Raw genomic sequence first — 56,770 nt, 5'->3', positions numbered from 1 at the left:
CCTGAATGATTTTGCCTGATTCATGCTCTCCTGTTTCAACCTCAAACATAGCCTGATGGAAATTAGGATCAAACTTTTCATACAAGGGATTGAGTTTTTTCACTCCTTGGCGCTCCAAGATTGACAACAACTCTTTTTCTGTCATATCAACGCCTGTCACAAGGGACTTTGTTGCCTCAGATAATTCTTCTGTCGGTGGACAATTATCCAGCGCACGCCGTAAATTATCAGCCACACTCAACAATTCACGCGCAAAATTACTGATTGCAAACTTCTGCGTATCTTCACGTTCTTTAGCAGCACGGCGGCGGCTGTTTTCTCCCTCCGCCAATGCGCGCATCCATTGATCTTTCATTTTTTCTAGCTCCGCTTGGAGCGATTCAACTGTTACCGTTTCAACTGATGCACCATCAACAGTTCCAGCTTCTTCAGCCGTACCAGGGGTTTCAGATTCAGGTTTTTTTTGATGTTCTGACATTAGAAAACTCCTTAGAAAATAAAATATTTTTAGATATATAACGCAGCAGATGGTCCTCGATCCTTAAGAAAAGACTTTAAGAATAATCTTACTCCGAAAGATTGAGGCTATTTGCTTTTTTAAATACATCGATTAGGGCCGTAAGTAAAAGTAAATCTTCCTAAAATAATTTTATCTCTCCTCGCCCCTCGCGCATTTTACGAACAATCACAAAAACTACTCAACCGTGACCGACTTGGCCAAGTTCCTTGGCTGATCCACATCTGTCCCTCGTAATACAGCCGTGTGATAAGCTAAAAGCTGCATAGGGACCGCATAGACAATCGGTGCCACAAAAGATGAGCACGTCGGCATTTTCAACACTAAGCTGTCGATATGGTTAGCTTCTAGAGCTTTTTGTCCTTTGGCATCAGTTAAACAAATCGTCTTTGCTCCACGCGCTGCTACTTCTTGAACATTCGACAGTGTCTTTTCAAACCATACATCCGTTGCCGGAATATTGACAACCACCGGTACCGTATTATCAATTAAGGCGATTGGACCGTGCTTTAATTCGCCAGCCGCATACCCTTCAGCATGAATATAAGAAATTTCTTTAAGCTTTAAGGCCCCTTCTAAAGCGACTGGAAAATTTGTCCCACGCCCTAAAAATAAAACATCCTGGGCCTTTTCAAGGACGAGTGCAACTTGATGGATATCAGTTTCAGTTTGTAACGCTGTCATCACTAAACCTGGCGCTGTCATCAGTTCAGTGACTAACGCCTTTTCTTGACTCTGCGTCAAGTGCCCCCGTTGTTTGGCAGCATAAATCACAAGATTTGCCAAAACTGTCAACTGTGCTGTAAAGGCTTTGGTTGAGGCAACGCCAATCTCAGGCCCCGCATATGTCAGCAGTACGTCTTGCGCGGTTCGAGCAATAGAGCTTTCAGGAACATTCACAATTGCAACTGTTTGCTGACCTTTTTCTGCTGCCAATGTCAAGGCCATTAGGGTATCAATCGTCTCACCTGATTGTGAGATCACCAGAGTAATCCCCTCCTCAAGAAAGACAGGATCGCGATAGCGGAACTCTGAGGCAATATCCACTTCCACTGAGATTTTGGCATAGGTTTCAAACCAATATTTTGCCACCATTCCAGCATAATAAGATGTGCCACAAGCAACAATCGATAACTTAGGCGCCGCCATCCAATCGGCTGTGGTTGAGAGCTTTGTTGCCAGCGCTTCACTATCCACATACTGTTGCAACGTCTTGCCAATCACCATTGGTTGCTCAAAAATTTCCTTTTGCATAAAATGAGCGTAGCTACCCTTTGCAACCGCATCTGCTTTGAACTCAACCACCTTTATAGGGCGAGAAATTGCCTGATGGGCCACATCATAAATCTGATAGGATTTTGCTGTAAGTTCAGCATAATCACCATCTTCAAGATAGATCACCTGATTGGTCCAGTCGGATAGCGCCAACGCATCGGAGCCAATATACATCTCGTCTTTGCCAATACCAATAACAAGTGGACTCCCTTTACGAGCCACCAGCATTAAATCTGGGAATTGCCTCAAAATAATCGCCAACGCAAAGGCACCGACAATGTCGCCTAAAAGGGATTGTAAACACTCAAGGGGTGTTTTTCCTTGTTTGAGATAGTCGGTGAACAGATGAACCACCACTTCTGTATCTGTTTGACTATTAAAAACATAGCCTTTTTGCTGCAAGCCAGCTCTCAGTTCTGCATGATTTTCAATAATTCCATTATGAACCACCGCCACATATTCATTGCTATGCGGATGAGCATTAGTTTGATTCGGCACACCGTGAGTTGCCCAGCGGGTATGGGCAATTCCAACATTTCCTTGAACAGGGTGATGTTGAAGCAAATCTCTTAAACTTTGGAGTTTACCAACAGCACGTCGAACCTGAAATTGACCGTGATCAATTGTAGCAATCCCTGCAGAATCATAACCTCGATACTCAAGACGCGATAACCCGTCCATAATTCTTGGCACAACGTTCTCAAAGCTATTAATTCCGACGATCCCGCACATACTCTATCCCTTACTTTTTTTATAATTTTATTTATAGAACCTAGACTTAACCCAATTTAATATAATTTTCTGCTTTTCTCTGGCAATCCCTAAAGCTTGCCCAGGCACATCTTTGGTGATCACACTACCAGCCCCAATCAAGGCTTCGTCCCCGATGGATATCGGTGCAACCAAGGCACTATTAGACCCAATGAAAGCACCCGCCCCAATCGTTGTTTGGTGCTTAGCAACCCCATCATAGTTACACGTAATAACCCCTGCACCAATATTGGCTTTTGTTCCCACCACTGCATCTCCTAAATAGGTGAGATGCTTGGCTTTGGCGCCCGTGCCCAGTCTTGATTTTTTAACCTCAACGAAATTACCAACCTCAGCTTTATCTTCCAAAATTGTGTGGTCACGTAAATGGGCAAACGGTCCAACTTTTGTGTCATTCCCCAACAGTGTTTTAACCAGATGGCAATTGGGATAAATTGTCACATTTTCGCCGACCGCGACGCCCTCACCAAAAAAGACATTCGGATAGATCGTCGTGTCCCGACCAACAACGGTGTCATGCGCAAAATAGACTGTATCGGGATCAAGCAATGTCACTCCCGACAGCATCATTTTATGGCGCAACATTTGTTGATACTGCTGTTCCGCCTGAGCTAATTGAGCCCGATTATTAATACCATGAAAAAGAGTGGAATTGGCAGCTTCAACCACATAGCTTTCAATACCATGACTTTGGCCTAACGCCATAATATCTGTTAGATAGTATTCTTGCGCTGCATTCTGGCAGGACAATTCTGGTAATAGCTTCTTAAGTGTCGCCAGAGAGGTTAAAATAATCCCCGTGTTACATAAGTTGATTGCTCTGATCTCCGGCGTCGCCTCTTTAAATTCAACGATACTGATAAGCCTTTTACCTTCCGCGACAATCCGTCCATAGTGGCCTGGATCGGTCAAGCGCATTCCCAAAACACTGATGCTGTCTTTATGGTGTTGTTGATGCTGCTGAAAAAGAGCTTGTAGTTCTGCCTCTTGAACTAACGGCACATCCCCACACAAAATCAATACATTGCCATCGTCACATTGAAGTTGCTCTAGGCCAGCACGTACCGCATCACCCGTCCCTCGTGGGTGATGTTGTCTCGCCACTTTGGCAGGACGTCCCCCCGTTACAGCGAGTGCATCAAGCTGAGGCGAGACAACAACAACCACCTCTTCAGTCAAAGCAAGAGCCACATCAAGAACGTGATGCACAATGGGTTTGCCCGCCACGGGATGTAAAATTTTAGGGGTGTTAGAGACCATACGCGTTCCCTGCCCTGCGGCCAACACAATAACTGAAAGCATTTTCTCACTATCTAATAAATTATTTTTTTACAGACTAGCACAGTTTTTCTCAAAAAATCCCTCATTATTTATTACATTTTATTGCAGTTTTATCCTCAAAAAACTTGAAGATACGAAGACAAAAGCCCTGAGTTTGAGTGGTGAAGAGATTGCTCTTTGTAAGGATGTAGACGAGAGAACTTATACTCTATTTAAAGCAATTTGTTGAAATTAAAGCTATTGAACCTTATAAATACCCCTATTAAACTGTGGCCCTAACCTTCCTAAATCGGTCTATATCCACGTGAATATAGAAGGCGTTCATGATAATTATTATATACGATTTGTAAAGAAAATCTCCTTTAAAATTGCACTATAAAAATGTCAAATTTTTTAGTTAGTTTAATTTTGGGCTTAGTGTTTATTACCAATACTCAAGCAGTAATGGTTGTCCGCGACGGTGATAATCCAACAACTCAAGCAAGTTTGGTGAAGACAACCACTCATATTTGCCCCTTTTTTTACCGACGAATAATAGCCTCAATAGTATAAAAGCACCTCCAAAAGCTTCTCTTTAAAAAAATTTTTCATAATTTTGTTAATAAGAGTGAGCCTTTTGGGCCCACATAAAAGCCGCCTCAAATCTGCTGGACGTAATTTTCAATGCTTGAGAGACGGCGAGCGTATTGAGTTATGATTGCGTAGCCAAAATCAAATTGACCAAATAATCGGTCGGTTTATGTTTATATGTACCTGAATAAAGATGGGGATTTCGTATATAAGCAACCAACCACTGCCAGCTCTCAATACCTAATTGCCTGCAATTTTGATCGTTCTTAATCGCGGACATAAATCTCAAAAAAGTCTCCTTTTGTTCTGGATAATGGGCGCCCTGATCTGTCAACCCCTTCCCATTACAAACGCGACCAACTTTGCGGGATGCACTGGCCGTTGCAGCCCAAAGATAGCCCAAACCATAAGATCCTTTGCTTGTAAGATCTTTTGATGTTTCTTGTTTTAAACTTCTAAAGAAGCTTGCGGACAGCGTTTCTATTTGTTGATTGAGAAGAAAAGCAGCCATCGCCGTCTTGTCAGGCAATGAAGATGGCCCCGCCTGGAAAGTTCGATCAACCTCATTAGTCGCAATAGTTGAAGAGGAGCTTGCTATCGTCGAAACAAATTTATTATCAGGATCAATTGCCTCGAGTACAAAACGGTAAAAATTAAAGTCTTCCTGAAATTCCCTTAATCTTTCAACGCGTTCATTCCAATACTCTTTATGCTCTTTACAATAATCTTTTCCTTGAGCAATCGCCTCTTTATCTTCCTGTGTATATGATTCCGAGATAGGGGTTCGGTAAAATCCTTGACTCGCCTCTGCCGCTTGGGCTCTTTTTACCCATTTCTTTTGAGCGGATGTGCATAGAGCTGAAGCTTGTTTATACTCCCGGGTTCGCGGTGTTTTGTTTTCTTGTTCCCCAAAATAATCCCGCAATGTCATCAAATCCGTATCATAATCACCTGCATGGCCAATCTCCATAAAAAATATGACAGTAATAATTAATTTAATCATCCGCATTTTCGAGAGCTCCACGATGTGTTATATTACCATAAACAGACGACCCTTAAAAATTAATTAAACAATAAACCCTCAATTTAGGCAATAAAATTACAATACGATGGCCAATAGATTTTACGAAAATTATGATATCTCTGAAAGTTTACGCGAAAAAAGTTATCCTCATTACTTTTGCCTTTTGACTACTCCTAGAAAATTCCAAGACGCACTTGCCTTTATTTGGGGGATTGCAGCAGAAATTCGCTTCATCCCCTTAACTGTCACCAATACCTTAGCAGGATTCATGCGGTTAACGGCTTGGCGGGATCGTTTGCAAACTTGGCAACAGGATGAACTTATTGATTGGTTGAATAGTTACGAGGTTTTTTTTGATGAATCATTAATCATTAAGAAACAGTGGCCAGAATATATTAAAGGGGAAATGTTACTCATGAGGCATTCGCTTTTACTGCTGCAAAAGGAACCCTCTCCCGAAATAATTGAGGCAGCAGAAGCTTTGGGTAAAACCATAGGCTTGATTTATTTACTGCAAAGCGATCGCAAATTTGGCTTTGAGGCTGATGCGCCCTTTAAATCCCGCCTTACAAAAGTAATTGAAGATCACCTAGCAACCTTAAACCGGTTAAGAAAAATCCCTAAAGAATGTCGTAGTTTGTTTGCCTTAAGTGGTTATTGTCACATGTGGTTAAAACAATACAAAAAAGCCTACCATCCGGTTACTCTCACCCCGCTTAAGATTTCTTTAGCCATCTTGAAACAGAAATTATACCCAACATACTTGAAGAGGCGGGATTATAATCAGCAGATTTGATGCGACTTTTATTTTGGGTAGAAAGTTTTTTGGTGTAAAAATTCCTTGGAAACCCATATACTTAAAAGTAAATCACTCTAAGTCGCGACTAAATTAAAATGAATTTTGACTGTTATTCCTTTTGCACTGGCGACACCTATGATATTGACCCTTTAGCTAAAACGTTGCGTGAAAAAGGACTTGATCCAAAATTTTATGACAATGTGATTTACATTCATCCTCCTTCCGAAAATGAGCAAAACCACATCTTTTTCTTTCCCTATGGTTGCGTTGTTTTTTGGGGAGTTGAGCCTAGCGAAAGTCAGTATTACCTTGATATAGCTAAACAACATGTCACCAAACCAATCCCTCGCGTCATTACTGATCAATGTTTTTATTACTATGGTGTGGAAACATCGATTATTGAAGAAAGTGATGAGTTAATTCTTGAACCTGGCGACCCATTGGTGCTTTTGTCCTTCTCCTATGCTCTCTCCCAATCAGTAAAATTGACAGCCTTTGAAGAGTCAATTGACAATATCATTCAAAAAACGAAACACTTGCCTGAAGAGATGGCACAAAAAGGCACAACCTCTCTCTCCCGCCGGAAACTCTCTAAAAGCATTGGCGTGCTATTTGCCGAACGCCATTCCATTAATCTGCACAATGATTTACTGGATACGCCTGAGTTTTTCTGGCGCCGCCCCGCATATGAGCCTTATTACCAAATGGGGATTACCTATTTAGATATTAGCACCAGAACCAACATTTTGAACCAACGTCTGGCAGCTTTACATGAATTATATCAAGTCCTCTCGGATGAGTTAAAGCATCTCCACTCCTCCAGACTTGAGCTAATCATTATCTATTTGATTGTCACCGAAGTGATCCTGGTGATTGTGAAGGATATTTTGAAGCTCGTGTAAAATGTAAAAATCAGAGAGTTCACGCGTCTTGTAACACATGAACTCTGGACACACGGCAATGAAACGGTAATTACCAATAAGGAGGAGGATTAGGTTCTTTGCCCCTAACCTCTTTACAAAATAAACTTAGACAAATCAACGTTTTGCGCTAGGTTTCCCACTGTTTTTTGCACATCATCGCCCGAGATTGTCACCCTTTGGCCTGCCATATCCGGCGCTTTAAAGCTTAATTCTTCCAACAGTTTTTCCATAATTGTATGGAGTCGGCGTGCGCCAATATTTTCTACATTTAGGTTCACCGATGCCGCTAATTCTGCAATGGATTCAATCGCATCTTCGGTAAATTCAAGGTTTAGATTTTCCGTTGCCATCATCGCCTTTGCCTGCTTAATCAAATTGGCTTCTGGCTCTGTCAAAATACGAACAAAGTCATCTTTAGCAAGGGCTTTGAGTTCAACCCGAATTGGAAGACGCCCTTGAAGTTCTGGCAACAAGTCTGAAGGTTTAGCAATATGAAAGGCGCCAGAGGTCACAAACAAGATATGATCCGTTTTCACCGTTCCATGTTTTGTCGCCACATTGGTGCCTTCGATCAATGGCAGCAAATCTCGCTGCACCCCTTCCCGACTGACATCGGCGCCTTGGCGTTCGCTGCGCGCACAAATTTTATCAATTTCATCGATAAAGACAATACCATTTTGCTCAACCATCTCAATGGCTTCCCGCACAACTTTTTCTTGGTCAAGAAGCTTATCTGCCTCTTCCGCAATCAAAATCGCCATTGCGTCTACTACTTTGAGTTTGCGCGTCTTCATGCGTGAGCCAAAGGATTTGCCCAACAAATCTCCCAAATTCAGCATCCCCATTTGGGCCCCGGGCATTCCCGGAATATCAATGGACGGCATGGTAGCAGATGCATTATCCGCCACATTAATATCGATTTCTTTGTCTTGGAGTTGGCCTTCATGAAGCATCTTACGGAACTTAGCTCTCGTTTCAGGGCTGGCCGTCTCGCCCACTAAGGCATCGAGGACTCGTTCCTCCGCATGCACTTCGGCTTTGGCATTAACCTCAACCTTTTGGCGTTCGCGCGTTAGATTGATCGAAATCTCTGTCAAGTCACGAATGATCTGTTCCACATCGCGACCAACATAACCAACTTCGGTGAACTTTGTGGCTTCTACTTTAATAAAAGGAGCCTGTGCCAATTTCGCCAAACGGCGGGCAATTTCTGTTTTACCAACACCAGTTGGTCCAATCATCAAGATGTTTTTAGGCAGCACTTCTTCTTTAAGTTCCTGATTGAGCTGCATTCGACGCCAACGATTCCGCAATGCCACTGCGACTGCACGCTTTGCATCATCCTGACCCACAATAAACCGGTTGAGTTCGCTTACAATTTCCCGAGGTGTTAAGGCTGTCATATATCTAAACTTTCTAGCACAACATTATTATTGGTATAAATACAAATATCGGCCGCGATGCCCAAGGCCTTGCGTGCGATTTGTTCAGCATCAATCCCGTCCATATCAACTAAAGCTCGTGCTGCTGAGAGGGCAAAGGCACCACCTGAACCAATACCGATCAACCCATCTTCTGGTTCCAATACGTCACCCGTACCAGTTAAGATGAAGGAGACGTTTTGATCAGCTACTGCCATCATGGCTTCTAAACGACGAAGATAGCGATCTGTCCGCCAATCTTTCGCCAACTCTACGCAGGCTCTGGCTAATTGATTCGGATACATCTCCAGTTTGGCTTCTAATCGTTCAAATAAAGTAAATGCATCCGCGGTGGCACCAGCAAAACCAACGAGAACTTTGCCTCCAGCAAGGCGACGAACTTTACGTGCCTGAGATTTTATAACAGTTGCGCCCAGAGTCACTTGACCATCACCGGCAACCACAATCTTGTTTCCTTTACGAACGGAAACAATCGTTGTTCCTCGCCATTGGGGAGGTGTTGGGTTATTCATGACACTTCCTTTCGATAAAATTTGTTTATCTGATGTTTATGCCCGCCATTCGTAATTACTAGGTTGTGTAAACAAAATTAATAATGAATTTATTTCAATTTTTGTTCGCAAAATCTATGTTATACCCAAAGCAATTAAAGAAGACGGGATTATAGCTAGCAGATTTACGGCGACTTTTATTTTGGCGGCCCGCGAAAGTTGCGCCTCTCTTCAAAGACGGCCAAGATAAAAGTGAGCTCAAGGTTGTTTTGCTCTTATGGGAGCGTGGTATATTTTGGGACATTTTTTAGCTGAAAATGAAGCCAAATTTCGATAAAATAGTTTATCTACTTCGAGAAATTTGAAGAAATTTGCAAGCAAAAATGACCAAAATAGACTTGTTCAAATAGGGTCAAAACAACCTCAAATGCAAAGCCAGAAACCGCCTTCTTCAAGTGCTTTGGGTATAAATCAACTAACAAAGAACGGAGGCATCATCATGTCTTATAATTCTTCTAACATATTTGCGAGGATTTTGCGCGGAGAAATTGCATGCGTCAAGATTTTTGAAAATGATTATGTGCTTGCCTTTAAGGATATCCACCCCAAAGCTCCCTATCATGTCCTAGTTGTGCCAAAGGGTGAGTATCGCAATTTTCATGATTTTCATGCCAACGCTCCTGCAATAATGATTGGTGAGTTCTATCAAGCCGTGCGGCAAATTATCGAGCAATCTAAGCTCAATCAAGATGGTTATCGCCTGATCACTAACTTTGGTGAAAATGGTGGCCAGGAGGTTGATCATTACCATGTTCATATTCTGGGAGGTAAAGCCATTGGCCCACTCATTGCAAGTTGAGGACAGGATAAGCCTCTCCCCTTTTTAAAGCAGTCAGCAAAAATTTTAGCTATAATTCATTTTACACTGGACAATAAAGGAGATTTTTTCTATACAAGGTGTATCGCTTGTGCCCGAATAGCTCAGTTGGTAGAGCAAGGGATTGAAAATCCCTGTGTCGCTGGTTCGAATCCGGCTTCGGGCACCATCGATTTCAAAACCATCTTTTATTTTACGTTCTTAATTCCCCTGTTTTTGGCCCTCATTTTCTACCCGCCACACTCTAATTTAGTTGAAAAGTTGAGAGCAAAATTTCTTGTTTAACTTCCCTTTGAAATACCTAGGTCCTGTCCTCTGTCTCCATGGTTGGGCGTGAAGGGAAATTTGCCAAGCAAAAGAGACTCTTTTAGATTGGACGGAGATAGCCTCAGATGGTAAGCCATAAATCACTATCTTCACTATTTTGGCTATAGCTGTCCAGAACCTAGCTGTTTCGTTTCTTTAAAGAATGGAAAATGTTATATTCCGAAAATTAATTCTTTTTTAATATTTCAACAACTTAAGTTAAAACGTGCGCGGATTTCTCTTGATCTTATTGACTGAATCCGTTAATCGAAAGATAAGGGAATATACCTAACTTTTAAGTTGGGTGGATAACATTTAAACGGAAATGAAGCATTATGGATCAAACAGCCTTGCAGACTGTCAACAGTTTACCTCTTGCGGCAGCGCACGAAGCCGTTGCCCCTAATCTGTCGATGATGGAGCTTTTTTGGAACGCTGACCCCATCATTAAATTGATTATGTTGGGATTAATTGCCGCGTCATTTTGGTGCTGGACGATTATTTTCCAAAAATACCTACGTTTGCGCAGCCTCAATGCGGCAGCTGATGATTTTGAGGAATCGTTTTGGTCAGGTGGGGCACTCGATGATCTGTATGATCGGATCAACAATCGGCCCCAAGATCCTCTCAGTGCTATTTTCTGTACAGCGATGCGTGAATGGCGTCGGTCGATCTCTAAAGGTTTAGCGCGGATTTCTGAAACTAAAGGTAGTCTGCATCAACGCATCGAACGGGTCATGCAGCTCACAATTGGTCGGGAAATGGATCACCTGGAAAGGCATATGGGTTTTTTGGCTTCTACCAGCTCGGCTGCTCCTTTCATTGGATTGTTTGGAACTGTGCTGGGGATTATGAACAGCTTCCAGTCTATTGCAATGCAACAGAACACTAACTTGGCAGTGGTGGCTCCAGGGATTGCTGAAGCATTGTTTGCAACAGCGATCGGATTGGTCGCGGCTATTCCAGCGCTGGTTGCTTATAACAAGTTATCAAGCGATATGAATCGTTATGCGAACCGCTTGGATAACTTTGCGAGCGAATTTAGTGGTATTATTTCGCGTCAACTCGAAGAAGAAGTGGCTTAGCCGATGGGTGTAAGCGTAAAAAGCAATAATAAGTTTCAGCGCCGTCGCCGCGGTGGAACTCCCTTTACCGATATTAACGTGACACCAATGGTGGACGTGATGTTGGTGTTGTTAATTGTTTTTATGGTCACAGCGCCGATGCTTACCGTTGGCGTCCCTGTGGATTTGCCAAAAACCAAAGCTGCCAAACTAACTGATCAGGTTGAACCCATTGTCATTTCCGTTGATGCAGCAGGTAAATCTTTTTTGCAAGAGATGGAGCTGGAAGGCGAAGCGCTTGTCGCGCGATTAATGGCAATTACAGGGAGTAATCCAGATGCGCGCATTTATGTGCGCGGAGATAAGGGATTGGCTTATGGTCGGATTATGGAAATCATGGGAGAAGTAGCTGCGGCTGGGTTTACCAAGGTCTCTTTAATCGCTGAAATGCCGATGGGATCAGCTAAATCTCAAGCAACGGTCAAACCTGCCCTCACCCAAGGCCAAGTCTCCCCCCAACCAAAGCCTGGCATGGCAGCTCCAAAACGAGTAGCACCTAACCCAGCAATAGCACCTGTCAAAACAAAGCCGGTAGCACAACCAGCAAAGCCTGCTGTGAAAAAAGGACAATAACAAGAATGAAGCGGCCGGCAACTTATTCTGCATTGATGCACTTGGCAATATTTGTCTTGCTTGCGGTTGGGTTTTATAATCCGTTTAAACGGACGTTGGCTGAGCAAAAGCCGCTCATGATTGAGTTTGTTAATATTTCGGATATCAGCCAAGCACCTGTTTTAGCACCTCAGGATGTTCAAGAACCAGATCTAGAGCCTGATCACCCCTTAGAAGAGCAAGAGCCCGTTAGAGAAGAGCCAAAACCAGAACCACCCGTCAAGCAAGAATCCTTACCCGAACAGCAAAAAGAAAGCACTCCGACGCCAGAGCCGGAAGCTCCGAAGCCCGAACCTATTGCAGAGCCTATCCCTGATCCAAAGCCAAAGACCGAGGAAAAAAAGGAAGAAAAGAAACCTGAGCCACCTCAAGAAAAGCCGATTGACAAACAGGAAGAAAAAAAGGAACCAGCGAAGGAAAAGGTCGAAATCAACTTGGAGAAGAAAAAGCTTAAATCAAAGGTTGAGGATAAAAAAGACGATAAGAAAAAACTTGATGATCTCTTTAAAGATGTTTTGGATGATGTGATTAAGGATGATAAAAAAGCAAAGCCTACACCGAAGAAAAAGGGTGGTAAAGTAAAGGGCGCACCTGCTGATAAAGTGGGTGATGTGGTGACAGGTACTGAAATTGATGCCATCCGGCGTCAGATTGCTCGATGCTGGATTGTTCCCAATGGCGCTCGAGATGTCCAAGATCTTATTGTTGATATTGAGATGAAAATTGCTAAAGATGGGACGGTGCTCGAAGCAAAAGTATCTGATAACGGACGGATGGCGCGGGATCAACGCTTTAGGGCTGCGGCTGATAGTGCGACCCGTGCTGTTCTTGATCCAAAATGTAATCCATTGCCTTTGAACCCTGATAAGTATGAGGAATGGAAAGATTTAGAGATGAGCTTTAACCCCAAAGATATGTATTAACATCGGCCACCTCTTTGCATTGAATTTATGTTAAGAGCGTGCCGCTTTGAATTCTCGATTTTCCTGGTATTTGTCTTATAATCTGGGTAGTTTGAGATTAGATATCTGTAATTGTTACGTTAATAGGTGATATGATGCGTGCGTTTAGAAATTTAGTTGCGGTGTTTTTCTTGGCAGGATGGGTTGCTCCCGCCTCTGCCTTAAAGATTGAAATTACCCAAGGTCAGGTCAAGGCAACGCCGATTGCGATTACCAGTTTTTACTCAAGCTCTAGCAGTCAAAAAGGTAAAGAACTTGCTGACATCATCACCTATGACTTAAAAACTAGTGGTCTATTTGAACCGATTAATCCTGCAGCTTTTGTCCAAGATCCAGCAGCCCTTCAGCAAGGGCCACGATTTGCGGACTGGCGTATACTCAACGCTCAGTGTTTGCTCTGTGGCACTGTTGAAGAATCCGGCGGCCAGATCAAGGTTCAGTTTCGATTATTTGATGTTTTTAAGGGGGAGCAATTATTAGGACTTGAGCTTAAGGTTGACAGTGCTAAATGGCGTCGCCTAGCTCATATGATTGCTGATGAAGTTTATAAACGAATCACAGGCGAAGAAGGTTATTTTAATACAAAACTCGCCTTTATTGATGAAAGTGGTCCCAAAGGTAAAGGTCGGGTGCGTCGTCTGTCTATTATGGACTACGATGGTGCTGATGTGCAAAGCCTCACCACTGGTAAAGATATGGTGTTAACGCCACGATTTGCCCCTAACAATCGCCAAATTGCCTTTTTATCATATGAACAAGGAACCCCTCAAGTTTTTCTTTACAATTTGGATAATAAATCGCAAAAACTTCTTCATACTTTTGAGGGATACAGCATGAGCTTTGCGCCGCGATTCTCCCCCGATTCCAATGAAATTGTGATGAGTCTCCAACAAGGGGGCAGCTCTGCTATTTATGTGATGAATCTACAAACCAAAAAGCTCACCAATTTGACAGCCCATGATGCCGTGACATCTGCTGCCTCCCATCACATTGACACCTCACCTTGCTTTTCACCCGATGGGAGCCAAATTGTCTTTACCTCTGATCGCGGTGGAATGGAAAATTTATACGTGATGGATAGGGGTGGTGCTAATCCCCATCGTATCAGCTTTGGTCAAGGTAAATATTCCCAGCCCGTCTGGTCACCTCGTGGTGATTTGATTGCCTTTACAAAATCTTATCAAGGAACCTTCTATATTGGTGTGATGCGCCCTGATGGTTCTGATGAACGTACCATTGCCTATGGTTATATGGTGGAGGCACCGATTTGGTCTGCCAATGGTCGAGTGTTGATGTATGCCAAGGAAGAGCGTAAAGGCCGCGCCCAGCTGTTTGCCATCGACTTAACCGGTCGCTATGAGCATAAGATTAAAACACCACGTGAGGCCTCTGACGGCGCTTGGTCGCAATTGCTGAACAAATCAGCTTCTGACACAAAAGAAATCCCTCCAGCAGCATAAAGTAAATATATGCTGAAAAATTAGTAAAAAGAAAGTCTCGCAAGGGGGCTTCTTTTTTTATTAACTTTTTTCATTTTCTTTATTAATCCGCAAAACCACGATATCGTTGAGATAGGAAACTTTACCCCTTATGTATCCGTCTTAGATGTGCACCATGCCTTTTGTGAGAGCATGAGATCCGATGAAGAGACGCCGATAACAGTATATCTAGGGGCAATTTTTGAGGTAAAAAATGGTCGCGAATCAGCATTTTTTAAAGAGTCCAATAATGCATTGGCTGGATACAGTTTTGGTAACAGTTAATGCCCTTGTGATTACTCTGTTTAACATGGCAATTTTTGTCCCCTATCCGGAGCTCCACCAATTCTTAAAGGCACTCATCCCTATTTTTCTTTATGTGTTTGTGTGTGAAGAAATGATTCGTATTATTGTTTTTAGGGGTAAGTTTTTTAAAGATCACCGCAATTTGTTTGTTGTTGCAGTTCTGGTGGCAGCGGTTAGTTTACAGATCCCTGATCTGACAATTTTGTTATTATTCAATTCTTTACGGGCACTTCGGTTGCTCAGCTCCCCGAAAACACGCCATGTGATTGACACCCTGTTTCATTCGATTCCAGGGGCGATGAATTTGCTCCTCTTAATCCTTATTGCTTATTTTATTTTTGCAGTCCTGGCGACAAATTTATATGGTGAAAAAGTGCCTGAACTGTGGGGAACGATTCCGCAATCCCTTCTTTCTCTTCAGCAAATTATGCTGGGGGATGATTGGGGCAATAATTTGCGGGCAACATTAAAATTCTATCCCTATGCGTGGATATTCTCGACTGCTTTTTTGATTGTGGTGACTTTTATTCTCCTGAATGTTTTTATCGGTGTGATTGTAGATGCCATGCAAACAGCAGAAGAAGAGGGAGACTCTGACAGCGATCTGAACGCTCTTAAAAAAGAAATTAAAATGGTACGCAAAGATATAGAGATAATCAAACAAGCTATTCTCAAGGAGTAAAACTTTTTTATTTTTGGTGATTATACTGTTTTTTTCTTTTCTTCAACTAGTTTATTAAATAGGATGAGATAAAAGAACAAAGGAAAGGGATCTGTATGGCTTTAGATCCTGAAGCAGTAATCAAGCTACAACATGAACTTGATCGCCTAAGAAAACATCATAAAGACCTTGATAAAGAAATCGATTCTTTATCACAGGGGTCTCTTACTGATGACTTAAGGGTACATCGGTTGAAACGCGAAAAACTTTACATCAAAGATTTGATGTTGAAAATTGAAGCATTGTTTGTGCCCAACATTATTGCTTAATCATTTTTTAATTATCCATCCCTTATACTAGCGCTAGTAGTTGGTCTCTCAATGCTAGGGTTTTATCCATGTCTAAAATTATTCTTTTGCTTAGCTGTGTAATGGCGTTAAGTTCTGCTGTGTATGCCAATGAACGGGATCGAGCAGCAAGAACCTTTGGACATCAAATGGATAATTTATCCAGCTCTGATGATTCTGAGGATCAGGATCAGCAAAATGTCGATAATAATAATGGTGATGATAACCAGAATAATCAACAAGACAACCAAAGTAACCAAGATCAAAATGGCCAAGAGAATAGTGATAACCAAGAGAATGGTAATAATGAGGCAAATAACCAAGGAGATTTTCAAAATACCGATGGTGATAATGGAGAAAATAATCAGTCAGATAACCAGAGTGGTCATTCTTCCAAAAAAGGCCCCCAGGTTACCTTGAGTCAGAAAGTCGCTGATTTAGAAGAAGATATGGGAAGGGTGATGTTGCGTCTGGATCGCCTTGACCAAAAGCTGGGTAATAAAAAAAGCGCGACACACAAGAAAAAGCAGATCACCCTAAAACTAGTAGCAAAAAGTCAGCCCATAAAACCACTCACAAGGCAAAACATAAAAAAGCAGCAGCTTAAGCTGGCAAAATTACTATCCCTTTTTGCCATTTAATATTTGCCACTTAAGGCGAAGGGCCTCAAGGCGTTTTTCTGTGAGGGAAACAACTTTTTCAAAGATAAGTTCATCTAAAGTTTCAACCAAGGCTGTAATCGTATTAAAGGAGGTGATTTTGGGAAGCTCCTCATCAAGGGAAATAGCATCCACAAATTGATCAAGAGAATTTTGGAAGCGAGGGTCATCAAGCTTTATTTGGTTATCAATCGCCCATTGGAAAAGCCCTTCCAGATCGCTTAAATTTTGTTCCTTTGAATCTAACAATTCTTCCAATTTATTAGAGAGATCCAGGATTTGTCGGTCCAATCCTTTTAAAGCTGCAGGAGACCGCATCCAATCTTTAATTTGAATAATATTGTCGCTCACTGAAACTCTCCTGCTAGATTATTATTAAATTTCGGAGGGTGATAGGCGTCGGTTATTGTTATTGTTCTTCCGACGCTTGTCTTATAAATATCAGTAAAAATAATTTTTTCAAGAAGAATTTACAAATTCTAGGCTTTTACTTTTCTGGCGCGCTAAAAAAACTTGAAAATATTGCAAAACTACAACAGATAAGGCAACTATCTTCAAAATACCTTAAAAAGCTCATTTCTGGCTTTTTAGTACAGCCTTTCTTGATCTTCTTTGAGTTTGGAGGAAATCAAAATAACCTGGCGGTTACTTTTACTTTGGCGCTCCTTCATGATGGTTACCTACCGGCATGGCGCCACAATAAAAGCTGACTTACATCTGCTGGCCATAATCCCCTCTCTTTAAGAATAAAGGATATAAAATCTATAATAAAATCAGGAAAAAAATTCTTTTCCCCCAATCCGCGTGTCTTGCTCTATCTTAACAACGAAGATGGCATCCTAGCAGCAGATCCATTAAATTTTTGGAATTTGTGAAGAATGATGTTCGATAATCATCCATCCTTCTGGCATTTTCGAATAGATAAAGGTAAACCTGGCGGGAACTTCAATTTTGGTTCTATCCCGTTCAAAACTAAAAGTGTAAAAACCGCTATTAATAGCAAAATCTTGCCAGATGCGCAAATTGGAATCAATAATCTCTACCTGAAATTTTGGGTTGAGCATCAAAGTGGCAAAATACGCGAAATAATCTGGTCGACTTTTCGCAATATTTGGCGCGAGAGTTGGTAACAAAATAGCATCAGCTTTATAAAATGTGATCACTTTTTCTACATCATTTTTGTTGATCGCGTCACACCATCCCGCCAAAGCTTGCCGAAGATTTTTTTCTTCATTCATTGGGAGTTTTCCTTATTTATTTATTCGTAGGTACTATAAAAAAATTGATTTAATTAGTAAAATTTATTAGTTTTATTAAAACAATAAAATTTCTTTATATATAGAGGGGGAAGATGTATCAATTTGGCTATGATTTAGATATGAGCTTGTTGAAAACTTTTTTAAAAGTAGCCGAAACAAGCAGCTTTACCAAGGCCGCTCATAGCGTTGGTCGCACTCAAGCAGCCATAAGCCTGCAGATCAAGCGGCTTGAGGAAATCGTCGGCAAATCCTTACTTCAGAGGGCTAACAAGAGTGTGACGCTGACGGCAGCTGGTGAGACAATGGTGACATATGCCCGACGAATGCTGAACATCTCTCAAGAATTAAAAAACAGATTTGATGAGCCGGATATTGAGGGTGAGGTACGCCTGGGAACACCCGAAGACTTTGCAACCGCCTATTTGCCCCAGGTTTTAGCACGCTTTGCTCGCAGCCATCCTCATACTCAACTGAACGTGGCGTGTGATCTGACCTTGCATTTGCAGCAAGGATTCGATCGAGGTGATTATGACATGGTCTTACTCAAACGCGAAGCGGAGACAATGACTGCAGGGGTAATGGTGTGGCATAAACCCCTTGTCTGGGTGTCAGGAGAGGCGGCTCTTGAAGGTAACCTGATTCTTCCCCTTGTACTGGCCCCCCAGCCGTGTGTGTACCGCCATCGTGCCTTTGAAGTATTGGATAAGGCGCATCGCCAATGGCGGGTTGTCTACACCAGCCCTAGTTTAGCTGGTACAATTGCTGCGGTTAAGGCGGGGCTCGGAGTCACAGTTCTCCCCAAAGACATGGTGCCAGAAGGATTATCTGTCTTGGGGGAAGATAGTGGCCTCCCAAGGTTACCCCATGCTGAAATTACTTTGCTTCTACGGGATAATCTCTCTAAGGCTGCAATGATGTTGGCCAAACACATTATCCGTAGCTTAGAAAGTTTAAGCCCGAATCATATCCATAATACTTAAAACTGCTTGGTATAATCTCGCTTCTTCAAGTATTTCGTATAAGAGCCGAAGCTTGGCGATAGTGAGCGTGGCAAATAGCTACAGCTAAGGCATCAGCGGCATCAGCTTTGACCAAGCCACAGCCAGGCAGGAGGCGCTGTACCATCATCGATACTTGTTCTTTACTCGCATGTCCTACTCCGACAACAGCTTTTTTGACTTTGTTGGCTGAATATTCCCCGATAACAAGATGCGAGGTGGCAGGCGCCAGCAAAACAACACCCCGTGCCATCCCTAGTTTGAGCGCTGAGGCTGCATTTACGGCATTGACAAAGGTTTCCTCAACCGCAGCTTCATTAGGGCTAAACTGTCCAATGATCTCTGTAAGCCCTTGAAAAAGGCAGTTAAGGCGTGTTGCGAGTGCGAGTGGTGGTGGGGGAGCAATAATACCATGGGCAATATGGCGTAAACGATTGCCTTGGCTTTCAATGATTCCCCAGCCTGTATGGCGCAGACCGGGGTCGATGCCCAGGATGCGAGTAATTCCAGTAATCTGCATTAACCTAAACGCGCCATAATTTCGTCAGAAATTTCAAAATTTGCATAAACATTTTGCACGTCGTCATTATCTTCTAAAAGATCAACGAGTTTAAATATCTTTTGGGCAATCTCTTCATTACAGTCGACAGTATTCATAGGGCGCCAGATGAGTTTGGCTTCAGCTTGATCACCGTAAGCATCACCTAAAGCGTCGCGAACAGCAGCAAACCCATCTAAAGAGGTGGTCACTTCAAACGTGTCATCAATTTCTTCCATATTATCAGCGCCTGCTTCAACTGCTTTTTCAAAAACCTCGTCAAAGGAACCAACCGCTTTAGGGAAGCGTACTAATCCAATATGATCAAACATAAAGGCCACGCTGCCGGTTTCACCAAGGTTGCCGCCGTGCTTGGAAAACGCCGCTCTCACTTCCGAGGCAGTACGATTACGATTGTCAGTCAAAGCCTCAACGATGACAGCTGTGCCGCCTGGGCCATAGCCCTCATAGCGGACTTCTTCAAAATTGGTTGTGTCATCACCACCAAGGGCTTTTTTCATCGCGCGTTCAATGTTATCTCGCGGCATGTTGGCAGCTCTAGCGGCGCCAATTGCCGCGCGTAAACGAGGATTAGAGTTCGGATCTGGCAAACCTGACTTTGCCGACACAATAATTTCACGAGCAATTTTTGCAAACATCTTTGCACGTTTTGCATCCTGTGCACCTTTACGATGCATAATGTTTTTAAATTGGGAATGTCCAGCCATTGTTCTTCTTTAAGTTAATTTAAATCTATACTCAAAATACTGGAAATATCGGGATTATGGCAAGCAGATTACAACGCAATTTTAACAAGTTCCTCCTCCAGAGGAGCTAATTCCTCGGATTGTACTATACGTGGATTATGCTCTAGCGGGCTCAATTCATCCAAACTGGGGGCGCTTGAGTCAAGTTCCTTAAATTTGCGAGCAGTGACAAGCACGCGGCGTTCTAAAGTCCCAACCGTTTGATTATAGCTATCCACAGCTTGACCCAAGTGTCGTCCTAAACGATTAACGTGGGTGCCAAGGTCACCAATTCTCTTATAGAGATCCCGCCCTAAGTCGCTTATGTGGCGGGCATTTTCAGCGATTCCTTCTTGGCGCCATCCATACGCCACGGCACGAAGTAAAGCAATCAACGTTGTTGGGGTTGCCAAAATAACCTTCTCCTTAACGCCCATTTCAATAAGGGCTGGATCCTGTTCAAGGGCAGCGCTGAAAAATGTTTCACCAGGAAGAAAGAGGACGACAAACTCAGGGGTGTAATCAAATTGCTCCCAATAAGCGCGTTGACCCAGAGCTCGGATATGAGTCCGTACTTGGCGGGCGTGCTCTTGCAGTTTTTCAATACGGATGACCTCATCGGAGGCTTCTAAAGCCTCAAGATAAGCTGAAAGAGGGGCTTTAGCATCCACAATCACCTTTTTGTTGCCTGGCAAATTAATTACCATGTCGGGACGCAAGCGCCCAGTTTCTGTTTGTGTGCTGACTTGTTCTAAGAAATCACAATGAGAAATCATTCCAGCCATCTCGACCACGCGTTTTAATTGCATTTCTCCCCATTGACCGCGAACCGATGGAGCACGTAATGCCTTGACAAGGTTGGATGTTTCATGACGGAGTTCTTTTTGGCTTAAGACGAGGTCGCTGACTTGTTGACGTAAGACTTCATAAGCACCGACACGCTGCTTTTCTAAATCGTGGACCTTGCCATCAAATTTAGTCAAGGCATGGTGCATTGGCTGCAACATCTCAGCGATCGATTGTTGACGTTGGCTCAAGTCTTGCTTGGCAGTCGCTTGAAACCCTTCGAGGGTGGTTTTTGCTAAATGCAGGAAGTTTTGATTGTTAGCTGAAAGCGCTTCAGCAGAAAGACTCTTAAAAGTTTCTGCAAGTCTAATCTGCGCTTTTTCCAACATCTGAAGTTTTTCTTGAGCTTGCTGGCGTTCATATTCTAGACTTGACAGCAACTCAGCATTTTTACTTTGCAACTGACTTAATTGTCCCTGGTAATGGGTATTGAGAGCTTCGATTTTTTCAAGGCGAAGGGTTTTTTCTTCCAAGGTTGCTGTTTTGCGGCATTCAAGGCTGAGGTCTTGGATGAGCGTAAAAGTTGTTGCTTTTTCTCCTTCTAAATCTTGACGGAGTTGATTTAGGCTAAAATGAAGCCGTTCAAGTTCTGCATCAGCCCGTAGGAGTGTTTGGCGCCATTGTCCGCGCGTTAACAGCCACACGGCTGTTCCAGCGCAAAGCATGGCTAAAAACGTGAAAAATATTGTATTTAAGTCGATCATCGGTATAAAAGAGTAAAAAATTTATAAGTCATTAGTTTCACACTCTAACACAGATTAAAAGGCGGAAATTATTATGCAAGCATTTTTAGGGATTTTTCTGCTCTTGGGGTTTTGTTGGTTTTTCAGCGAAAACAAGCAACAAATCAACTATGCAGCTGTTTTTAAAGCCTTGGCTTTGCAGCTTGTTTTAGCGGTACTTATTTTTAAGGTGCCAGCTGTTAGCTATCTTATTTTGAAAATGGCCAGTGTTATTGACATATTAAAACAATCAACCTTGGAAGGGACAAAGTTTGTTTTTGGTTATTTAGGTGGTGGTGAAACGCCTTTCCACGCTAATCCAGAGTCTGCAGCCAGCCCATTTATTTTTGCACTTCAGGCATTACCGGTGGTGATTGTGGTCAGTGCTTTATCAATGCTGCTATTCCATTGGCGTATTTTACCCTTAATTGTTAAAGGAATTTCTTTTGTCTTGCGCCGCGTTTTAAATATTGGAGGCGCCCTTGGAACAATGGCTGCGGCTAAAATTTTCCTGGGGAATGTTGAAACCCCTCTTTTGGTGCGGCCCTATCTTAAAAATTTTAGCCGTTCAGAAATTTTTACCATGATGACTTGTGGGATGGCGACAGCAGCAATGAGTTTAATGCCAGTCTATAGTGATATTTTGGCAGGCGTCGTCGAATTCCCGATGCAACATTTGATTGCGGCAACTCTCTTGAACATCCCCGCGGCTATTGCGTTGTCACAAATTATTATCCCTAACACTGAGCCCGTTACCGAGGCGGAGGTGACGGTTCCCTATAATTTTAGTGGCCCGATGGATGCCATTTCCCGCGGGACGACCGATGGTCTTTCTATCTTCTTAAATGTCATTGCCATGTTAATTGTTGCGCTTGCCTTTGTCAGTTTGACCAATACAATCCTTGGCTATATTACGCTTGGCGAAGGTTCCCCCCTAAGCTTAGAGAAAATATTTGGGTTTGTTTTGGCGCCTTTTGCGTGGTTGATGGGCGCTTCGTGGTCAGAAAGTCAGATTGTGGCTCAATTGTTGGGCGTGAAAACAGTTCTCAATGAAATAATCGCATTTTCCCAATTAAAAACCTATGCAGCATCCTTAAGCCCAACAACAGTTTTGATGATGGTTTATGCCTTATGCGGCTTTGCCAATTTTTCAGCCATTGGGATTGTGTTGGGGGGGCTTAGCGCCATGGTACCAGAACACCGACAAACAGTCATTTCTTTAAGTTTTAAGTCATTGATTGTAGGGGCCTTATCAAGTTGCTTGTCAGCCATGATTGTGGGTTTATTGCTCAAAGTCGTAGGATAAACTCGCATTTACTTTCATAAAAATGCATTTTTTAATTGATTGTTAGTTTATTTTAAATAAACAATAAGAAGTGAAATAATGTTTTTTTATGGAGAGACTCGTGAGAAGAAAATTTTCCTTACTCTGTTTGGTTTCCATTCTGACATCCATTAGCCCCGTGGCGATGGATGTCCCTTTCCGAGATGGTGAGCATTCAGGTAAGAAGCAATCACAGCTGAGCCAAATTCGCCAACATTATAGTTTGCCTATCGGCAATTCATATGGAATTCCACAAACACTTCGCACCGGCCATTTGGCCGAATTGTATCAGCCCCTAGCCCAAGAAATTAATTTTGATTCAGTTGACCTTGCCTCTCTCGACTTACTTCAAGTAATGAGGGAGCTTCCGTTAACGCCGCATCAAATAAATGAGTTAGTCTCAGAAGAAAAATGGAATACATTTTTAGCCACAATGCAGGAAGAACATGAGCAACTCAAAAATTTATTGTCTGCAGTCAACGGCAAACCTGAGAACCTTTCTGAAGAAGATAAAGATCGATTTGAAACCTTATTCGTGCGCCAGACAAATACCTATCATGCTAAACTATTTATCACCTCCTTGCGCGAAGCCTCCCTTATCGTTCCTCAATCATTTTATATGCAATGTCCCGCCAGTTTAATTGTTGCTCAAGGATTTTCAAAGGAAGATAGTAATTACGATTTAGCAATAAAGTATGAAAGATTAGGGCTCATCGTCAAAGATATTGGTGACTATTTACCAATAAGTAAACGACATTTTTTGATGGGCGAATCATTTGCTGAGGCGGGAGGACACTTTTTTGCTGAGGCGGAAAGATCTGATGATCTGAGTAAGACAGATTTATTTCTTTCCTCAGGAATTTGTTTTGGGTGGTCTGCGATGCATTGCGGCCCAACCGAGGTTAACGCAAAACTGGTACTGGCTCAACAGTCAATGCATGCTGGGTATCACTCCTTACCTGCAGCCTATGCCAAGTATCAAACACTTATTACTGAATTTAACCAAGGTGTAAGCAATTATCAGCAGGCAGACATTGCCAAAATCAAAGAACAGCTAGATTCTTACTTAGGAGTGATTATTCCTTGGGCGCGCAAGTTTGATTCTGATTGGTATGGTCAATTGAGAGCTAAGTATTTTCAAGATATACGGATGCGACAGGCAAATGAGTCCACAATATAAAGTCCTGTCGCTTAACTTATAAATGTAAAGTTGTTATAAAGTTTTTAAATCTTGGGCGGGTTATTTGCCTAAGATTTTTTTATTTTCAAATAATTCTTTTTGCGTGTTCTATAAATTGAAATAGAATAGATTTATAAATTTTACTTGAATTTTTTACTTGAATTTTTAGGTTTTGGTTTTTTAGAGAAATACCGAGGTCTTTGCGATATCTACTCTTAAATATTTCTGCAATAGGAAGTATAAAGAGAATGTTTATATGTTGCATTTTGTCTACACTCAACCAATTTCAAATAAAATTTATGAGCTTTTATATTTCTTGCAAATAAATTGTTTGTTAAGGTTTAATTGGTTTAATATTCATTGTAATAACAGTGAACGAGGGAAAAGAAAGTTATGCGTAACAAAATTTTAAGCATTTGTGCACTGGGTGCCATCCTGGCTGCTTGTGAATGTGCTCCAGAACAAGAAGTTAACGTTGGATTAGCTCCACAACCAGGTACACCTGAAGACTTCAAACAAAACATTAAAGATCGCGTTTTCTTCGCGTTCAATAAGTCAACAATTTCAGCAGAAGCTGGTCGTGTTCTTGAAGCACAAGCTGGTTGGTTGAAGACTTATCCAAACACAACAGCAACCATCGAAGGTCATTGCGACAACCGTGGTACACGTGAATACAACCTTGCTTTAGGTGCACGCCGTGCGCACGCTGCTGCAAAAGATTTGACTAAGTTGGGTGTTGATAAAGCTCGCTTGAAGACAATTTCTTATGGTAAAGACCGTCCGTTTGTTGCTGATGCTCAAACCGAAGATCAACACGCACAAAACCGTGTTGCTGTCACAAACATCAACTAAGCTTTATAGCTCATAGTTGGGTTTTTAAAAAAGCCTCTTCACCAATTGATGAAGAGGCTTTTTGCTATTTGAGGAGGAGCCCCTACTGGAGAAATAGGCTGGGCATCCTAGCTTATATGAAGGAAATTAATGAGGGTGATTTCGAGATGTTTTTAGTTTAAAATGATGTCAAATTTTAAGAGGGTATTTTAAGGGAGTAGTTTATTTCTCAGTATACGACAGTAACCAAAGAGACTTCTTTCAACTTTCCTTCACAGAGTCTACCCTTGGGAGAAAGGTACAATATCCCCTCAAAAGAGGCGAGAGAAATAATAAGTTGCCTCTCCCCCCAAAAGAGACAACAAACCTGTCGCTTTACTTATTCTGGCGCAGCGTCTGGTTCGGAAACAACATTTCTTGGAATCAAGATCAGATGTTGACCAAAAACACCTTTCGTCATCCAACGGCGCAAAAGATAGTAATTCCCACAGAATGACACAATAAATCCGACACCCTTAATGGTAAATCGTAAAGGTGGCATTGATTCTACCAAGGCTGGATAAACGATGAAGAGCAGCACCTCAAAAACAATTGAAATTAAGAAACTGACCAAAAAAGAACTACCGCAATAAACCAGAATCAACTTCAATCGTCGTCCAACAGTATTTGGTTCAGAGAAGACTATTTTAAATGTTTTATAGTCAATACCATTTAATTGTTTGTGGGGTAAATAGAAGAATAGATAAGTGCCAATTATACTACAAATTCCAACAAAAGCAAACGTAGGCCATGAATAAATCTGAACTATTTCTAAAGATTGACCAGCGATGGAGATACTAACTGCAATTAAACTAAAAACAAAACTATACAAAGCAGCACGCCAAGCAATAGACCACCACACCTTAAGGGGATCATACCAAGCTAATTTTACAGTTGTGTCATCCATTTTTATTCCTACCACATTTCCACATTTTATTGAAGATATAGGTTAGATTCATTAAAAACCAACGAATTCCTGAGAAGTTCATTATAGTAAGTTTAGGGGGGAACTTCTTAAAATTCGGTTACACTTCCTATATAGTATAAGGATGTAATAAAGCAATTAAATTTATTAAATAGTTGCTGGATGCTTAATTTCTCAAAGACTTAGCAGCTGCCACCGCTGTTTTCAAGCTCGATTTGGACCACTCCGTAAAACAGGTATAGTCGGTCGCCTGATGACGCAGCCAGGTATACTGCCGCTTTGCATAATTGCGACTGCTTTGTTTAGCGCGCTCAATCGCTTCGGTTTGGGACAACTCTCCCCGCAGCGAGGCCATCAATTCCGGCGCACCAACAGCACGTAAAATAGGGCTATCCTGTCGCACCGGCGTTTGCATTAATTGGCGCACCTCTTCGAGAGCGCCATCAATCATCATCTGGTCAAATCGCTGATTAATATTGGCATAAACATGAGCTCTATCCGGCAACAGAGCAAATTTCGCAAGTGTAAAATTGGCCTTCTTCAAGGTTTTTGCCTGCCATTCATAAATTGATTTTCCCGTGGCGAGACGTACTTCTAAGGCGCGCGTAAGGCGCTGTTTATCAGAGGGGTGAAGTTTTTGTGCGGCAATGGGATCATATTGAGCAACAATGCTAAAAAAATTATCTTTTTCAGCAAATTCACGCGCCTGGAGACGTACCGCTTCTGGAACAGCTGGAATTTCTGAAAGGCCATGGGCCAGCGTGTGGAGATAAAGTCCCGTGCCGCCGACAAGAATTGGCATCCGTCCTTGGTTGCGGATTTGTGTGATTAAATCACAAACTTCGTGATACCACCAGCCCGCAGAACCCAAATCTTGGTCGCCCAGAATTTCATATAAATGGTGGGAAATAAGAGTTTTATCCGCATCCGTAGGACACGCAGTGAGGATGGGGAGGTGCCGATAAAGCTGCATGCTATCAGCATTAATAATCTCCCCCTTAAGGGTGCGAGCCAACTCGATCGCAGCTTTCGATTTGCCGCTCGCCGTTGGCCCCGTCAAGATAATTGCATCAACCATTATTTAGGCTAATTTCTTTCGCATAAGTATCTACCGCAGGAACTTTCTCTTTCAGGATAGCACTTTTTTCCAGAAATGCAGCAAACTTTTCGTACCGTGCCCTATCTAATTTTTCAGGCGCTGCTTGGAGTAACTCACTGACTTTCAAGAAAACCTTGTGATTCAGATCCGTATCCTGCTCTGGGGCATGCGCTGCATAAATTTTCCAAGCTTCTTCAGGATTTTGTTTGATAAACTCAGTACTTTGCTTTAAAGCCACAAGGAATTGCTTGAGTTCTGGCTGATCTAGCTTGTCTTTATGCGCTACCAAAATTACCTGTTCAAAAGGAGGAATGCCATTGTTTTCATAATAAAAAACATTTGTTTTAAATTTGTGTAGGTGAATATCTTCCAATTCATAAGTCCTGTAAGCACTGAAAATAGCATCGACTTGACCACTGAGCAACGCTGCTGGCATTCCAGTAATAATGGGTACCAAAGTCACATCGTCAAGTTTTAAACCATTGTGTTCTAAAATTGTAGCGATTGCCAAAGTAGAAAATTCAATAGAACTGCTGGTAAAACCAATTCTCTTTCCTTTCAAAGATTTAATATCTGGGCAGTCTTCACTGGTGATCAAGCATTCCAGCGGCCTATCAATAATGGTTGCAACGCGCACAATTGACAGTTGCTGATTTACTATACGTACCACATGAGCAGATTGCTTAGAAACAGCCAGGTTACCCTTCCCTGCAGAAACTTGTTTACTTCCTTCTTCTGAGCCACCCGCACTCACAAGCTCAACATCAAGACCGTGTTCTTTGAAAAAACCTTTCTTTAAGCCAATCACCAACGGCGCATGATGAGGGTTTAAAAACCAATCAAGATAAATAACATACGGTTTTGCAACTGCTCCTGCTGGTTCTTTAGGCACTTCAGCATGACTTACACTCCCTGCTGCAATAACCAAGCTAAGAAGACACTTAAAAATCTTATTCATGAATCACTCCGCCAAAATAGGATTTTACGTTGCAGCCAACAGACAAGTTGATGAAACAACAAACTGTAACCAATAAGGATAAAAATACAGGAAAACATCAAATCCAACTGTAAGCGGCCACTGGAAAGCATCACCAGATACCCCAGCCCATGGGTCGCCCCAATCCAATCCGCAGCAATGACGGTCACAGGCGCGTGGACGGCCGCAATGCGAAACCCAGCAACTAAATACGGCAAAGTATAAGGCAACTTGACTTTAAAGAAAAAACGCCCAGGTGTGGACTTCATTAGACGCGCCATATCACGATAGCCTTCTGGGCAACGCTCAAGTCCTTGCATCATATTCGCTGTGATAGGAAAAAATGACGATAGCCCTACAATCAAAATCTTCGTGATAAGTCCATGACCAAACCACAATAAAAACAAAGGGATGATCGCAAATATGGGCACTGTTTGGAGACTAATAAGTGATGAAAAAAGAGTTGTGCGCAATCGTGGCACACGCTCAGCAATAAAAATCATCACCCCTGCCAAAAGTATTCCAACCAACAAGCCTGAGACAATCTCTAACAAGCTAACAAAGCCATGCCAGGCAAGAAGATTACTATTCTTAATAATGCTGGAAGCCACATCGAGTGGATGGGGCAAAATATAGGCAGGCATCGCTAAAAGAGAACACAAAACCACCCAAGCACTCAGAAGGCAGATCAGATAAATTGAAACTTTGAGATTTAGCCGCATAAAATCGCCTCCATCAGTCGATTGAGGTCGGGCGAATTCCCGATCTGTGCAGGGGTAGACGGCGTTGTAGTAGCCGTCAACTCAAATGGCACTAATGTTGTCGGAGTCTCTTGAAATAAATAGATTTGCTGACACAGGGTAAGCGCTTCGAGGGGGTCGTGAGTCACAATCAAGACGGTTTTTTCTGCCAATAAATTCTGGGTGAGAGCATATAGCTCATACTTAATTTTGGTATCCAGCGCACTAAAGGGTTCATCTAGAAGAATAAAATCGGCTTTTTCATACAATGTTCGCGCAAGTGCCACCCGTTGCCGCATGCCCATGGAAAGCTGCATTGGATAGCGATCTGCATACCCTTGAAGCCCTACTTGTTGTAACAGATTTATTGCCTGATTTCGGTCAATAGTATCTCCTCTAAAGCTTGCTCCTATAGTCACATTCTCTAAAATTGTTGCCCATGGCAAAAGGTTATCATTTTGCGCCAATAGAGCCACTTTAAGATCTTTGAGGAAAAATGGTTGCCCTGCTTCAAGACCAGAGAGGCAACGCAACAAAGTTGTTTTGCCGATCCCACTCTTGCCTAGAAAGCCTGTCCAGCCCCCCATCACTAAATTAAATCTCAAATCTTGCCAGATAAGTTGGTTGCCGCGACAAAATGTCCCGAGATCAATTCGATGACTCGGCCAATCCTCAGATTCCCTAGCTTGTTGTCGGACAACCTTCATACTAATCCTTTTGGGCAAGAAAACCTTATATTTAAAATTTAATTAATTCTTTACCAAATTACCACAAGAATTATCAGGAAAATTCTGGGTAAGCACAGTTTAACCTTTTTGCAACAGGAGCACCAAGAATATCTATGTCAATAGAATTACTTTCTTATACAGCAGCATCTTTGCATCAAGATATTCTTATTCATCTCGTTTGATTAAATCCCTTCCATCATTTTATACCTTGCTGATCTCACACAATTTTCGCATGGTGCATGTTCACTGACCTTGCTGTATAAATCTGGATCAATTCTCTTGATGCTTTCTTTATGTAAGGCCAACAAATCTAAAAGAGCATTTTCTTGCTCCTTATCTTCATTTTCAGTTAATACCTTGCCAAGTAAACACTGCCATCCGTGCACTATAACAAGTGGAGAATGTTTGGGTTCCGGAAAGCGCATACTATTATCTTCTTGCTGTTGAGGCAGCAGATTGAACATCATCTTAAGAGCATTTTCATAGAAACCAGAGACATTTTCATTAAGATAAGGCTTAAATTTTAGCCATAAAGCATCAAAATTATAAGGAACTACTTCTTCTTCATTTTTTATCACAGGTAATAACTCAGTTGCGTGAAGACGACCTGTGTTGATAACTTGGCGTGTTGAGGTTGAGGGCTGATGTTCCCCGGAGAAATCATCTCGTAAGTCGCTATCCATAGCGCTGGAACAACGGAACAGTGCAACGAAAAAAAATAACGTTAAGATAGAAAAACGGGGGAACATTCTAATAACCATACTGACAATTCCTGTTAAAAAAACTTATTAACGAATTATTAGCAGAATCTACATCCCTATTGAGTGTCAGCTCGATTTACATAAGAAGAGTTTGTCTGAATATCTACCCAACTTATTGTTGCCGTCCAAATGGATCTCATTGATTCTGTCAAGACTATTACTGATACTAGTTTTGCGCTCAGACTGGAAGCATAAAAACGAGGATAGCCACTTTTTTATTATTTAGCTGACCAATTGAGCTATGATGAGGAAACTATTTTTTGCTAAGCGTCATCTCATCGAATCATCGAATTTATTTATGATGAAGCCTGCCACTATCAACTGAGCAAAGCAACTCACCTCGATCTTACTGATACTTCGTCTATGTTAATTCGTCAAGATCCTCCCTTTACCATGACTTAGATCACCACGTTATCCCTCATGCTTAATGCGAATGATTTTGTTCGCAGAAGTTAGAAAAAACAGATGACATTATCGTTATTTCTGCTAAGGTTTGCGGAAAAACAAACTATATTATATTGATATTCTCTCATGCTCGCAAAAGTCTCAACCGTTGCTTTTCAAGGCGTTCAGGTTCAGCTGGTCAATGTCCAAGTGCAGATCAGCGCTGGTCTTCCGGCCTTTACAATCGTAGGCTTACCTGATAAAGCAGTTGCTGAATCAAGGGAGCGAGTTCGCGCTAGCTTTTTATCGATTGGGCTGGATCTGCCGGCTAAAAAAATCACCGTCAATTTGGCCCCCGCGGATTTACAAAAAGAAGGCTCCCATTATGATCTGCCTATTGCCATGGGATTGATGGTGAGTCTGGGGGTTCTTTCCTCTGATGATCTAGATAACTACCTAATTCTCGGCGAACTTGGACTTGATGGGTCCATTACCAAGGTTTCTGGTATCCTACCAACGGCAATTGAGGCGTATGCCCAAGGAAAAGGTATCATTTGCCCTGACGCTTGTGGTAAGGAGGCCGCTTGGGCTGGAGATATACCCATTTTGGCAGCTGCAAATCTCCTCAACTTGGTAAATCATTTCAAAGGTACTCAAGTTTTAGCCCAACCACATTCAGAGTTCCGCCCTATTGAGCAGACAACCACGCTTGATTATAAAGATGTAAAAGGGCAAATTATCGCCAAAAGAGCGATGGAAATAGCAGCTACCGGGAGTCATAATGTCCTGATGATTGGTCCGCCTGGCGCTGGAAAATCAATGCTGGCGGCTAGACTCCCCAGCATTTTACCATCCCTTTCGGTTCATGAAGCGCTTGAGACAACGATTATTCACAGCCTTAGTGGCCAATTGAATGAAGTTGGTTTAGTTCAAGAACGCCCTTTTCGTGACCCCCACCACTCCGCCTCCCTTGCCTCTTTGATTGGCGGTGGTCTTAAAGCAAAACCGGGCGAAATTTCTCTGGCCCATCACGGAGTTTTATTTCTTGATGAATTGCCTGAGTTTTCCAGAGCAACCGTTGAATCCCTACGGCAACCTCTTGAAAGTGGACGAGCAGTAATTGCCAGAGCCAACGCCCACATCTCCTACCCTGCAGACTTTCAGCTAATCGCTGCGATGAACCCTTGTCGCTGTGGTTATTTTGGAGATGCGGAGCGTCAGTGTCACCGTGTCCCTAGATGTGCGCAGGACTATCAGTCAAAAATATCGGGACCGATGATGGATCGCTTTGACATCATCTTGGATGTCTCTGAGGTCAAAGCAACGGATCTTTTTGATAAAAATGAAGGCGAACCTTCTGCTAAAATTGCCGCCCGAGTTAATCAAGCGCGTGCCTTTCGACTTCAGATGAATAGAAAATTTAAAATTAATAATCCAGCGATTAAAAATGCCAGTTTATCACCAGATTTAATTCAGGAAATTTGCAAAATGGATGGTAAAGCAGAAATAATATTAAGAAAATCAGTTGAAAACTTCAGACTGAGTGGTCGATCTTATCATCGCATCTTACGCGTGGCGAGAACAATTGCAGATCTTGCATATTCGGAGATTATCACAACAACACACCTAGCAGAGGCTCTTGGTTACCGCAAAGTTTCCATAACATCGCCCTAAACCGCTGGTTGTATTATGCTTATGGAAGAAAGAATCCATTCGCTTTTGCTACTTTTTCTGTTATAAAAGTGTGGCGGTAATATTATTTCAATTTGTTTTTGACACGTGATGATTCAAACAGTACGTCTATTTTTTCAAAATTATCCATCGCTATTGCTCATCCTTAGTGGAGCTATTTCTGCGCTTGCCTTTGCACCAACTCACTCACAATTTTTTGCGTTTATTGGTTTTTCAAGTTTTTTCTATCATCATGTGAGAAAACTTGAGAATGTCAAAACAGCTTTTTGGCGTGGTTGGTTTTTTGGGATAGGTTTTAATATTGCCAGCCTCTATTGGATTGGTAATTCCTTTAGCACTGTTGATCTTTGGTATCTTGTTCCCCTGGGAAGTATTTGCCTCCCCTTGACGTTGGCTTTCTTTCCTGCAGTGGTTACTGCCTTAACCGTTAAGGTGACTGATGCTAAAATGGGGCGATTTTTTGCGTTTTGTCTATTCTGGTCCTTAAGCGAATGGCTTATGGGGTGGATTTTCACTGGCTTCCCGTGGACCCTTGTAGGTTATATGTGGGATTTACCCCAACTTCAAGCAACTGCCTATATTGGTATTTATGGCCTAAGTGCACTCACAATTTTTATGCTTATCAGTCTCGGATCAAGGCGAGGTAGCTTTATAGGTTTGTCTATCCTCATCTGGGGTTGTTTGTGGATGGGTGGCAATCATCGCTTGAGCCTCTACCCCATCCAAGAAACAGGCGTCAATATGCGTATTGTTCAAGCCAGTATTTCTCAAAAAGAAAAATGGCAAATAGAGCATTTTGAAGATAATTTGAACAGATGGATTGCGTTGTCAAATTTGGAATCTGAACGTCCACTCAAGGCAATTATTTGGTCTGAGTCAAGTGTTCCAACATTTGTTGCCGACTATCCAACAATTCGCTACGCCTTAACTGAAGCCGTCCCTCCCGACGGTTATTTAATTATGGGTGCCCCTCGTAAAATGGTGGATAGCGAAGGGATGCACTATTATACAAGCACTCTGGTTCTCAATGATAAGAGTGATATTGTCGCCACTTACGACAAGTCACACTTGGTGCCGTTTGGCGAATACATTCCCTTTAAAAAGGTACTTAAGTTTTCAAAATTAACTGCTGGTTCGACTGATTACTCTCCCGGTAAAGGTCTTATGAGCCTTCAGTTACAAGGCATCCCCTTGTTTGGCCCCTTAATTTGCTATGAAGCAATTTTTTCAGGAGCCGTAGTAGCCCCTGGGGTAAGACCCGAATGGCTATTAAACCAAACAAATGATGCTTGGTATGGAAAATCATCAGGTCCTTATCAACATTTGGCCATTGTTAGAACGCGCGCGATTGAGGAAGGACTCCCTCTTATTCGCAGTGCTAACAATGGAATTTCAGCCGTTATCGACCCAATGGGACGAATTGTACACCGGTTGGAGCTAGATGAGATAGGATTTATTGATTTTGACTTGCCTAAGCCATTAACAATACCCACTTTTTTCTCAAGATATCAATATCTTGGGTTCTGGCTGATTGTTTTGGCTTATGCAGCCTTAACTTTATTATTTCGCAACAAAAAAGACTAAATTTAACGATGACGAACAAAACGACGGACATACTTTATGGTGATTCCAGCGAGGAAGTCAGCAAGATTAGTGATTCGGTCTTAAATAAAATTGTTGGAACTCGATTAAAAGATCGACGACAATTAATGGGATTGAATCAAGCTGAACTCGGAAGACGATTACATATTTCAGGTCAACAAATTCATAAATATGAAGCAGGAATCGATCAGCTCTCTGCTTCGAAAATTTATGAACTAAGCGGTGTTCTTCAAATACCAGTTAGCTATTTTTTCGATGAATTGGAATCCCATCATTTAGCAGAATCAGAAAGTAGTGATTATCAACCTCGCGATCCTGAAGAAATTAGATTACAAAAATACATAAATATTTACAAGGATTTTTCCGAACCTAAACTGCAAAAAATGCTATTTGAAGTGACACGGCTCTTTGCTGCACAGCTTAGATTATTAGAATTCCACAACGGAAAAACAAAGCCGCCCCCCCGAAACAAAGTTACAAAAAGCGCCCAATGAAAAGATTAATGTTATAAAATATTGTGGATTGTTTAAACATTTTCATTTTTAATGACTAAAGAGACTCGTTAATCATGGAATGAAAATGTTTCATTATCCTTTAGTGCTGTGTTTTATCCCAAACAATGTAAAGAACCTGGTTTTTTTATGTTGTTTGGGTATTTTCTTATCTATTTTAACCCCCACTTGCGCAGGTGATTTTTTTGTCAAAAACTTGTCGCCAGAGTCTTCCCCTCCCCCATTAAATTCCCAAGACCAATTACCGCGAACCCACCCGCTTGTCTTGGATATTGATAGCTCTCACTTTAATGCAGACGAAGAAAGTTTAGATGAAAATCTGTCGGATAGAGAGAAAGTAAAAGCAAATTTTGAGGCTAAGTTAGAAGAACATAAATATGACTACCAGAAAATTAGCCAAGAAAAACAAAATCCAGAACAGGTTTTTAAGGCTGCTTTTTTAGACATTCACAGTGTTGCCCCTATTGAAAAGGCACACAAAGTTTACGATACTCGATATCTTAATGATCAATTAGAAAACCTGCTTATCCATTATCGTAATCGCAGCCAACTCAATAAAATATTAACGAAGTGGAATATCCGTACAAGTTGTAGCGCTGAAGCGATTGATATTCTCTTAAATCTAGCTAAAGGAATGAACCTTAAACCTAAATCTTATCTGGTCAATGGATTTCATTTTCTAAAAGAAGCAGAAGCTTTAGGATCTGTTGAAAAATCTTTTATCAAACTTTTAGTAGTTAAAGAGACAGGAGAGGAAAAAAAGAAATTTTGTGAGGCGATCTGCTGGTTACTCGCCGCCCAATATCATTATGATCGATCTCTATTTACCAAAGTAATAACTGCTCTCAGCTTTCGTATAAGTCAGACCAAAAGTTCATTGGAAACCATTGAACAACTCAAAAACTTAATAGGGGCCGACCTCTCAACCTCCTCTGATAATTTTGATGGCTCATGGCAATCTATGGTGGAGGCAACCGACAGAGAATGTAAAGAATCTCTTTTGAATATGGCCGGCTACTATCTTGATTATTTGGGATCCCCTCTCTAAAGTTCCTTTTCTTATTTCTACAAAATAAGGGTTCCCTGCTTTGAAACTTGCAATTAGGGGGTAAGCAAGGATAAGTTAAAGATAAGATGAATCGACAAAGGTTCTCTGGCACCTAATTCACCTAAAGAGGATGCGGAGGCATTTTTTGCTAAAAATGAGGCAAAATTTGATTTGCAAGAATGAGGGGCGAGAGAGCTCAATAATTGACTAAATTTATGATGACTATACGCGTTCGTTTTGCCCCAAGTCCCACTGGCTTACTTCATATCGGGAATGCCAGAGCAGCTCTTATCAACTGGCTATTTGCTAGGAAGCATCAACTCCTCGGCCAAGAGGCTGAGTTTATGCTTCGCCTTGATGATACCGACATCGGCCGTTCTGAAGACCACTTTGCTGACGCCATTGAACTGGATCTCGCCTGGCTTGGCTTGACACATACTATCTATGCTAAACAATCGAGTCGTTTTGATTGCTATCTCCAAGGGATGCAGCAGCTAATTGCCGATGGTAGGCTTTATCCTTGCTATGAAACGCCAGAAGAACTTGATTTCAAGCGCAAACGCCAATTAGGCCGCGGTGAGCCACCGATTTATGATCGTACTGCCTTAAGACTAACGGACGCAGAAAAACAAGCTTTTGAGGCCGAAGGCAGAAAGCCACACTGGCGGTTTTTGCTGAAAGCCGAAGATATTATTTGGGATGACTTAGTCCGGGGTCGCACCGAATTTCATGGCCAAGCCTTGAGCGATCCTGTCTTAGTGAGGGGCGACGGTGCTTATCTTTATACCATTACTTCTGTCATTGATGACATTGATTTTAACATTAGTCATATCTTGCGTGGTGAAGATCACGTCACCAACACAGCCGTGCAAATTCAGTTATTTGAAGCGTTAGGTCGACCTGCGAGCACGATTCAGTTTGGGCACACAACTTTGTTAATGGATGTTTCAGGGGGCCCACTTTCTAAGCGTCTGGGAAGTCTTAGTCTGCAATCCTTGCGCGATGGCGGCATTGAACCCATGGCGATTAATAGTCTCTTAGCGCGTCTTGGCACCTCACAGCCAATTGAGCCTCATTTGCATTTAGATGAACTAGCCAAAAGCTTTGACCTTGCCACTTTTAGTCGCACGCCTCCCCGCTTTGATATGCATGATTTAGAGACACTGAACCATAAAATCTATCAAATCACTCCTTATGAGGCGATTAAGGACCGTTTGGCGCAATTAGGTTGTGCTGCTGTTGATGCCGATATTTGGGCCCATTTGCGCGGTAATTTGCGCCACTTAGACGAGATTCGGGACTGGGTTGTGGTTTGTTTTGGTGAGATTCAGCCGGCGGGAACGGATAAAGACTACCTTCACCAGGCCCTCGAGCTATTGCCGCCCACTCCCTGGGATGAAACAACATGGAGCACTTGGACCACCGCCCTTAAAACAGCGACCGGGCGTAAAGGCAAAGAGCTATTTATGCCCTTACGCCAGGCAATTACCGGGTTTGACCATGGCCCGGAAATGAAGTTTTTGTTGCCAGTTATTGGTCATGACACCGTGAGAAAACGATTAAGTCAGGTTGCCGCATGATCTCTTTAAAGCTTTATAATTCGCTGACACGGCAAAAAGATTTATTCACCCCTCTCAACCCCGATTGCATTGGGATGTATGTGTGTGGGCCAACCGTTTATGACTTTGCCCATATTGGCAACGCCCGGCCGTTTGTCGTTTTTGATATTCTCGCCCGCTTTTTACGTTATCTTTATCCAAAAGTGGTTTATGTCCGCAATATCACGGATGTGGATGATAAAATCAATGCGGCGTCGCTTCAATCGGGCGAACCAATCGGCGTCATTACTGCCCGCACGATCAAAACTTTCCATGAAGATATGCATGCTATTGGCGCTATTGCTCCTGATATCGAACCTCGGGCGACGAACCATATCCCTGAAATGATTGAGATGATCAAAACACTCATTGACAAAGGATATGCTTATGTTGCGGGAGATCATGTGCTTTTCAGCGTTAAACAATTCCCACGATATGGCCAACTCTCCAACCGCAATTTAGAGGATATGCTTGCCGGCGCCAGAGTAGAAGTCGCTCCTTATAAGCAAGAGGCCAGTGACTTTGTTTTATGGAAGCCGTCGGCTCCAGAAATCCCTGGATGGGATAGCCCGTGGGGCAGAGGTCGCCCTGGTTGGCATATTGAATGCTCTGCCATGGGGGGAAAATATCTCGGCGCCACTTTTGACATTCATGGGGGTGGTATTGATTTGATCTTCCCCCACCATGAAAATGAAGTTGCTCAAAGTTGTTGTGCCAACAATACCGAGCGTTTGGCGAATTACTGGCTGCATAATGGTCATGTCACTGTAGACGGCGAAAAAATGTCCAAGTCTTTGGGGAATTTTTTAACAGTGCGTGATTTGCTGAGTGACTATGCTGGTGAAACTTTACGCTTTGCTTTGATAATGAGCCATTATCGCCAACCGTTGGATTGGTCTGCAGCCCAGGCGAAGCAAGCTAAACAAGCTCTAGATAGACTTTATCTGGCTTTACGCGGCCTTGATCTTGCTGAGTCGGGTGATGTATTACCCGACGCTGCCCTTTTAAATGCCCTTGCAGATGATTTGAACATTCCTTTAGCGTTAAGCGCTCTGCATGAACTTGCTAATCAGATCCATAAAACGGATGATCTTCAGGAAAAAACAGTAATAGCTAGCACTTTGAAAAAAAGTGGTTATTTTTTGGGCTTATTGCAACAGGACCCAGAAATCTGGTTCCAGCAAGCAACAGCTAAAGAGCTGGATGCAGCCACCATTGAATCGTTGATAGAAGCGCGCCGACAAGCACGCGTCAATCGGCAATTTCAAGAGGCAGATCGTCTGCGTCAAGAATTATGGGATCAAGGAGTTATTCTTGAAGATTCTGCTGCCGGCACCACTTGGCGACGAATGTAAAAGTCTCGATGCAATCTATCCAGCAACAGCCTACATTTATCCTGGTTCGGCCACAATTGGCGGAAAATATTGGTGCTGTTGCTCGAGCAATGGCTAACTTTGGGCTCAGTCAATTGCGGGTGATTAATCCCTTATGTAATTTATTGGATGAGAAAGCCGTGGCCACAGCTGCGGGCGCAGAACACCTTCTCCATCAAGCTTCTGTGTTTGATTCGATTGAGGCGGCAACGGCTGATCTCCAATGGCTTTACGGCACGTGCGCCACGCAACGACATATGATTAAGGAATATATTCCCCTCCCCTTAGCAATGACCAAGGTAATGACCCAACTCGCCCAACACACAGTTGGCATTCTTTTTGGCCCAGAACGGACTGGTTTAGGCAATGATATCCTCAGCCGCTGCCATCAAATAATCCAAATTCCGGTAGATCCAGACTTCTCGTCTATTAACTTAGCCCAAGCAGTGATTCTGACGGGTTATGAATGGTTTAAGCAAACACAAGATCTTCACATCCTCCTCAATTGTGGGGAAACAACACTCGCCACTCAAGGAAATTTACAACGATTTCTGGATGATTTGGAGCAAGCTCTTGACCGTGCGAACTACTGGCGTGAACCTCATAAAAAACCTCTCATGTGGCAAAACTTACAAAACATTTTTACACGCCTCCAATTAACCGAACAGGATCTTAGATCCTTACGCGGCGTTTTCCAAAGCCTCACACGAAATCAGACTAAATAGTCCTGATTCTAAATAATTAAGACTTTTAAGTAGATAGGCTCTATGGCTCTATGCACCTTTCTGGAAGTAGAGCTGTTTTGGGTGCAAGGAAATGCTGAAAAATTAAAAAAATAAGGGGAAAACAATTTTTTTTAATGTTAACCTATTGTTAAATTTTGATTTTTAATAAAAAGGTCTTGAACTTTCTAGTAAAGATGCTTAAAACTAGAACAAATCATTGATAAAAAATGAAACTTAAAGGATTTTCGTGTTTATTCAAACTGAAGCAACTCCGAATCCCGATAGCTTAAAGTTCATCCCAGGACGTATTGTTTTGGAAACGGGAACGGCCTCTTTTAATAAAGGGGATGATTGCACAAAATCACCACTAGCGAAAAAGATACTTGATGTCCCACAAATCACAGGCGTTTTCTTCGCTAATGATTTTATCACGGTGACCAAAGAATCAGCAGCTGACTGGTATGCCCTCAAACCATTAGTGCTTGGCAACATTATGGAACACTTTGTAGCCAATCTTCCCATTTTAATGGAAGGTGCTGCAGCGCCCATAGCCATGGCGGATTCTGATGATCCGCTGGTCCAGCAAATTCAGGAACTGATTGATACACGAGTCCGTCCTGCTGTGGCTCAAGATGGGGGAGATATTATATTTCACTCCTTCGACAATGGGGTGGTATACCTCAAAATGCATGGTGCCTGCTCAGGTTGTCCAAGTTCAACTGCAACTTTGAAATCTGGAATCGAAAATATGTTGAAATATTATGTGCCAGAGGTCTTAGAGGTTCGCGCTATAGAAGAGTAGACCAGATGAAAAATAGTCATATGATTCTAGGTCCTGTGTACCTAATTCAGCCAAAGATGATTTTAAGAAATTTTTGGCTAAAAATGAAACCCAATTTCAATGCCGTCGTTTATCTACTTCGAAAAATTTGGGGAAATCTGTATGCAAAAATGACCAAAATGAATTTGGGAAAATTAGAGACACAGAGCCTGAGCTTGATATTGATAACACTTGTTAGTATGACAAATAAATGCGGTGCGAAGCCAACACAACCTCATTTAACGCGTGATGTTTGCCGATACCACATTGATGCACAAGAAAAATCAAAGGGGATCGAGCCAGGATTGCTTGAAGCGATTGGGCATATTGAATCAAAACTCGCCCCTTTATCAGTTAATGCCAGTGGGCGCGGTTACACGTTTAAAACTGTTGCAGAGGCTGTCCGTTTCATCAAAGACAAGCAAAGCCAAGGTTGCCGCAATATTAGTGTTGGTCCAATGCAACTCCATTTACCCTCACATCGGCGTCATTTTAACTCCATTGAGGAAATGCTCGATCCACAAAAAAACATCGGCTACGCCGCCAAATTATTAACGCGCTTAAAACGGCAAACCGGCTCAACTGAAAAAGCGGTGAAGTTATATCACTCGGCCAACAACCCTATTGCAAATGAAGCTTATAAAAATCGTGTCTTTGGAGCTTGGGCTAAAATTCGCAAAAGAAAAACTGCCTCAGGGGTAAAGGAAGTTCCCACAAAGTTTGATAGGGAAGGCCAGAACCCTACAAATCTTCCAACTAAAAAACAAATAAAAAGCCAGTCAAAATCAAATTCAGTCCCGCAGCAATGGCCTCTAAAAAAGAGTGATATTTGACTCCCTCTTCAGCCTCAGTACCGCAGCTTCCCTCAGCTGTCAGTTCTCTTTCAAGGTTAAGTAATGGGGTAAAGGATGTCGGAAAGTGGGGAATCCTATTTTGCCCAATAAACTTAGTTTGATATAAGAAACAGAGAAAACCAGGGGATTTTAACGTTTGTGCGGCACTCTCAAGGAGTGACAGATTAGCAAGGAAAATCCCTTGATTCCCTTACATCAAATTAGGGACACAGAGCCTAAACTTAATTTAATAGAATACCGGCTTCACACCATTCTTCAACAATATTTTTCGCGCTGCATCAATCATTTCAGGATTTTGTTTTATATAAGTAAGAGTCTCTGTTTGCAATTTCGTAATGGACGCAGCATCCACTCCATCCAATGCTATGTTTTCTTGAAAGGAGGTATTCAGACGAACATATTGTTCAGTTGAGGGATAAAGCCTTCTCATATCTTTATCAGCTGTATTACTATCCACATTCATCATAACTGAGCTGATTGGCTCGACCCACTTTGCAACGCCCCAATCTTTGACGGTCTCAAAATGTAAAGGCTCATAATAAGTACCTGTCCCAATTGAAATGGTTTTTAGCTGTTTAAAAACATCCCAACCATACTCTTCCTGAATTAACAAAGCTGCTTGATGACTTGCTTCATTAATAGCCAATCCTCCATCCACTAAAGCATTGCCATTATCATTAACGGCTTTAAAGTAGGTGGGAGCCGCCGAGGTTGCTCGTGCCGCAAACCACACTGCATAATCAGCTGCGGGATCTTTCCTCGCCGAATACGTTGAGAATGCTTTCAAAGACCCTTGCGTGATATCGACACTATAGACCACAGCATCAGCTGCTTTAATGTCACTGAAATGTATGTCATGGCCATAAAAATTTTGTAAAAGGGGTTCGAACTTCTCCACACTATATTTCTGGTCAACAAGACCAAATAAAGATCGAAAAGTGTGCCTCCAGCTGGTATAAAAAACTTCGCTGCCCTTTTCTGTATAGATTTTTAAGATGTCTTCAATAGGTTTATCCATAGAAAGCCCCAAGGCAATCATCCCCCCAGTTGAGGGCCCAGCAAACAAATCGACATATTTCGTCAAAGGTTGTGGCAGACCATCTGTCACCGATTTTAAAACTTCGAGGGAAAAAATCCCACGGATCCCACCACCATCAAAACACATTGAGACCTTACTTGGGCGTGTATCACCTAAATAATCGGGAAGCTCAATTTCATCAGCAAGGGCGGGAAGACAAAAAATGCAGGAGAATAGCAGGGATTTCAAAGACATGAAGAACTCCTTTCGCCTTTTTGTTACTAATATCCCCAAACAACTCATCCTAATTCTAGGTCTTCAAGTTGTTTAGGTATAGACATCTAGGCTATGACGCCTGGACCTAACTTGGTAACAATAATGCGAAAAAGTTAATATTTTGGAAAGATTAGATCATATATTTTGGTAAAAACTTCTTAAAGTTAACGAATTCCTCTCCAGAAAAGAAAAGCAATTAACAGAGTAAGGACAATTGAGACAATGAGATACCCAGCAGTTGAGTCAGGATAAAATGTTTTTAACCAGGACAGAAGTGCTATTATCGTCCCCACAGATGAAACATATTCAATAAGAGCCTGTTTATCCTGCTCATTAATACGATAATTAAAATATGAAGCTTCAATACCTTCCAATTTAATTTAATATAGGGAGAGTCTTAATCATTGGAGAAATTTAGCTATCAACCTAAACTTCCAGATTTTTTAATTAATATTGACGAAATTCCAGATGATTTTTTCAAAAAAATAGCTCAGAATCATCCTCAAAAGAATTTTAGCAAGGAAACATGGTGGTTATTCGCATTGGCACACGCTCAAGCCCATTAGCATTAAAACAAACAGAATTAGTTATCGAAGCTTTGGTTGCTAAAAACCTACTCACAATCGAAGAGTGTGAAGTGGTCCCCATCAAAACCACCGGCGATATGATTCAAGATCGCCCGTTGTATGATATGGGGGGCAAAGCCTTATTTGCCAAAGAAATTGAAACCGCCTTAATGCAAGGTGATATCGACTGTGCTGTCCATTCTCTTAAAGACATGGAATCGATCTTGCCACGCTCGTTGGAAATTGCTGCGGTGCTGCCTCGCGAATCACCGTGGGATGTATGGATTAGCCGAGAAAAAATCCCTCTCGAAGAAATGCCAAAAGGGTCTGTTGTTGGGAGCTGTTCCCCACGCCGAGCCGCACAGCTATTAAAGCTGAGGCCGGATTTCACAATTAAGTCGATTCGGGGTAATATTGGTACCCGGCTCCAACAGCTAGAAGATGGCAAGTATGATGCCATTATCCTTGCAGATGCGGGGCTACGGCGGCTTAACTTACGAGAAAAAATGACTGAACGACTTCCTTTAAACTTAATGGTCCCCGCCGCAGGCCAAGGAATCATTGCCATAGAATGCCGTCAGACAGATGTTAAAATCAGGAGTCTCTTAAGTCAAATCAACCATGCGGAAACTTTTTACCGCATGACAGCGGAACGTGCCTTACTTAAAGCCTTGGGCGGAACATGCCGGACGCCCATTGCTGCCTTTGCTTCCCTTAGGGAAGAGGGGATGATACATTTAACAGGTGTCCTTGCCACTGAAGATGCCACACAAATGGTCCGATTTGAGTCAAGGGGACAAGACCCAATTTACCTTGGGCGTGAAATTGCAAGAGAACTTCAAACACGTCTTATAAAAAATTGAGATGATTTTAAAACAAAAATGACGCAATATATCTAGGTTCTGGGAACAAAATTTAATGAGGAAGATTTTGAGCTGTTTTTAGCCTGAAATAAAACCAAATTTCGATAAAGTAGTTAATCTACGTCGAGAAATGAGGCGAAATGGGCAGGCAAAAACAGCTAAAATGCACTTCTTTCAATTTTGATTCACTGGGCTTAAACAACTGAAAGTCGCAGAGGGAAGAAACATGGCATGCATATTGCTGACACGACCACTGGATGATGCAATAGAATTTGAAAAAAATTTGCATGTCCCTGTCTTGAAAGCACCGTTGCTTGAAATTGAATTGATTCCCCAACCACAAACACCCACAGCATCGGATTACACAGGGCTCATTGTAACGTCTGCCAGGTCTTTGATGATCTTTTCGGAAATAAATTCCTTTTTACAAAAACCTATTTGGTGTGTTGGCAACAAAACCGCTTTAACAGCAAAAAAACTAGGCTTTGAGACAATTTATACAGCTAAAAATTCCGCCGAAGAGCTTTGTCAACTGATTGTGAATAAAACCTCTCCTAAAGCGGAAAAATTGCTCCATATTTGTGGGGAAAGCTTGCATTACGACGTGGTGGAGTGTTTGCAAAAAAAAGGCTATCATGCGGAGAAAATAATTCTTTATAAAACAATTCCCACGCCCCATTTCTCGCAAGATGTCCTCACAGCATTTGCTGCCAATCAGATTAGGATAATTCCTATTTTTTCCCGTAAAACTGCTGAAGTGCTGGCCAAAGCTATCCAGCTTCATAAACTAGAATCTGTTTAAAAAAAATCACCCTTGTGGCCTGCGCTGCTCAGATCGCGGAGCCATTACAAAAACTAAAATGGCAGCAAGTGGTGATAAATCAGGATTTATCAGCCTCAATGCTGGAAGAAATTTATCGAAAAACGGAAACAGGAGGGGAAACCGGCATGTCATTAAAAAAAATAATCCCCTTGCTGGTAGGTACAGCAGTTGTGAGCACGGTTTTATCATTGGTATGTTTTTCCTTGAGTATGCCCTATTTTACTCCTTCGCAAGAACCCATTGATATTCAAAAAATTGAACAACGGCTTATGGCAAGCATGCGTACAGAAAAGGCAAAAGATCTGGGACAACATGAGGGTAAATTGACTGAGCTTGTGACAGAGATTGCCACCCTCAAACAAGACGTTGAAGCATTAAAAGCAACCTCAATGCAAGAAAAAACAGAAATAGTGGCAACCGACAACCACCTTAAAGCCTACATTGTTGTCGGTGAGGTAGAAGAACAACTGCGATCTGGCAAAGTGGATCCTCTCTTGTGGCAAGAAATGGAAAGATTTCTCAGCGATAGGCACGTGCCCCTACCTGAAACTTTAAGGGAACTGAAAAACATGCCTCCCTCCAAACAAGAACTCTTGGATGATCTTAAAAAGCTAAACGTAGCTGCCCCCCCAGCCGAAACCCAGAAGATATCCCATCCTTGGTTGGAAAAGGTAGAGCATTATCTCGGCCAAATCATCATCAGCAAAACTGCATCTCCTCCTGAATCTGAACCCCTAACCACTTTCGAGAGCCAAGCATTATTCAGTGTAGAAACAGATAATATAAATGACATTAAAACGATTTTAGCCCTTGAGACGACCCCAGACACTGTAAAGGAAATTCTAAGACAAGCAGAGACGCGTCTTAAGATTCTTCAGGGATTGAAAGAAATAAAACGATTGTTAGTGCAACCGGCCCAAGCTAGTAAGGAATAAGTCATGTCATCAAGATCAATTATGAAATTTGGCTTTGTTATGGCCATGAAAATAGTCCTTTTGGCCGCAGCACTATTTATTGTTGCGCGTCTGCCAGGAAAATCTGTGGTCAATTATTATGGCTATTCTGTGGAGTTAAATACTGGTCTTTTAGTGGGAGGAGTCATTATCTCCTTCTTATTTTTCCACCAATTTTTAAATTTTTGGAAATGGTTGCGCCGCTTACCGACTACTCTTAAAACGGAATGGGAAACAAGACGCACGGCAAAAAGCACACGTTTAGTCTTAGAGGCCTTTAACATCATGGCAGCGGGTGATCCCCAACAAGCTTTAAAACTCTTAGACAAAGCACGGCAGTTAAATAGCAGCGACGTCTTTAATGCTATTTTTACCGCTCAAGCGGCCTATAACCAAACGGATGATGCAGAAACAGAGCGCCGCTTTTCAGACCTTTTACGACGACGAGAAACACGGTTTTTGGGGTATAGAGGCTTAGTCTTGTTAAAAATGAGACAAAGCAAACAAGAAGAAGCGCATCAATATTTGCAACTCGCCCTTAAAGAACAACCAGATTCTCCGTGGGTTTTAGGTCAATTATTTAACTGGAATGTTAAGCATCTCGCTTTTTCAGGGGCAACCACTATTTTAGAACAATTGCAAATCGGCGGGCACTTAAACAAGGCAGACACGCAGCGTAAGAAAGCAGTTTTACATTGGGTAAAGGCAGAGCATAGCTTAAAGGAAAGTGATTTTGAAGGTTTTTACGAATCGGTTCACGAAACATTGAAACTTGCGCCAGACTTAAATATGGCGACCCTCGCATTGGTCAATTATTATGATGAGTCCAACCGCCATTCAAAAGCTTGGAAATACTTAAAGAAAGGTTATAAGGCCAACCCGCACCCTGATTTTTTGACTGCCCTCAAACAAATACTTAAGCAAACGCCTGCCTTAGAGATATATCAACGGGGTGAAGAGCTTACCCAAGAACAAAAAAACATCCAGTGACTTATTGGTTGCTGGCAAAGTTGGCTCTGGATGCGAGTCTCTGGGGACGAGCTCGACTGCATTTAAGCGCTTTGAAACAGATTCAGCCAACTCATGCCTATTTTGAACTTCTGGCTGAATTAGAAAAACGCGAGCATCCTGGTAAAATGGATATACTGGAAAGTCTTTATAATCAAGCAGCGCTCGCTTCACGAGACCCTGTTTGGATATGCCAGGATTGTCATGTTGTGGTGCCAAAATGGCATGCATTTTGCCCATCCTGTCAGGCATTTGATCAAATCACCTGGGGTGAAGAAGAAAAGATTAAACAATGTGGCAAGAAATCGCCTATACCGATGTTACCTAAGGTATAATAATTTGAGGACACTTTGGTCGGAAGGGGAGTAACAGTCTTGAGAGTCAAGGGAGTTATTTTACTTTTTCAATTTTGCCGGCAATTTCCGGAGGCATATAGTTTTCATCATGCTTTGCCAGAAGCCGGTCGGCTTTAAAGTTGCCATTTGGCTGCAACTTTCCCTCCACAATCACTCCTTGTTCTTCACGAAACAAATCGGGAACAATGCCCACATAGGAAACAGGGACAGCTTGCACGTTGTCCGTTACAACAAAGGTGGTGGTAAGGGTTCTAGGCTCTTTAGTAACAGAGTTTTTCTCAACCAAACCACCCAGACGAATTTGACGAGTATGATCGGGATTTGACAATAATTCTGAGGGCGTTACGAAATACATCATGCTTTCCTGGAATGCAACAGCAACGATAATGCCAACGCCTACTATGCCAAGAAGACAGATTACTAAATACCACACGCGATGTCGTTGTTTTTGAGTCATGAATGCGACAATTTACTGAGAAGTTGGCGTAATTGTCGATCCCGGTGAATGATAAATGTTGCCCCAGTCCCAAAGATGAAAAACCCTGCTAAATAGGCTAAAAGAACATAATCAAATTGCTGCATAAGGCCTCTTTAATTGCTGTGCTAAAAGTCGGCGATAATTCAATTCGCTACGCAACCGAATCAAAAATAAGGTGATTGACAGACATGCCAATGCCACTGTCATCACAAAAAGCGGTACCAACATTTGCCAGTGGATCGCTGATTTGGCAAAACGCATCACGCTTGCCGGTTGATGCAACGTATGCCACCAGTCAACCGACCATTTAATAATGGGTAAATTAATCGACCCAATGATGACGATAAAACCCGCAATCCGATCGTTCTGCGAAACACCTGTGTGAGTTAACAATAAATAGGCAAGATAGAGTAAACCTAAAATCAACATTGACGTCAACCGAGCATCCCAAACCCACCACGCCCCCCACGTTGGCTTGCCCCAAATGGAGCCAGTGATAAGGCTTATCAAACAGAGGCACAAACCTATCGGCGCCATTGCTTTGGTAACAAGGGAGGCCAAGGGAACTTGCTTAATAAAACCATAACCAGAGATAATCGCCATCAAAAAATAAGTGGCCATCGCCCCCCAAGAACAGGGAACGTGCAAATACATAATGCGAACAGTTTCTCCTTGTTGATAATCCGCCGGCGAGCCCCAAAAGCTTAAAAACAACCCTAGGCTGAGAAACAATAAACTGCAACCAGCAAACCACTTAACATAATGGTTGATAAAGGCAAGCAATTGTTTGGGACGATGATTAAAATTTAATACCATAGCACCCTTTAGGAACTTAACGATAAACGAACAATCGTTGGCACCAAACCTAAATTAAGGGCAACGCTCACGATTGATACTCCAGCATACAGCCACAAATGCGACGATGCAATTGTGTTTGTTGTCACACCTCCTAGAATGACCTCCCCAATTAATATCTGGGGAATGAGAAGAAGAATTGCCATAATCATCCCTACCAGAGTTTGGCTAATATCGTGGCTTCCTGCCAATAGCAGTGCCATACTGCCACTCCAAAGCGCCGCAATCATGGCATTGGTGAGGCTAATTCCCAAAAAAACAGCTGTTCCAGAAAAAGGCAGCACTGGCATCATAAGATAAATTAAAACAACAGCTGGTAAAATAATTTCAATTAAAATGAGAAATTGGCGCACAAGGTAATAGGAAAAACCAAGCCCTTGATTAGCTAACCACTTCTCTAAAAAACCATCATGCACATCGCTGCTACAGCTTGGTGCTACCTGCATAACAACAGTGATCAGACAAATTCCCTGGAGAATGAGGAGTTGAGTGAGGACAAGCGTTGTTGCCATCGGAGTGGCTTTAACCATGGGCAGCAAAATGAGTAAATACAAAATTAGAAAGACAAAAACACTGCGGAGTTGCTGACCTACAATTGTTTGGCATGAGGTGAGATTTCTGAATAAGAATGACCAGCTATACATCCAGAAAAACCTCCTGAATGGCAGGATGTTGAAAAGGCAGAGAGCCATGGTGCGCCATCAAAATAGCTGCTCCATGGTTAACTTTTTCTGCCAGCAGCTGCCAGACTAAATGGCATGAAGCAGGGTCAAGGTTATCCAAAGGTTCATCTACAATGTATATATTAACTTTTGGTGTTAAAAACTGCACCAATGCAATACGGCGTTTAAGGCCTGCCGATAGCTGGTGAAATGGTACATCAAAATAGGCTGTCATCCCCAACGACTCTGCGAGGTTTTTGGCTGAAGTTTGACCATTCGGGGGCAAGCTTTGGATCATCCCTGCCAATGTTTGTGTTGGTTTGATCCCGTTGAGATGACCAAGATAGCTATAGGTCCCCGACAATGTGAGAGTGCCGGTTGTGGGGGTTAATAATCCTACACAAAGCTTTAAGAGCGTTGTTTTACCACAACCATTTCCTCCCCGTAAAACCAGCCATTTTGCTGTCCCTACCTCCAGATTGACATCATGCAAAATCACCTGCCAATCGCGGTGGAATGTCAGCCCTTGAATGTTGAGAAGCGCGGTAGTAGGGATCAAAATGATCAGAGGTCCCTTCTTGTTAGTATATACTTATCTTTCAAAATCTTTACCTTGCCCTTTATAACCTCGTTCCCTTACATACTTAACAATCATTGTTTTTGTTGATCTCCATATTATCAAGCTATATTTATTCTTTCTATCCAGCAAATGTGAGTACCGTCTCAGGTGTTTCTTTACATTTTTTGGCAAGACGAATAATGTCATCAATATGGACTTGATCGGCAGGGTCCGTTACTTCCTGGCGAACACACAATAATTCCTCAATGATCGCATCCATATCTTCTGCAGCGAAAACAGAATAATCATCAATTTCCACTTCAGCTAAATAAGGAAAATCTGGATTATTTTCTCCTTTTACTAGGTAATCTGCATTATTACCTTTTGTAATTTTTTCTATCAATTTACCATCTTGGTTTTCTAGTATAATGGAAATACGCATTGTTTTCTCTTATTAAAATTTAAATTCACCAGGATACGCATTCACCAAATTACCATATTTATCTGTGAGAATTGTAAGCGTTGGGGTGGGTTTTTCTCCATTTTTCTTTGGTAAATTACCTATAATTTTCCCTGTCTCTACCTCTCTTGCGAATATTCCGCTATCTGGAGCAATTCTTACGGGAGCTTGAATCGTTGTTTTATCCTCTAAGATTGATATTAACTCTTCGCGTGAGATTGTAAATTGGGATTTATTGTCTTTTCCAGCACCACCATGTTTTCTCCAGGCGGTTTCTATCTCTGAATTTTTATTGGTTCCATCGCCTTTGCGAATATTTATCCTGGTTTTGACCCGACCTGGAATGATCTGATTGCCTGAACTCTCTATGGCTGTAGGTGTGTCAGCTATTTGGCTCTCGCCAACCTTAAGAGCTTTGAGTTTTTTCCCCAACTGCTTGGTGGTGCTTTTGGCAGCTACTTTGGCAATCTGGGTGGCGCCTGTCAAGAGGAGAGCATCATCAATCGCATTGTGTATACTGCGAGCAGTATATTTATCGGTCAGACCTGTTGTGCGTAATGCCTTTTCAACCGTCTCCCCAACAACATCGCTAATGGCGCCCATCCCCTGGAGAAGATTTAAACTAAAGGCTAAATCAGCATGTTGTTCTGCATAGGATTCCTTTAAAAACTCTTTTGCTTGCGAGGTTAATTCATGGCCAACTTGAACTTCAAGATTACGAATACGCTGTTCTGCATAACTGGAGGGGGGGCCGTCCTGAATTGTGCCTGTAAACTCACCCCACGTTTGACCGAGACGCGTGGTTTGATCCATAAGAAGAGAAAATGCTAAGCCATTTTCTCGTATCATTATGAAAAGTCTGTGAAAACATTTGAAGTCTAAAAATCAATACAGCGGCCATTCTTTTCCCAATCACCATAACGGGTGGGATCTTTTTTAGGAGGAGGTGCTGCCGGCTCTTGGGTTGCTTCAGCATCCGATTCTTTAACCGGTTCCTCAGGCAGAGTATTACTTAACTTATCCATGGAATTATGCTATCCATAAAGTATATCTACTATAGTTTTATCGTATCTTGCCGAAATTAACCACGGCAAAGTTTTTTATAGAGTTTGTACACCCATGGCCCATCCACTCATTGCTCCCTCAATTCTGGCCGCCGACATTCTGAATCTAGAGGCTGAAGTCACGGCGATTACCCATGCTGGAGCGGATTGGATCCATGTTGATGTGATGGATGGCCACTATGTGCCAAACTTAAGTTTTGGTCCCGAGTTAGTGCGCACCTTAAAACAAAAAACAACACTCCCCCTGGATATTCATCTGATGATTCAGCCGGCTGCTCCCTATATAGAAGCCTTTGCCAAGGCAGGCGCCTCTGTTATAACGGTCCATCCTGATTCCGATATTCATATTCATCGGACGCTGAAAGAAATTCGCCGTCATGGCATCAAAGCCGGTCTTGCCCTTAATCCTGGGGTATCACTTGATGTTTTAGATTATCTATTACCAGAGATTGATTTGATTTTAGTAATGACGGTGAATCCCGGATTTGGGGGGCAGCGTTTTATTTCAGAAATGCTCCCGAAAATTAAAGCCGTCCAAGAAAAAATAAAAACCGCGCCCCACCCTATTTTGATTGAAGTAGATGGCGGCGTGACACCTGAAATAGTTCCAAACTTGCATCAATTAAATGTTGACGTCCTTGTCGCGGGATCAGCTATCTTTGCTAAGGGAAAAAACAATTATAAAAATACCATCCGTCAACTTCGTGGGGAATTATGAGTTCTTTTTTGCACTTAAAGCGCTGGAAAATCTATCCAGAACCTAGCTCCTTATTTCAGAATTTAAACAGACGCTTGCGCTTTGTTACCCAAAAAACACCGCTCTATCATTTGGCTTTAATGGGTAAAGCCCCTCAACGTCTCACAACAATTCCAACAGACCCTTGGCCAGGACAAACACATCTGGGACGTAAAATTTTAGAAGGGACTTTCATTCTCGGCCAAGAAGTCACCACAATTCAACAATTATGGTATCCCCATGGGTTATCAGGTGAGGCACTTTCTGATCTCCATAGTTTTGATTATTTACGTGATTTGCGGGCGATTGGTGACAATTCGTCTAGAAGAATGGCGCGACAACTGATTTTGCATTGGATTGAACGCAACCAACATTGGCGAACCCTTGCCTGGCGCCCTGAATTGATTGGCTTACGATTAAGTAACTGGTTAGGATTATACGACTTTTTTGCCGCCAGCGCTGACGAGGGATTCCGTAGTCAATTTTTCAAAAGCCTAATGCGACAAACGCGTCATCTGGCCCGCACCTGGGAATATGCACCTACCGCCACCCATAAGCTCTTTGCCTTACATGGACTAATGATGGCGTTGGCCTCTTTAAATCATGAGACGCAGCGCCTGCCAAAATTAATTCAAAAGTTGGAAAATCTCATCCAGCAGCAAATATTACCTGACGGCGGGCATTATAGCCGCTCTCCTTACTTACAATTAATGGTATTACGATTGTTGATAGATTTGCGGTCGCTCTTGCGTCAAATTCAACAACCCATCCCTGAAAGCTTGCAACAAATCATTAGCAAAATGGCCCCCCTTGTTCGCCTGTTTCGCCATAGCGATGGACATTTAGCCTGTTTTGGCCCCTATCATTCGGGCAACTCTAATCTCATCGATATGGTTTTATCCCTTGCCGATGTCCGCGGTCGCCCTCCCATTCGGGCCGACCATACAGGTTATGAACGTTGTACCAGCAAATCCGGGATGATTTTGATTAACACGCTGCCCTCCCTTTGCAAAACGCCTGGAGAAGGGTTGGAGCCTGGTATGGGGCTGTTTAATTTTGAGTGGAGCTCAACAAAACAACGCATTATCACCTATGGTGACTGTGTGGCACAAACATTTTCAGGGGAAATTTTATCAGCGATTGCCGATCCGGGACAGCAGATTTCCACTCATCAAACGCATCACTCCCAAGGCATTGTCTTTGAAGGCAGCTATCAGCATTTGCATAAAAATGAATACTTTGGCTTTGAACAAACTTTGTTTCTCAATAATGATAGCTTTGATTTTAGAGGCGAGACATCCATTCGGACCTCGCAAGCCTGTCTTATCGCCTTACGATTTGTCTTCCATCCAAGCCTGACCCTTCACCGAATCAATACCAAACGTATTATGGTCCAATCGCCCCATGGACCACGCTGGTTGCTGATTGCCTCAGGTCATTCGGATTTACAATTGGAACAGCTGACTGATGAATCAGAGAGTTCGATACTGATGCTGCTCGGCCAGGTGCAAGGCAACGATCAGATGACCATTCGCTGGGTATTTTCCCAGATGGAGTAGGAGTTTTCACTTTCTCCTGTTCCTATGGCAGAACGGCGTTTCGAAGAATGAGGTAACGTGACAATCTCCCCGACAATATAACAAGAAGATCACCACGAGACCTCCGGCTCCTCATAAGGATATCCAAATTACCATTTTAGACGATTTTACAAGCCTCCTCAAAATCAAAGCGAGGGCTACGGGGGAATAGTGCGCTGGCATCACCGTAGCCAAGGTTACAAATGAAGTTGGACTTAAAGGATGTCCCTGTAAAGAATGCTTCATCCAATTTTTGACTATCAAAACCTGACATTGGACCACAATCAAGACCGCAAGCGCGGGCAGCCAACATCAAGTATGCCCCTTGCAAAGTGCCGTTACGAAACGCTGAGATGTTGATAAGGTCGTCATTGCCAACAAACCAAGATTTAGCATCTGCATGGGGGAAAAGCTTTGGGAGTTGATTATAAAACTCATAATCTGAAGCAATCAGAGCAGTGACCGGGGCTGTCATCGTTTTGTCAATGTTCCCTTCTGCCAAACAGGGTTTTAATTTTTCTTTGGCTTCTTGAGACTGAACAAAAACAACCCGCATGGGCGAGCAATTAGCACTTGTGGGTGCCATCTTGGCCAAATCATAAACTTGTTTTAAAATTTCAGGCGCCACTGGTTTTGGCAGCCAAGCAGAATGGGTCCTCGCTTCACGGAAAAGAATATCAAGAGCTTTATCGTCAATCATGTTTATCTCCAATAGATATGTTAATTTTACCCTCATTATGAGAATATTTGGTTTTTAGAGAAAGACTATTTTCTAAACCTAATTAAATTATGTATAATTTTACTATAGTACGCCCTGTGTAAATTGTAAAAAACAAAGAAAGCTCTCCTAAGCTGTCATCTTACACACTGCGTTATAGTTTAAGTAACTGAGGCATTTTTGTGAAAACACCTGTTTCCGAAAAATTTTTGACTTATTATCATCGGGAACTTTCCTATTTACGGAATGCTGGTCAGTTATTTGCTGCCCAACACCCCAAAATTGCCAGACGCTTACAGTTGTCGCACAATGAGTCACCCGATCCACATGTAGAGCGATTATTGGAATCGTTTGCGTTTTTAACGGCTCAACTCAGTCAAGAAATTGACGATCGGCTCCCCCAAATTGCAGCCGCCTTGCTTGGGGTGCTTTACCCGCATCTGATCAATCCAATCCCCTCAATGTCTGTAGCACAGTTTGTTGTAGACCCCACCAAAGGTAAACTCACGAGCGGATTTGACATTGCTCGACATACACCCGTTTTTTCCTATGCAGAAGAAGGGGTTGCTTGTCGTTTTCGCACTTCCTACGCCGTGACTTTATGGCCAATTGAAGTGGTGAATGTGGATTTTGTCCATGCTGATGAATACGCTATCCGTCACGGTACCAAGGCAAAAAAATGGTATTTGCGACTGAAACTCAAATCCCAAGGGCTTAATTTTTCTGACCTTGATTTAAAAAGTCTGAGGTTTCATATTTCTTGTGACAGCGCTTTGGCCTTTACGATCTATGAATGTTTATTTGCCCAAACGCAGCACCAGATTTTGCAAAGTGTGGATGGCCATATAGCGAGTATTTTGCCAAATCAATCGTTGGCTCAAGTCGGTTTTAACGTGAATGAGTCCATTCTGCCCTCCCCCGACCATTCTCACCCCTCTTATCAGCTCCTCCATGAATATTTCCATTTTCCTGAGAAATTTTTATTTTTTGATATTAATAATCTGGATCTAAAAGCAGGTGGTGAGACGGCTGATTTATTGATTGGGATCGATAACCACGACATCATCGGCAAGATGGATCTTAAACCAAGCTATTTCAAATTGGGTTGCACCCCGATTGTCAATTTATTTAATAAAATCACAGATCCTTTACGTCTGGATCATCGTCATTTTGAATACCGCCTGGTCCCCGACCAACGGCGTGAACGCACAACGGAAATTTATTCAATCCAACGCGTTGCCTCAACTATTGATGAGAATCCGACAACCGTTGTCTTTACACCCTATTTTTCCTTTAGTCACAATGAGCAATTCAAAAACGCATCAACCTATTGGTTATCCCGTCGGGTAAGCTCTGAAAAGCGCGAGGTGCCAGGCACTGATGTTGTGTTGTCTTTTGTTGACTTAGATTTTAATCCTAAGCTACCGCCACAAAATACTATCTTTGCTCATACTTTGTGCACCAACAGATTCTTAGCCGAACAAATACCCTCTGGTGGGGTGTTACAACTGGAAGACAGGGCGCCCGTCAGCCAGATTGTTTGTCTCAATAAACCAACAAGCCAGATTTATTCACCCGAAGATGGGGAGACTTTATGGCGACTCATCTCGCAACTTTCCGTCAATCATTTATCGCTCACTGCGGGATCAGCTTCTGTCAATGCTTTAAAGGAGACGTTGAGGCTTTACTCGCGAACGACACAAAATTATGACCATGCTGAAATTGATAGCATTCAGGACATTGTCACTCGTCACACCACCCGACGGATGGGAGAGGAAGCCTGGCGAGGATTTGTGAATGGCTTGCATATCACAATGACTGTGAATGAGCGTTCTTATACGGGTGTCAGTGTTTTCTTGTTGGTCTCCGTGCTTCGGCACTTTTTTACGCTCCAAGTCTCAATGAATTCATTTATTGAACTGCAGCTTAATAGTATTCAACGTAATGGGGAGTGGATGAAATGGCAACCGTTGCGCGGCGATCAGATTATTCTTTAGAATCAGATCTTTACCAAGAAACCTATGAGTTTGAGTTTTCCCAAGCCATCCGTATTCTGGAAGGTTTGAATCAGAATTCAATTTCTTTTGGTGAGGGAGATGACCCCCTTAAAGAAGCCTTACAAGTTAAATCACGGCTGACGCTAGCAGTGTCGTCAAGTGATATCTATAGCGTCACAGCACCCTTAGGAGGCGACCACCGTCCTATCCTCACTGTTAACTTTTTAGGTCTTGCTGGTATTCAAGGACCGTTACCAACACCCTATACCGACTTGGTGATTGATCGTGTTCGTCACAAAGATACTTCTAGCCGTGATTTCTTAGATATTTTCAACCATCGGCTGGCTTCATTTTGGCACCGTGTTCGTAAGAAAGTCGTGCTCGGGATGGAACAAATCCCGCCAGAATCAACGGTTGCTGGCAAAACATTTTTAGACTTGCTGGGGCTCAATAGCCACTATCTTCGCCACAAATTACGCGTGCCGGATCGTTCCCTTCTTACATTTGCCCCGCTTTTCTGGCAGCGAACCAAATCAACAGCAGGTTTGCAACAACTGCTCAAAAGTTATTTCCAAACTGAAATCCATATACAAGAACTTCAAGGACATTGGCGCCAAGGTGCACTTGAGGACTTAAGTCTGATGGGGACACAGAAGGGACAGTATAACGTTCTTGGTAAAAGCGTCATCCTTGGCAAACGATCCTGGGACCAGGCAGCGGGGATCCGCATCTTTTTGAAACAGTTAAGTTGGAAAAAGTATCTTACTCATTTGCCAGGACAACACGGTCATGCAGCCTTGGCCAGTCTCACAAAATTTTATGGCGGGATTGACCATAAATTCACCTTTTACGCAGCGATCAAGCGAGAGGAAATCCCCCCCACTCTCCTTGGGAAAGTGGCACGCTTAGGACAAATTACCTGGCTTACGCGGGGCAAAGGCCAGGGATTTGATAACAATCCTGTTATGCGGTTATCTTATGATTCTGAATTCACTCTAAGAGCTTAACCCCAATTCTGATACACGCACATAAAACCAAGGCATGCACCATAGGCGC

Annotated in this window: 64 protein-coding genes and 1 tRNA gene (2 of these 65 running past the window's edge); 36 read left to right on the top strand and 29 right to left on the bottom strand. The window is 42.4% G+C overall.

Going from position 1 to position 56,770, the window contains the following annotated elements; translation table 11 throughout:
- The 3 genes from grpE to glmU form a co-directional block, all read right to left on the bottom strand.
- A protein-coding gene (gene grpE / locus IG80_RS0106620) for a nucleotide exchange factor GrpE (RefSeq protein ID WP_052046170.1) crosses the window boundary here: on the bottom strand, positions 1–478 show its 5' portion. Its footprint begins 107 nt before the window's first position; only the first 478 of its 585 coding nucleotides appear in the window; it begins with the start codon at positions 476–478; its stop codon lies off the left edge, out of view.
- Between the two features lie 216 nt (positions 479–694).
- Positions 695–2,524, bottom strand: a complete 1,830-nt coding sequence (gene glmS / locus IG80_RS0106615; RefSeq protein ID WP_032113038.1) for a glutamine--fructose-6-phosphate transaminase (isomerizing) — start codon at positions 2,522–2,524, stop codon at positions 695–697.
- Positions 2,525–2,551: 27 nt separating this feature from the next.
- The gene (gene glmU, locus IG80_RS0106610; RefSeq protein WP_052046168.1) at positions 2,552–3,865 is read right to left on the bottom strand and encodes a bifunctional UDP-N-acetylglucosamine diphosphorylase/glucosamine-1-phosphate N-acetyltransferase GlmU; all 1,314 of its coding nucleotides are present in this window, start codon (positions 3,863–3,865) and stop codon (positions 2,552–2,554) included.
- 360 nt (positions 3,866–4,225) lie between these two features.
- On the opposite strand from glmU, the gene IG80_RS15675 reads away from it, so the two are divergent.
- Entirely contained in the window at positions 4,226–4,396 is a 171-nt protein-coding gene (locus IG80_RS15675; protein ID WP_198027246.1) for a hypothetical protein, read from the top strand.
- Between the two features lie 139 nt (positions 4,397–4,535).
- Here IG80_RS15675 and IG80_RS0106605 read toward each other — a convergent pair whose 3' ends face one another.
- Positions 4,536–5,417, bottom strand: a complete 882-nt coding sequence (locus IG80_RS0106605; RefSeq protein WP_156962074.1) for a hypothetical protein — start codon at positions 5,415–5,417, stop codon at positions 4,536–4,538.
- A 106-nt stretch (positions 5,418–5,523) separates the two neighbouring features.
- Here IG80_RS0106605 and IG80_RS0106600 point away from each other — a divergent pair, with 106 nt between their 5' ends.
- Positions 5,524–6,234, top strand: coding sequence for a hypothetical protein (locus IG80_RS0106600; protein WP_032113036.1), 711 nt, complete (start codon positions 5,524–5,526; stop codon positions 6,232–6,234).
- 98 nt (positions 6,235–6,332) lie between these two features.
- Positions 6,333–7,139, top strand: a complete 807-nt coding sequence (locus IG80_RS0106595; protein WP_052046166.1) for an RMD1 family protein — start codon at positions 6,333–6,335, stop codon at positions 7,137–7,139.
- A gap of 113 nt (positions 7,140–7,252) precedes the next feature.
- On the opposite strand, the gene hslU is transcribed toward IG80_RS0106595, so the two are convergent.
- On the bottom strand, positions 7,253–8,563 hold the full coding sequence (hslU, locus tag IG80_RS0106590) for an ATP-dependent protease ATPase subunit HslU (RefSeq protein WP_032113035.1): 1,311 nt from the start codon (positions 8,561–8,563) through the stop codon (positions 7,253–7,255).
- Positions 8,560–9,114: an ATP-dependent protease subunit HslV gene (gene hslV / locus IG80_RS0106585; RefSeq protein ID WP_032113034.1), complete on the bottom strand. Its 555-nt coding sequence runs from the start codon at positions 9,112–9,114 to the stop codon at positions 8,560–8,562. Before hslV ends, hslU begins: the two co-directional genes overlap by 4 nt.
- 478 nt (positions 9,115–9,592) lie before the next feature.
- On the opposite strand from hslV, the gene IG80_RS0106580 reads away from it, so the two are divergent.
- The 9 genes from IG80_RS0106580 to IG80_RS13245 all read left to right on the top strand — a co-directional run bounded on the left by IG80_RS0106580 (position 9,593) and on the right by IG80_RS13245 (position 16,407).
- Positions 9,593–9,952, top strand: coding sequence for an HIT domain-containing protein (locus IG80_RS0106580; protein WP_032113470.1), 360 nt, complete (start codon positions 9,593–9,595; stop codon positions 9,950–9,952).
- A gap of 111 nt (positions 9,953–10,063) precedes the next feature.
- Positions 10,064–10,139: transfer RNA gene (locus IG80_RS0106575), tRNA-Phe, on the top strand.
- Positions 10,140–10,611: 472 nt separating this feature from the next.
- Positions 10,612–11,361, top strand: a complete 750-nt coding sequence (tolQ, locus tag IG80_RS0106570; protein ID WP_032113033.1) for a protein TolQ — start codon at positions 10,612–10,614, stop codon at positions 11,359–11,361.
- A gap of 3 nt (positions 11,362–11,364) precedes the next feature.
- The gene (locus IG80_RS0106565; protein WP_075553165.1) at positions 11,365–11,973 is read left to right on the top strand and encodes an ExbD/TolR family protein; all 609 of its coding nucleotides are present in this window, start codon (positions 11,365–11,367) and stop codon (positions 11,971–11,973) included.
- Positions 11,974–11,978: 5 nt separating this feature from the next.
- On the top strand, positions 11,979–12,935 hold the full coding sequence (locus tag IG80_RS13250) for a cell envelope integrity protein TolA (protein WP_052046164.1): 957 nt from the start codon (positions 11,979–11,981) through the stop codon (positions 12,933–12,935).
- Between the two features lie 131 nt (positions 12,936–13,066).
- Entirely contained in the window at positions 13,067–14,434 is a 1,368-nt protein-coding gene (gene tolB, locus IG80_RS0106555; RefSeq protein ID WP_032113032.1) for a Tol-Pal system beta propeller repeat protein TolB, read from the top strand.
- A gap of 268 nt (positions 14,435–14,702) precedes the next feature.
- Positions 14,703–15,440 carry an ion transporter gene (locus IG80_RS0106550; protein WP_032113031.1) on the top strand — a complete coding sequence of 246 codons (738 nt, stop codon included), beginning with the start codon at positions 14,703–14,705 and terminating at the stop codon, positions 15,438–15,440.
- Between the two features lie 95 nt (positions 15,441–15,535).
- Positions 15,536–15,748 (top strand): YdcH family protein, encoded by a 213-nt coding sequence (locus tag IG80_RS0106545; RefSeq protein ID WP_032113030.1) that lies wholly within the window; start codon positions 15,536–15,538, stop codon positions 15,746–15,748.
- 68 nt (positions 15,749–15,816) lie between these two features.
- Positions 15,817–16,407, top strand: coding sequence for a hypothetical protein (locus tag IG80_RS13245; protein ID WP_052046163.1), 591 nt, complete (start codon positions 15,817–15,819; stop codon positions 16,405–16,407).
- Here the strand turns inward: IG80_RS13245 and IG80_RS0106535 are convergent.
- Complete coding sequence (locus tag IG80_RS0106535) at positions 16,387–16,776, bottom strand: hypothetical protein (RefSeq protein ID WP_032113029.1); 390 nt, start codon at positions 16,774–16,776, stop codon at positions 16,387–16,389. The two genes, IG80_RS13245 and IG80_RS0106535, sit on opposite strands and share 21 nt — an antisense overlap.
- Before the next feature lie 503 nt (positions 16,777–17,279).
- Positions 17,280–17,663 (bottom strand): nuclear transport factor 2 family protein, encoded by a 384-nt coding sequence (locus IG80_RS0106525; protein WP_052046161.1) that lies wholly within the window; start codon positions 17,661–17,663, stop codon positions 17,280–17,282.
- 113 nt (positions 17,664–17,776) lie between these two features.
- Between IG80_RS0106525 and IG80_RS0106520 the strand changes: the two genes are divergently transcribed.
- Positions 17,777–18,664, top strand: a complete 888-nt coding sequence (locus tag IG80_RS0106520; protein WP_032113027.1) for a LysR substrate-binding domain-containing protein — start codon at positions 17,777–17,779, stop codon at positions 18,662–18,664.
- Positions 18,665–18,689: 25 nt separating this feature from the next.
- Here IG80_RS0106520 and ruvC read toward each other — a convergent pair whose 3' ends face one another.
- From ruvC to IG80_RS0106505, 3 genes are all read right to left on the bottom strand, one after another.
- Entirely contained in the window at positions 18,690–19,187 is a 498-nt protein-coding gene (gene ruvC / locus IG80_RS0106515; RefSeq protein ID WP_032113465.1) for a crossover junction endodeoxyribonuclease RuvC, read from the bottom strand.
- A gap of 14 nt (positions 19,188–19,201) precedes the next feature.
- Positions 19,202–19,948, bottom strand: coding sequence for a YebC/PmpR family DNA-binding transcriptional regulator (locus IG80_RS0106510; protein ID WP_032113026.1), 747 nt, complete (start codon positions 19,946–19,948; stop codon positions 19,202–19,204).
- 68 nt (positions 19,949–20,016) lie between these two features.
- Positions 20,017–21,516, bottom strand: a complete 1,500-nt coding sequence (locus IG80_RS0106505) for a DNA recombination protein RmuC (RefSeq protein WP_032113025.1) — start codon at positions 21,514–21,516, stop codon at positions 20,017–20,019.
- A gap of 73 nt (positions 21,517–21,589) precedes the next feature.
- Here IG80_RS0106505 and IG80_RS0106500 point away from each other — a divergent pair, with 73 nt between their 5' ends.
- The 3 genes from IG80_RS0106500 to IG80_RS0106485 all read left to right on the top strand — a co-directional run bounded on the left by IG80_RS0106500 (position 21,590) and on the right by IG80_RS0106485 (position 24,890).
- The gene (locus IG80_RS0106500; protein WP_032113024.1) at positions 21,590–22,840 is read left to right on the top strand and encodes a NupC/NupG family nucleoside CNT transporter; all 1,251 of its coding nucleotides are present in this window, start codon (positions 21,590–21,592) and stop codon (positions 22,838–22,840) included.
- 100 nt (positions 22,841–22,940) lie between these two features.
- The gene (locus tag IG80_RS0106495; RefSeq protein ID WP_156962073.1) at positions 22,941–24,038 is read left to right on the top strand and encodes a hypothetical protein; all 1,098 of its coding nucleotides are present in this window, start codon (positions 22,941–22,943) and stop codon (positions 24,036–24,038) included.
- Positions 24,039–24,431: 393 nt separating this feature from the next.
- The gene (locus IG80_RS0106485; protein WP_032113021.1) at positions 24,432–24,890 is read left to right on the top strand and encodes an OmpA family protein; all 459 of its coding nucleotides are present in this window, start codon (positions 24,432–24,434) and stop codon (positions 24,888–24,890) included.
- A gap of 358 nt (positions 24,891–25,248) precedes the next feature.
- Here the strand turns inward: IG80_RS0106485 and IG80_RS0106480 are convergent, their stop codons facing one another.
- The 6 genes from IG80_RS0106480 to IG80_RS0106455 all read right to left on the bottom strand — a co-directional run bounded on the left by IG80_RS0106480 (position 25,249) and on the right by IG80_RS0106455 (position 30,137).
- Positions 25,249–25,815, bottom strand: coding sequence for a hypothetical protein (locus tag IG80_RS0106480; protein WP_032113020.1), 567 nt, complete (start codon positions 25,813–25,815; stop codon positions 25,249–25,251).
- Between the two features lie 184 nt (positions 25,816–25,999).
- On the bottom strand, positions 26,000–26,911 hold the full coding sequence (miaA, locus tag IG80_RS0106475; RefSeq protein WP_052046159.1) for a tRNA (adenosine(37)-N6)-dimethylallyltransferase MiaA: 912 nt from the start codon (positions 26,909–26,911) through the stop codon (positions 26,000–26,002).
- Positions 26,904–27,890, bottom strand: coding sequence for an ABC transporter substrate-binding protein (locus tag IG80_RS0106470; RefSeq protein WP_032113019.1), 987 nt, complete (start codon positions 27,888–27,890; stop codon positions 26,904–26,906). The genes miaA and IG80_RS0106470 overlap by 8 nt, the downstream gene beginning before the upstream one ends.
- A complete protein-coding gene (locus IG80_RS0106465) occupies positions 27,887–28,630 on the bottom strand; it encodes an ABC transporter permease (RefSeq protein WP_032113018.1) in 744 nt (247 codons plus the stop codon). Before IG80_RS0106465 ends, IG80_RS0106470 begins: the two co-directional genes overlap by 4 nt.
- Entirely contained in the window at positions 28,621–29,355 is a 735-nt protein-coding gene (locus IG80_RS0106460; protein ID WP_052046157.1) for an ATP-binding cassette domain-containing protein, read from the bottom strand. Before IG80_RS0106460 ends, IG80_RS0106465 begins: the two co-directional genes overlap by 10 nt.
- Before the next feature lie 203 nt (positions 29,356–29,558).
- Positions 29,559–30,137 (bottom strand): hypothetical protein, encoded by a 579-nt coding sequence (locus IG80_RS0106455; protein WP_032113017.1) that lies wholly within the window; start codon positions 30,135–30,137, stop codon positions 29,559–29,561.
- A gap of 282 nt (positions 30,138–30,419) precedes the next feature.
- Between IG80_RS0106455 and IG80_RS16780 the strand changes: the two genes are divergently transcribed.
- The 10 genes from IG80_RS16780 to IG80_RS13235 all read left to right on the top strand — a co-directional run bounded on the left by IG80_RS16780 (position 30,420) and on the right by IG80_RS13235 (position 40,724).
- Entirely contained in the window at positions 30,420–30,539 is a 120-nt protein-coding gene (locus IG80_RS16780; RefSeq protein WP_075553199.1) for a hypothetical protein, read from the top strand.
- Between the two features lie 129 nt (positions 30,540–30,668).
- A complete protein-coding gene (locus tag IG80_RS0106450; protein WP_032113016.1) occupies positions 30,669–32,195 on the top strand; it encodes a YifB family Mg chelatase-like AAA ATPase in 1,527 nt (508 codons plus the stop codon).
- 108 nt (positions 32,196–32,303) lie between these two features.
- Complete coding sequence (gene lnt, locus IG80_RS0106445; RefSeq protein WP_052046155.1) at positions 32,304–33,797, top strand: apolipoprotein N-acyltransferase; 1,494 nt, start codon at positions 32,304–32,306, stop codon at positions 33,795–33,797.
- Positions 33,798–33,805: 8 nt separating this feature from the next.
- Positions 33,806–34,309, top strand: coding sequence for a helix-turn-helix domain-containing protein (locus IG80_RS13240; protein WP_052046153.1), 504 nt, complete (start codon positions 33,806–33,808; stop codon positions 34,307–34,309).
- 79 nt (positions 34,310–34,388) lie between these two features.
- On the top strand, positions 34,389–35,375 hold the full coding sequence (locus tag IG80_RS0106435) for a hypothetical protein (RefSeq protein ID WP_032113015.1): 987 nt from the start codon (positions 34,389–34,391) through the stop codon (positions 35,373–35,375).
- A 218-nt stretch (positions 35,376–35,593) separates the two neighbouring features.
- Positions 35,594–36,955, top strand: a complete 1,362-nt coding sequence (gene gltX, locus IG80_RS0106430; protein ID WP_032113460.1) for a glutamate--tRNA ligase — start codon at positions 35,594–35,596, stop codon at positions 36,953–36,955.
- A complete protein-coding gene (cysS, locus tag IG80_RS0106425) occupies positions 36,955–38,328 on the top strand; it encodes a cysteine--tRNA ligase (protein ID WP_032113459.1) in 1,374 nt (457 codons plus the stop codon). Before gltX ends, cysS begins: the two co-directional genes overlap by 1 nt.
- Positions 38,329–38,336: 8 nt before the next feature.
- Complete coding sequence (locus IG80_RS0106420) at positions 38,337–39,071, top strand: RNA methyltransferase (protein WP_032113014.1); 735 nt, start codon at positions 38,337–38,339, stop codon at positions 39,069–39,071.
- Positions 39,072–39,318: 247 nt separating this feature from the next.
- Entirely contained in the window at positions 39,319–39,873 is a 555-nt protein-coding gene (locus tag IG80_RS16630) for a NifU family protein (RefSeq protein WP_032113013.1), read from the top strand.
- A 218-nt stretch (positions 39,874–40,091) separates the two neighbouring features.
- On the top strand, positions 40,092–40,724 hold the full coding sequence (locus IG80_RS13235; protein WP_198027240.1) for a transglycosylase SLT domain-containing protein: 633 nt from the start codon (positions 40,092–40,094) through the stop codon (positions 40,722–40,724).
- Between the two features lie 247 nt (positions 40,725–40,971).
- On the opposite strand, the gene IG80_RS0106405 is transcribed toward IG80_RS13235, so the two are convergent.
- Together IG80_RS0106405 and IG80_RS15670 are read right to left on the bottom strand one after the other, a co-directional pair.
- Positions 40,972–42,018 carry a patatin-like phospholipase family protein gene (locus IG80_RS0106405; protein WP_032113012.1) on the bottom strand — a complete coding sequence of 349 codons (1,047 nt, stop codon included), beginning with the start codon at positions 42,016–42,018 and terminating at the stop codon, positions 40,972–40,974.
- 185 nt (positions 42,019–42,203) lie between these two features.
- Positions 42,204–42,413, bottom strand: a complete 210-nt coding sequence (locus tag IG80_RS15670) for a hypothetical protein (protein ID WP_032113011.1) — start codon at positions 42,411–42,413, stop codon at positions 42,204–42,206.
- 30 nt (positions 42,414–42,443) lie between these two features.
- Between IG80_RS15670 and IG80_RS15665 the strand changes: the two genes are divergently transcribed.
- The 6 genes from IG80_RS15665 to IG80_RS0106375 all read left to right on the top strand — a co-directional run bounded on the left by IG80_RS15665 (position 42,444) and on the right by IG80_RS0106375 (position 46,587).
- Positions 42,444–42,605 carry a hypothetical protein gene (locus IG80_RS15665; RefSeq protein ID WP_198027238.1) on the top strand — a complete coding sequence of 54 codons (162 nt, stop codon included), beginning with the start codon at positions 42,444–42,446 and terminating at the stop codon, positions 42,603–42,605.
- On the top strand, positions 42,566–43,468 hold the full coding sequence (gene hemC, locus IG80_RS0106395) for a hydroxymethylbilane synthase (protein WP_032113010.1): 903 nt from the start codon (positions 42,566–42,568) through the stop codon (positions 43,466–43,468). The genes IG80_RS15665 and hemC overlap by 40 nt, the downstream gene beginning before the upstream one ends.
- Before the next feature lie 226 nt (positions 43,469–43,694).
- Positions 43,695–44,270, top strand: a complete 576-nt coding sequence (locus IG80_RS0106390) for a uroporphyrinogen-III synthase (protein ID WP_032113009.1) — start codon at positions 43,695–43,697, stop codon at positions 44,268–44,270.
- A 14-nt stretch (positions 44,271–44,284) separates the two neighbouring features.
- Positions 44,285–45,226: a hypothetical protein gene (locus IG80_RS0106385; protein ID WP_032113008.1), complete on the top strand. Its 942-nt coding sequence runs from the start codon at positions 44,285–44,287 to the stop codon at positions 45,224–45,226.
- A 3-nt stretch (positions 45,227–45,229) separates the two neighbouring features.
- Positions 45,230–46,234, top strand: a complete 1,005-nt coding sequence (locus IG80_RS0106380) for a heme biosynthesis HemY N-terminal domain-containing protein (protein ID WP_084756199.1) — start codon at positions 45,230–45,232, stop codon at positions 46,232–46,234.
- On the top strand, positions 46,231–46,587 hold the full coding sequence (locus IG80_RS0106375; RefSeq protein WP_032113006.1) for a hypothetical protein: 357 nt from the start codon (positions 46,231–46,233) through the stop codon (positions 46,585–46,587). Before IG80_RS0106380 ends, IG80_RS0106375 begins: the two co-directional genes overlap by 4 nt.
- 55 nt (positions 46,588–46,642) lie before the next feature.
- On the opposite strand, the gene ccmE is transcribed toward IG80_RS0106375, so the two are convergent.
- From ccmE to IG80_RS13970, 8 genes are all read right to left on the bottom strand, one after another.
- A complete protein-coding gene (ccmE, locus tag IG80_RS0106370) occupies positions 46,643–47,065 on the bottom strand; it encodes a cytochrome c maturation protein CcmE (protein WP_032113005.1) in 423 nt (140 codons plus the stop codon).
- Positions 47,062–47,190: a hypothetical protein gene (locus IG80_RS16535; RefSeq protein ID WP_269517170.1), complete on the bottom strand. Its 129-nt coding sequence runs from the start codon at positions 47,188–47,190 to the stop codon at positions 47,062–47,064. Before IG80_RS16535 ends, ccmE begins: the two co-directional genes overlap by 4 nt.
- Entirely contained in the window at positions 47,177–47,902 is a 726-nt protein-coding gene (gene ccmC / locus IG80_RS0106365; RefSeq protein ID WP_032113004.1) for a heme ABC transporter permease CcmC, read from the bottom strand. Before ccmC ends, IG80_RS16535 begins: the two co-directional genes overlap by 14 nt.
- A gap of 8 nt (positions 47,903–47,910) precedes the next feature.
- Positions 47,911–48,585: a hypothetical protein gene (locus IG80_RS0106360; protein WP_032113003.1), complete on the bottom strand. Its 675-nt coding sequence runs from the start codon at positions 48,583–48,585 to the stop codon at positions 47,911–47,913.
- Positions 48,578–49,162 (bottom strand): ABC transporter ATP-binding protein, encoded by a 585-nt coding sequence (locus tag IG80_RS0106355; RefSeq protein WP_032113002.1) that lies wholly within the window; start codon positions 49,160–49,162, stop codon positions 48,578–48,580. Before IG80_RS0106355 ends, IG80_RS0106360 begins: the two co-directional genes overlap by 8 nt.
- 139 nt (positions 49,163–49,301) lie before the next feature.
- Positions 49,302–49,604: a hypothetical protein gene (locus IG80_RS0106350; RefSeq protein WP_032113001.1), complete on the bottom strand. Its 303-nt coding sequence runs from the start codon at positions 49,602–49,604 to the stop codon at positions 49,302–49,304.
- 12 nt (positions 49,605–49,616) lie between these two features.
- Positions 49,617–50,435 (bottom strand): hypothetical protein, encoded by an 819-nt coding sequence (locus IG80_RS14630; RefSeq protein WP_052046149.1) that lies wholly within the window; start codon positions 50,433–50,435, stop codon positions 49,617–49,619.
- Between the two features lie 65 nt (positions 50,436–50,500).
- Positions 50,501–50,647 (bottom strand): DUF1674 domain-containing protein, encoded by a 147-nt coding sequence (locus tag IG80_RS13970; RefSeq protein ID WP_084756196.1) that lies wholly within the window; start codon positions 50,645–50,647, stop codon positions 50,501–50,503.
- A 94-nt stretch (positions 50,648–50,741) separates the two neighbouring features.
- Between IG80_RS13970 and rpe the strand changes: the two genes are divergently transcribed.
- Together rpe and IG80_RS13225 are read left to right on the top strand one after the other, a co-directional pair.
- On the top strand, positions 50,742–51,404 hold the full coding sequence (gene rpe / locus IG80_RS0106340) for a ribulose-phosphate 3-epimerase (protein ID WP_032113000.1): 663 nt from the start codon (positions 50,742–50,744) through the stop codon (positions 51,402–51,404).
- On the top strand, positions 51,401–52,981 hold the full coding sequence (locus IG80_RS13225; RefSeq protein ID WP_052046147.1) for a heparinase II/III family protein: 1,581 nt from the start codon (positions 51,401–51,403) through the stop codon (positions 52,979–52,981). Before rpe ends, IG80_RS13225 begins: the two co-directional genes overlap by 4 nt.
- Before the next feature lie 136 nt (positions 52,982–53,117).
- Here IG80_RS13225 and IG80_RS0106330 read toward each other — a convergent pair whose 3' ends face one another.
- Positions 53,118–53,699, bottom strand: a complete 582-nt coding sequence (locus tag IG80_RS0106330) for a malonic semialdehyde reductase (protein WP_032112999.1) — start codon at positions 53,697–53,699, stop codon at positions 53,118–53,120.
- 200 nt (positions 53,700–53,899) lie between these two features.
- Between IG80_RS0106330 and tssF the strand changes: the two genes are divergently transcribed.
- A complete protein-coding gene (tssF, locus tag IG80_RS0106325) occupies positions 53,900–55,714 on the top strand; it encodes a type VI secretion system baseplate subunit TssF (protein WP_032112998.1) in 1,815 nt (604 codons plus the stop codon).
- Positions 55,678–56,721: a type VI secretion system baseplate subunit TssG gene (gene tssG / locus IG80_RS0106320; RefSeq protein ID WP_032112997.1), complete on the top strand. Its 1,044-nt coding sequence runs from the start codon at positions 55,678–55,680 to the stop codon at positions 56,719–56,721. Before tssF ends, tssG begins: the two co-directional genes overlap by 37 nt.
- On the opposite strand, the gene IG80_RS0106315 is transcribed toward tssG, so the two are convergent.
- Positions 56,705–56,770, bottom strand: the 3' end of a protein-coding gene (locus IG80_RS0106315; RefSeq protein ID WP_032112996.1) for an MFS transporter. It continues 1,185 nt past the right edge of the window; 66 of the gene's 1,251 nt are visible here — the last part of the coding sequence; its start codon lies off the right edge, out of view; the stop codon is at positions 56,705–56,707. The two genes, tssG and IG80_RS0106315, sit on opposite strands and share 17 nt — an antisense overlap.

The organism is Candidatus Paracaedibacter symbiosus (assembly GCF_000757605.1).
Classification (GTDB): Bacteria; Pseudomonadota; Alphaproteobacteria; order Paracaedibacterales; family Paracaedibacteraceae; genus Paracaedibacter_A; species Paracaedibacter_A symbiosus.
Note: the sequence above shows the minus strand (reverse complement) of the source record. Positions and strands in the feature narration are given on the sequence as shown.

Bases quoted from the DNA above. Each gene is read 5' to 3' on its own strand.
- glmS (WP_032113038.1), bottom strand. From the start codon at position 2,524: ATGTGCGGGATCGTCGGAATTAATAGCTTTGAGAACGTTGTGCCAAGA.
- glmU (WP_052046168.1), bottom strand. From the start codon at position 3,865: ATGCTTTCAGTTATTGTGTTGGCCGCAGGGCAGGGAACGCGTATGGTC.
- IG80_RS15675 (WP_198027246.1), top strand. From the start codon at position 4,226: ATGTCAAATTTTTTAGTTAGTTTAATTTTGGGCTTAGTGTTTATTACC.
- IG80_RS0106605 (WP_156962074.1), bottom strand. From the start codon at position 5,417: ATGATTAAATTAATTATTACTGTCATATTTTTTATGGAGATTGGCCAT.
- IG80_RS0106600 (WP_032113036.1), top strand. From the start codon at position 5,524: ATGGCCAATAGATTTTACGAAAATTATGATATCTCTGAAAGTTTACGC.
- IG80_RS0106595 (WP_052046166.1), top strand. From the start codon at position 6,333: ATGAATTTTGACTGTTATTCCTTTTGCACTGGCGACACCTATGATATT.
- hslU (WP_032113035.1), bottom strand. From the start codon at position 8,563: ATGACAGCCTTAACACCTCGGGAAATTGTAAGCGAACTCAACCGGTTT.
- hslV (WP_032113034.1), bottom strand. From the start codon at position 9,114: ATGAATAACCCAACACCTCCCCAATGGCGAGGAACAACGATTGTTTCC.
- IG80_RS0106580 (WP_032113470.1), top strand. From the start codon at position 9,593: ATGTCTTATAATTCTTCTAACATATTTGCGAGGATTTTGCGCGGAGAA.
- tolQ (WP_032113033.1), top strand. From the start codon at position 10,612: ATGGATCAAACAGCCTTGCAGACTGTCAACAGTTTACCTCTTGCGGCA.
- IG80_RS0106565 (WP_075553165.1), top strand. From the start codon at position 11,365: ATGGGTGTAAGCGTAAAAAGCAATAATAAGTTTCAGCGCCGTCGCCGC.
- IG80_RS13250 (WP_052046164.1), top strand. From the start codon at position 11,979: ATGAAGCGGCCGGCAACTTATTCTGCATTGATGCACTTGGCAATATTT.
- tolB (WP_032113032.1), top strand. From the start codon at position 13,067: ATGATGCGTGCGTTTAGAAATTTAGTTGCGGTGTTTTTCTTGGCAGGA.
- IG80_RS0106550 (WP_032113031.1), top strand. From the start codon at position 14,703: ATGCATTGGCTGGATACAGTTTTGGTAACAGTTAATGCCCTTGTGATT.
- IG80_RS0106545 (WP_032113030.1), top strand. From the start codon at position 15,536: ATGGCTTTAGATCCTGAAGCAGTAATCAAGCTACAACATGAACTTGAT.
- IG80_RS13245 (WP_052046163.1), top strand. From the start codon at position 15,817: ATGTCTAAAATTATTCTTTTGCTTAGCTGTGTAATGGCGTTAAGTTCT.
- IG80_RS0106525 (WP_052046161.1), bottom strand. From the start codon at position 17,663: ATGAATGAAGAAAAAAATCTTCGGCAAGCTTTGGCGGGATGGTGTGAC.
- IG80_RS0106520 (WP_032113027.1), top strand. From the start codon at position 17,777: ATGTATCAATTTGGCTATGATTTAGATATGAGCTTGTTGAAAACTTTT.
- IG80_RS0106510 (WP_032113026.1), bottom strand. From the start codon at position 19,948: ATGGCTGGACATTCCCAATTTAAAAACATTATGCATCGTAAAGGTGCA.
- IG80_RS0106505 (WP_032113025.1), bottom strand. From the start codon at position 21,516: ATGATCGACTTAAATACAATATTTTTCACGTTTTTAGCCATGCTTTGC.
- IG80_RS0106500 (WP_032113024.1), top strand. From the start codon at position 21,590: ATGCAAGCATTTTTAGGGATTTTTCTGCTCTTGGGGTTTTGTTGGTTT.
- IG80_RS0106485 (WP_032113021.1), top strand. From the start codon at position 24,432: ATGCGTAACAAAATTTTAAGCATTTGTGCACTGGGTGCCATCCTGGCT.
- IG80_RS0106480 (WP_032113020.1), bottom strand. From the start codon at position 25,815: ATGGATGACACAACTGTAAAATTAGCTTGGTATGATCCCCTTAAGGTG.
- miaA (WP_052046159.1), bottom strand. From the start codon at position 26,911: ATGGTTGATGCAATTATCTTGACGGGGCCAACGGCGAGCGGCAAATCG.
- IG80_RS0106470 (WP_032113019.1), bottom strand. From the start codon at position 27,890: ATGAATAAGATTTTTAAGTGTCTTCTTAGCTTGGTTATTGCAGCAGGG.
- IG80_RS0106465 (WP_032113018.1), bottom strand. From the start codon at position 28,630: ATGCGGCTAAATCTCAAAGTTTCAATTTATCTGATCTGCCTTCTGAGT.
- IG80_RS0106460 (WP_052046157.1), bottom strand. From the start codon at position 29,355: ATGAAGGTTGTCCGACAACAAGCTAGGGAATCTGAGGATTGGCCGAGT.
- IG80_RS0106455 (WP_032113017.1), bottom strand. From the start codon at position 30,137: ATGGTTATTAGAATGTTCCCCCGTTTTTCTATCTTAACGTTATTTTTT.
- IG80_RS0106450 (WP_032113016.1), top strand. From the start codon at position 30,669: ATGCTCGCAAAAGTCTCAACCGTTGCTTTTCAAGGCGTTCAGGTTCAG.
- lnt (WP_052046155.1), top strand. From the start codon at position 32,304: ATGATTCAAACAGTACGTCTATTTTTTCAAAATTATCCATCGCTATTG.
- IG80_RS13240 (WP_052046153.1), top strand. From the start codon at position 33,806: ATGACGAACAAAACGACGGACATACTTTATGGTGATTCCAGCGAGGAA.
- IG80_RS0106435 (WP_032113015.1), top strand. From the start codon at position 34,389: ATGAAAATGTTTCATTATCCTTTAGTGCTGTGTTTTATCCCAAACAAT.
- gltX (WP_032113460.1), top strand. From the start codon at position 35,594: ATGACTATACGCGTTCGTTTTGCCCCAAGTCCCACTGGCTTACTTCAT.
- IG80_RS0106420 (WP_032113014.1), top strand. From the start codon at position 38,337: ATGCAATCTATCCAGCAACAGCCTACATTTATCCTGGTTCGGCCACAA.
- IG80_RS13235 (WP_198027240.1), top strand. From the start codon at position 40,092: ATGACAAATAAATGCGGTGCGAAGCCAACACAACCTCATTTAACGCGT.
- IG80_RS0106405 (WP_032113012.1), bottom strand. From the start codon at position 42,018: ATGTCTTTGAAATCCCTGCTATTCTCCTGCATTTTTTGTCTTCCCGCC.
- hemC (WP_032113010.1), top strand. From the start codon at position 42,566: ATGGTGGTTATTCGCATTGGCACACGCTCAAGCCCATTAGCATTAAAA.
- IG80_RS0106390 (WP_032113009.1), top strand. From the start codon at position 43,695: ATGGCATGCATATTGCTGACACGACCACTGGATGATGCAATAGAATTT.
- IG80_RS0106380 (WP_084756199.1), top strand. From the start codon at position 45,230: ATGTCATCAAGATCAATTATGAAATTTGGCTTTGTTATGGCCATGAAA.
- ccmE (WP_032113005.1), bottom strand. From the start codon at position 47,065: ATGACTCAAAAACAACGACATCGCGTGTGGTATTTAGTAATCTGTCTT.
- IG80_RS16535 (WP_269517170.1), bottom strand. From the start codon at position 47,190: ATGCAGCAATTTGATTATGTTCTTTTAGCCTATTTAGCAGGGTTTTTC.
- ccmC (WP_032113004.1), bottom strand. From the start codon at position 47,902: ATGGTATTAAATTTTAATCATCGTCCCAAACAATTGCTTGCCTTTATC.
- IG80_RS0106360 (WP_032113003.1), bottom strand. From the start codon at position 48,585: ATGTATAGCTGGTCATTCTTATTCAGAAATCTCACCTCATGCCAAACA.
- IG80_RS0106350 (WP_032113001.1), bottom strand. From the start codon at position 49,604: ATGCGTATTTCCATTATACTAGAAAACCAAGATGGTAAATTGATAGAA.
- IG80_RS14630 (WP_052046149.1), bottom strand. From the start codon at position 50,435: ATGGATCAAACCACGCGTCTCGGTCAAACGTGGGGTGAGTTTACAGGC.
- IG80_RS13970 (WP_084756196.1), bottom strand. From the start codon at position 50,647: ATGGATAAGTTAAGTAATACTCTGCCTGAGGAACCGGTTAAAGAATCG.
- rpe (WP_032113000.1), top strand. From the start codon at position 50,742: ATGGCCCATCCACTCATTGCTCCCTCAATTCTGGCCGCCGACATTCTG.
- IG80_RS13225 (WP_052046147.1), top strand. From the start codon at position 51,401: ATGAGTTCTTTTTTGCACTTAAAGCGCTGGAAAATCTATCCAGAACCT.
- IG80_RS0106330 (WP_032112999.1), bottom strand. From the start codon at position 53,699: ATGATTGACGATAAAGCTCTTGATATTCTTTTCCGTGAAGCGAGGACC.
- tssG (WP_032112997.1), top strand. From the start codon at position 55,678: ATGGCAACCGTTGCGCGGCGATCAGATTATTCTTTAGAATCAGATCTT.